Raw genomic sequence first — 57,671 nt, forward strand, 5'->3', positions numbered from 1 at the left:
GGCGTAATAGACAAAAAGTAGGCAATAAGCTTCTTATCGTTGATGCCGGCTCACTGCGTCGTGGAGTTGTTCCATGGCTTGCTGCACCAACTGGTGCGGGCATGCCACGTTGAGGCGCATAAAACTCTCGCCACCGGTGCCAAACATTTCGCCTTCGTTTAAACCCAGACGGGCATTATTTACAAAAAAATCTTTCAACCCTCCGACAGGTAATTCCAGATCGCTGCAGTCGAGCCAGATCATGTAGGTGCTTTCTGGCTCGATCATCCTAATCAGCGGGATGTTTTGCTGCAAATATTCCCGCACAAGAGTTATGTTTTGCTGCACGTATTCGAGCAATTGCCTCAGCCAGTCCTCGCCATGCTCATAAGCAGCCTGCAGCGCGATGGCACCAAAAAGGTTGCCCATGCCCGCGTGCAACTGGTCGTTGAGCATGTGGTTGTATTTGTCGAGGAGTTCCTGGTTTGGGATGATAAGATAAGAAGTGGCCAGCCCCGCCAAATTAAAGGTTTTGGAAGGTGCGTTGCAGGTGATGGTTTGCGCAGCCACCTCCTCGCTAAGCGATGCCAGCGGGATGTGCTGATGTCCATCCAAGATAAGGTCGGAATGAATTTCGTCGGAGATGATGAGCACGTCGTTGTCGATGCAAATCTGTGCCATGGTTTCTAACTCGTGGCGCGTCCAGACGCTACCGCCGGGATTGTGTGGATGACAAAGCATAAGTATGCGCGCACCAACGGCTTTTTGTTTCAGATCGTCAAGATCCATGCTAAGCCGGCCGTTTTTTAACACCAAAGGATTTTCAACAATTTCGCATTCATTTTCTCGGATGGCGCTGAAAAACGGGAAATAGACCGGTGGCTGCACGATGATGCGGTCGCCAGGTTTTGTGAGCGCCATCACCAGCATATTGAGCGCCGGCACCACGCCCGGACTAAAACTCAGCCATGCCGGATCGACATCCCACCCATGGCGTTTTTTCATCCAACCGACAATGGCATTATTAAATTCATCACCGCGAAAGGTGTAGCCTGTTATTTCGTGTTCCAGGCGCTTTCGCAGCGCATCGATCACAAAGTCGGGCGTGCGGAAATCCATGTCGGCCACCCACATCGGCAGCACTTCTTCGCTGCCAAAGATGCGCTGGCGGGCATCATATTTTATGCAATTTGTCCCTTCACGGGAAATGATTTCGTCAAAGTTGTATTTCATATTTTCTTTTTTAATCAATTATTACAAACCCATTATCGAAAGGAACAACGAAAAATGCAGAGGGTTTAAAAAATTCAAAATACTATGATTCTATTCAAGTTTTTAATGCCATTTTCGCTTTCGCGAGAAAAGCAGACGGAGGCGGATGAAAAAGCCGATGAGTAAAAGGAACAATTCAAAAAACGGCGTAAGCAGCAACAGGTTTTTTTCGTGGAGGCGCTTTTGTATCAGGCCGAACAGGATGAGTTGGCTGATGAATCGCAAAGCAAATATTGCTGCCACCGAAATCCAGGGAGCCTTTAATAACAGGAGAGCTGCCAGCAAAGTGTAGAAAAGGAAGAGCGACAAAGTGTAGGTTTCGATGAGCACGCGGTGGCCTGTTTTAAAATAATGGCGCATGCCCAGCCTTTTTTTTTCGCTGATCAGCCAACGCCGGAAAGAATACGGTCGCACCTGATCGATGCGGCTGCCGGCACTTATTTGCACCGACACATTTTTGCGCGTGGCGGTTTTATTTACAAAGAGTTCGTCGTCGCCGGCGTTGATGGTGTAATGAGCGCTGAAGCCTTTGTTTCGGTAAAATAGTTCGCGGGTGTAGGAGAGGTTGCGGCCGATGCCTTTGAATGGGATTCCGCTAAGTGCCATCGAAAGGTAAAGCAACGCATCATAAAAAGCCGTAAACCGCAGCCATTTATTGATTCGTGATGTCGTGCGCCAGGAAGCATATCCCAGTACAATCTCGCGCCCGGGCTGCATGGCTGCCGTCATCTCCGATATCCACTGCTCGTTGGCCGGGCAACAGTTGATGTCGGTGAGCAAAATCAGATCGCTGTAAGCCGACTTGATGCCCAGCGATAATGGAAACTTTCGACCCGAAAACCAGTTGAGACTTTGCGTAAGCTCTACAATGCGCAGGTGGGGATATTTGGCCGTAAATTCATCCATCAGCTCCATGGTGCCGTCTTCGGAGTTATCAACCACCAGAACAACTTCGTACCTGCGATGCACCTGTTCAAGGAAAGCCGCCAGGTTTTCGTTTACATCCCGATATTGGTTGTTGGCCATAATTACAATTGAAACAGGCGTTTCATCAGCTACTTCAAAGGTTTTTTTGTAAAAAGCCAACCGCACAAACACCAGCCAGAAGTAGATGAGCTGCACCATTGTAACGGCGGCAAAACCTACCAGGAGCCAGAATAATAAAGGTTGTTCAGGTATAAATTCTGTAAATGTCATTGCTGTGCAAATAGTGGCGGCAAAAGTAGAATTAAGCAGGCAGATGTAAATGGGCGTTGATAAGTTTTCGGATTAGCTTTTGGGGCGTTAAATTTGCATAAAGTCTATGTTTATGAACCATCCGTATTACGATTCCGATCAGTTGCGCAGAATGCTGCTTGCTAATCAATTCATTACATTTGTCACTTTAAAATATTTTCATTCAAACTCATTTCTATGAAGCATATTCAATTTCTATTCATTCGATTTTTTAAACCAGGGCTTCTGTTTGTGATCATGATGGCGTTGTTGGTTTCCTGTTCGGAGCAGGTGGTGCAAAGGCCTAACATCATTTTTATCATGAGCGACGATCATGCTTACCAGGCCATTAGCGCTTATGAGGATCATCTCATTCACACCCCAAACATCGACAAACTCGGCGATGAGGGAATGCGCTTCGACCGTGCGTATGTTACCAATTCGATTTGCGCACCAAGTCGTGCTGTAATTCTTACCGGCAAGCACAGCCACATAAACGGGGTGCGCGATAATGAGACAGATTTCGACAGCAGTCAGACTACGTTTCCAAAATTATTGCAACAAGCAGGCTACCAAACAGCTATCGTGGGGAAGTGGCATTTGAAATCGGATCCCAAAGGTTTTGATTTTTGGAAGATTCTGATTGATCAGGGCGACTATTATCAGCCCGAATTTAAAACCAGCGAGGGAATCTTTACAATGCAGGGCTATGTTACGAACATAATAACTGATATGGCTTTGGATTTTCTCTCGAAGCAAACCAACCAGAAAAAACCTTTTATGCTGATGTATCAACACAAGGCACCGCATCGCGCATGGCTGCCGCCACAACAATATCTGGATGCTTTTTGGAGCCAGCCTATCCCGATCCCAAAAACGCTGTTTGACGATTACCAAAACCGTGGAAGTGCTGCCAGGCAAGCCGAAATGCGGATAAGCGACCACATGGGGTTGACGAATGATACTAAAATAGAGCCTAAAATTTTGGATTCTCTTGGCATGAAGGAGTTCATGAAATGGTTTGCCAATATTTACAATGACAAACTCTCCCGCCTCACCGCCGCCGAAAGGGAAAAGTGGGATAGCGTTTATGGGCCGATGAATGAAGCCTTTTTTAATAATCCGCCGCAGGGCGATTCGTTGACGCTCTGGAAGTACCGGCGTTACATGGAAGATTATCTGGCCACCATAAAATCGATAGATGACAATGTTGGCAGGTTGCTCGATTATCTTGACGAATCCGGGCTGGCTGAAAACACCATCGTTGTTTACACTTCCGACCAGGGATTTTACCTGGGTGAGCATGGCTGGTTCGACAAACGATTTATGTATGAAGAATCGTTCAGAACGCCGCTACTGGTGCGCTGGCCCGATAAAATTAAACCCGGAACCGTAAACTCGAATTTGGTACAAAACCTCGACTTTGCCGAAACCTTTCTGGACGCTGCCGGTGTAGATATTCCCGACGATATGCAGGGCGAAAGTTTGCTGCCACTTTTTGCCGAGAACGATAAGGATTGGCGCAATGGGCTTTATTATCATTATTACGAATATCCGGCTTTCCATGCCGTGAAGCGCCATTACGGAGTGAGTACTGATCGATACAAGCTCATCCATTTTTATTACGATGTGGACGAGTGGGAGCTTTATGATCTCGTAAAGGATCCTGACGAAATGCAAAATGTAATTGATAATCCGGAATACCAGCAAGTAAAGGAAGAGTTGTTGGTTCGGTTGGATGAATTGCGAAAGCAATACGGAGATTCGGATGAATTGACAAAGGAGATTTTAGAAAGCGACCTCAATAGGAAATAGTGATTCTTGAAAAGATCTTCGTGGTAAAGTCAGGGTTTGCAACAGGAGCCTCGTAGAGGCAGCAGTATGGTAGAAAATTGAGGTCAGGAGAAAAAAGCCTCGTAGAGGCGACACTATGATCTTGCAGAATTATCATATTGTATTCTGAAAAAGGCTTAATTAATTGATGGTTCAATCGAATGGAAAAAGGTCTTTAATTCTATTATAATTTCGCTCCTACGGAGCTTTGTGTTTTCATTGTTACTTTATTCTACCATAATTCCGCTCCTACGGAGCTTTCTCTGTCAATTTTGGCCAAAGGGTCGATGGCTAATTTATACATTGTATTTTTTGTCGAATTCCTCTTTTACTTCCTGTTCCTGCCAGTCGTGATATGAATCAGGGTTTTCTTTGTAATTCTTCAAGCGCTGGTCGATGATTTTTTTATGATGTTCCGGAATATCAGAATCATCAATGGGTCCATGCGTTGTAAATCCAAGATTTTTCATTAGTTCCTTAAAAAAAGGGACTCTTTGATCGGGTATCGAAACAGAAAAGTTTGCCATGATTCAATGCTTTTATTTTACTCAGATGCAAATTTAATACAATTTGGGTATTCCCTTTTCTTCTTACAGATACAAGATGGCAAATGCTTTAACTAACAGAATTCCTGACCTGTTTGTTGATTTACAGCTGTCAACAACTCTTTATCCACTACGCGGAATTCATCACAGGGGATTTAATATTGATGAATAAAAGCAACCCCCAAGCCTCCGACACCTCGAAGAAGTTTTACAAATAATGCTAGTTACCCTATCTCAAAATAATCTCATCCGAAAAAATCATCGATTCGTAGCCGGAGCCTGAATGATGCCACTCGGGCAACTTGCCGTAATAGTAGGCAATTACTTTCAGGTATCGTGTTTTCAGGCTATTAAATTCGGTGGTGTAATTGTGTTTTAAGCTGCCCTTTTCTTCAGGAGTAATTGTGTTGGCCAGGCTTTGGATAAGGACGTATTCGTCATCCAAATCATTTTTCCCATAAATTTCGATCTTCGTTGGGAAGATAACCCAGTCGTAGGTATTTTGATAAAATCCCATCGAAAAGAAATTTATTGTTTGGATTTCTGACAGGTCAATTTCGATGTCGATATTCTGGCCCGAAAATCCCTGCCACAGGCCGCTCCGCAAAACGTCGGCCTCGCCCTGCTTCCCGTCCAAGAGGGCATTTTTTCCTCCGCCATCGTAGCCGGGGTGATAATTTGAATAGGATGAATTAAGTTTATGTAATTTCCCAATTCCCTTGTGATAGATAATGGTGGTTTCGGTTTTTGGAAAGGCTTTCGCCGGATGGATTACCCCGGCCACAATTTTGGTGTCTTCATCAATAAAAACTGGCTCTTTATACTTTGCCGACGACATTGTTACGGTATCTGCGTTTAATGCATAATAAATTTCCTGGTCGTCAAATATCGAACGAATAGAAATCTCCCGTCCTTTTTCAGTCAGCGTATCGGCGGCAGTAATCAGGCAATGGTATTTTAGGTTTTCGATGCTTTCGGTTAGTTTTTCAAACTTTGCCACATTCTTTTCTAACCACCACGGGCGGTTTTCCAGATTCCATAAATGCACATACTCTGATTGCAAGGCTCCGGCCTCATCAGCCAACAGGTCGATTTGCTTTTTTAATTCAACATCCGATTTATTGCTCGCTCCATTTATAAACTCGGAAATATCAATCCTGAGCAAATTTTTGTGTAAGGTAAATTTTACTTGACGGATGGCAAACAGCAAATAGTCGAGAGTGCTCTTGTTGTACCTGATTTGTGGGGCAAGGGCTTCGATGCTTTGTTTTAAAGCCACCGTTTGCTCCAGCATAGCGCGATTTTCATCCCTTCTTCCATCTCTAACATAATCGAAATAGATGGGGAAAACGGGTTCGAAAAAGCGACTGTTGTTTAAAATATCCCGTACGCCCGATTGGTGGAAGCCTGAAAAGGAAATCATAGCATCCGTCAATGAACTTTCATTTAATCCATAAAAAATGGCATCATAATTCCGGTTGAAGGCGTGGTATATTTTTTCTCTTTCCACATCGGATGCTTCCATCGACAAATTCGATGCGGGTGCATTCCAACTATTTTCGGCACCCCAGGCAAAGCCGTGCCAGTTGTTTTGGAAAAAGTTCATCCCGTCGTCGTCCCAGCTCGTGTTTAGTACGCCGGTAGCCCCGTGTTTGTAGGCATCTCTGATAAAATTATAGACATTGATTTGGGTAGAATAAAAATCTGGAAAAATATTTGACCAGCAGTTAATGCCCGGAGCCACCCAAAAGTTAAGCCCGGATTCGGAGAGCGGCGTAACGGCATATTCAAAATTATCGGCGGCATGATAGCCCCAGGCGATCACAGTAATATCACTGGGCAACTGTCCGATTATTTCCGGGTGGTTGCCCACAATGTCGCCCCACATCACTATTTTTTTTCCGTAAGGTTTTAGCAGGCTGTCCAGCTTATTGATATGACTAACATACACGCCGCCAATGCCGAGGCTTTCCGCCATTGCCTTGGATTTTCCTTCGCCCAGGCCGTGGGTTTCATCACAATTAATATTGAAATATTCGCCTTCAAAGGCAGGGACAATTTCGCTGTATGCCTCAGCAAGAAACTGGTAGGATTCGTCCATGGCCGGCGAAATGATATGCCCGGCTTCGGCCAAATGCTGATATTGGGGGAGGGAAAGTGTTTTTTCCATGTGGCCAAACGACTGGTAATTTCCGATAAGATGCACGTGATGTTTTTTAGCATAGGAACTTAATTCTTCAAGCTGTGCTTTGGTAATTCCGTCGGCGGGTGCGATTCCCGGGTGGCTGTCGAACTGGAAAACATGCTCGATGTAGAGGGTGAAATAATTCAGTTTGAAAGCAGCCATTTTAAGGATTTGGGCTTTCAACGTTTCCATGCTTGGGATGGGTCCGCGGCTGATGTCATCCTGCCAGCCACGCACCGCAATGTCGGGATAATCGTAAATAGTTAAACCGGGAATCATGCTTCCGCTGCGATTGGCTTGAATGACTTGTTTCAGGGTTTGGATGCCATAGAAAATCCCGGCATCGGTTTTTGAAATTATTTTAATTCCCCCTGACGAAACTGCCAAAACATAGCCCTCATCGCCCGGCTCGAAAGCGGCATCTAAGGCATTATCTTTTATAATCTCCGTCCATCTTGTTTCTGATTCAACTCTGATAAATTCGATACAATTATTTGTTGCCTTTTTAGCTTTTTCTAAATTGATGTTCAATTCCTGCTGAATACAATCTCTTAGTTCATCAGCGTAAAACGAACCCTGCGCATAGCCGACAATTTTTGTGTTTTCATCAATCCTGAAAGCACCATCCCGAAGCTCGATTTGCTTAGGCCGGGGAATTAATTTCAACTGTGCGCTGAGCAAGGTTCCCTGCAAAAGGATTAAAATAAGGATCGAGATTTTTAGTGTTTTCATATCAATAAATTAAAGCTGTAAAGATAATCCGATTTGAAAATAAAAAAGAGGCTGACAAACACGTTGCCAACCTCCATCTTAACAAAGGGAATCAACACTTCTATTCAACAACTATCTTTCGCACGACGGGTTGGTCGTCCGTTTCAAATTTTATAAAATAGAAAAATGAATCTCTATCTGGCAATAATCAGCTTCTCCGAAACTGTGATTGCTTTCGAATCGGAGGTAAATTGCAGGTGGTACAATCCATTTGAAAGGTGGTGGGCATCAATCACCGATTGTTCACCCGAAACCCTTTGCTCAAACACCATTTGTCCGTTTGTATTAAAGATGCGTACAGAACCTGCCTGGCCATTAGGAGTTGTAAATGTAAAAGTACCATTGTTGGGCATCGGGAAAATGGAGATCGTTTTCTGAGCTTCTACCGGATCAGCAATGCCTACTGGTTCTAAGGTTTTAAATTCCACAATCGTGGCAGGGCCCCATTCGTCGAGTGCATTTTTACCAACAGCAATAGCATAGTAATCTGTGTTTGCAAACAAATCTATCCACACCCAGTCGTCGATGGCATACATGGGTGAACCAAATTCGATAATAACAGCAACAGCCGAATCCTGACCAATCTCATTAAAATACGATTTAGTAATCAGACCGTCATAAAACAGCGCCGTTTGGTCGTTGGGTATAGCGATGAGTCGTGCCGAGCTGTCGGTAATTTGAGAAACCTGCACCTGCATTTCTGCCAGTCCGTTGCCGCCACCCGTGAGTGTTGTTACAGTTTTTGTGTTGAGCGGATAACCAAATCCGTTGGCATCGAGCGGACGTGCATAAAGGGTATATTCGGTGTTTGGAGCTTGGCCGGTCCAAAGATGGGTAAAGGCTTCTGTTTTTTCGATGCCCCACATTTGCACCAGCGAATCGACTGATACGCCCAGCCAGGCTGACCACATCGCCATTTCGGACTGGGTGCTAAGCAATGCAAAATAGCTTGCACAGGCTACGTTGGGCGTAAAGGAAGCTTCAACCGTGGTGTTGGTAATTTCTAAAGGAGTTATTATAACAGCAGGATCGGAAACTTCGTCATTCATAAAACGAGCAACCAAAAACTCGGGGAAGTCTGCGCCCGCGGTGTGGCCGGCCACAACAATTTTTCCGTCGGGTTGAATGGCTACGGCTGTGCCCTGATCAATATCTTTGTTTAAATCGGTGATAGTTATTCCATCCGTTCCAAACGAGGTGTCGAGAAGACCATTAGCATTCAGCCTTACCAAACCCATATCGTAATCTTCTGGCCCTTCGGCGTAGCCGCTCAATATAATTTTATCGTCATTCTGAATTACCATATCTGTAAGATAGTTGCCACCGTAAATAAGATTTACCGTGGTAATTCCATTGGTGCCAAAGGTGTTGTCGATGTTTCCGTTCTCATCTAAACGTGCCGCAGCGAAATCGTAGCGCAAAGGTTGGGTGCCAATCCAGGTGTGGCCGCCGGCTATTATTTTCCCATCACTTTGCAGAGCAATGGCAATCATAAAATCGTATCCTGTGCCAATGCTGAATAATGTAGAACCGAATTCGCCAAACGTAACGTCGAGTGCGCCATTGGCGTCGAAGCGGGCAATTCCGAATGCATAATTTGCAGCAGCGTCAAAGGCCAATCCGCCAACTAAAATTCTGCCATCATTTTGTATAACGACATCCTGGCCAAAGCACAAACCGATGCCTACATCAGCAGAAGCGAGGCCGCCTGTGCCGAAAGTATTATCAAGTGTTCCGTTGGTATTATATCTCACCAACATGAACCTTTCTTCGTGGTCGCCGGCAAGCAAAATTTTCCCATCATCCTGCAACACTATGGCTTCTGCCACTTCGCTGGTGTTGCCGAAATCGGTTATTACAATGCCATTTGTTCCAAAGGTATTGTCAGGCGTTCCGTCAGCATTGAGTCTGATAAGCAACACGTCGGTGGAAGAACCCGTGAAAATATAACCACTAAGCACGATCTTTCCATCGGGTTGTAGAACCATATCAAGTACATAATCGCTGGTGGTAGTGGCCGAAATGGAAACCATACCGTTGGTGCCAAAGGTGTTGTCGTTAGAACCGTCTTCGTTGTAGCGTACTACGGCAACATCGTAATTGGGGGAAAAGCCGGTGTGTCCGGCGGCAATAATTTTTCCGTCGGGCTGCACGGCTATGGCACGAGCCATATTAAATCCCTCGGTGATTACGCTGGTTACGATGCCTTCGTTACCAAACGAAAAATCCAATGTGCCCGGTTGCGCCTGGGCAAAAGTTACTGTTGCTAAAAGTGCAATTACTGTAAAAATCTTTCTCATTGTTTTAAAAGTTAGTTTAGATGTTAATGGTTCTAATAGAATGGTGTTACTTATTGTCATGATTTTTCTCCTGTTCTTTAGTTAGTTCTTTAAGCAGCTTTTCTAAAATTTTACGCTCTTCCTTTTTCTTTTTAATAAAATGCTCAAGCTGTATCGCCCCTTGGTCATTTTCCATTTTCGCTCCGTGCTCCTTTTTCATCTGTAATTGTTTTGGACGGCAAGAGTAGGTCAGTTTATAAAATTGGCCAAATTAAACGCCTGCACATTGCTGCTACGCATAGCAAAAGCACCACAACAATGTTGCTACAGGAATTTTAAAACGTTGGTAACAAGTAATTTAAAGTGAGGCTAAAAACTCTGTCAACCCGGTTTCTGAGTTGGTGAGTTGGAGTTTTTTGCGAAGGCGGGTACGGGCAACTTCTATACTCCGGAGGGATTGGCTGGTGATGGATGCAATTTCTTTGGTGGTCATATTTAGGCGCAGGAAGGCGCAAAGACGGCGTTCGTTGGTAGTAAGATTAGGAGCTACCGATTGTAGCTTTTCATAAAACTCATTGTGAACCTGCTGATATCTAAGCTCAAATTCTTCCCAGGCGTTTTCTTCCTGCACCTTATTCAGGTTCTTAATAACGGTATTGATGGTATTCTCATTTTTTTCAGTCAGATTAAGTTTGTTGTCCGAGAGCACTTCCACCACTTGCCCGATCAGTTCGTTTTTTTGAATCATGCTCATCACGTGTGTGGTCAGTTCCTTATTTCGGATTTCAAGTTCGTTTTGCAGGTTTTTGTTTTCAAGGATGGTGTTCTTGGTGTTTAAAGACAAGTTATCCTTTTCGAGATTGAGCCGCTTATTGCGATTATTCGACAAAACATAGAGAAGAACAAATACCAATAGTATTAAAACCAGCAAAGCAGCCGTAAACATGTAAATAGTATTTAGCCTGTCTTGTTCGAGTTGCCTAATTTTCTGCTGTTCGCTGAACTGAGAGCTTAGCTCCAGCCTCGTTAATTCTTTTAAGGTCTCGGCACTATTTATTGTATCCTTGAGCTGATCGTACAATACAAAATATTTAAGCGCCGAATCAGCATTATTTTGCTGATAATAATAGGTGTAGAGTTTTTCTGATGCAATACTCCGCAATTCGATACTACCTATTTTATTAGCTGTTTCATAACTCGAATAAAAATATGTGCGAGCTTTATCAGGCTGATTTGTTTGTAAATAATATTCAGCCAATAAATTGTACGATTCTGTCAGTCCAACAAGATCATTATTTTCGGGTTTTATTTCCATCGCCCTTGTAAGGTTTACAAAAGCACTATCCGGTTCATTGATGTCAAGAAACAGACTTGCGATATTATTCAAAACACTAACTCTGTTATAGTCCGGATCAGCCACAGATTCGATTTGTGATAAACTTTTTCTGTAATAATAAAGCGATGAATCATATTGTTGTAGCTCCTGATATACTATTCCCAGATTATTTAAGATCTTTGGTATCTGAGATTTATAATTCTCGTCAGGGCTATTATCAGGTAATTCTTCTAAAATCTGAAGTGCTTCTAAAAAGCTATTTCTGGCTACGGTGTAATCTTCCATTTTTAAGCGGATAGCTCCGATGTTTGCAAGCACAAAAGCAATTCCCGGTTTGTTGCCTTTTTCCTTTTGGATTTCGAGGTAAGCATAAAAATAGGCGGTGGCAGTTTCAAATAATCCCTGTGTAAAATAGGCATTTCCGGCATTGAACATGGCGTATTCGATAAGAGTCATATCCTTGCTCTCCTTCGCGACATCCAGAGCTTTTTCCGCTTCCCGGATTGAAGCTTTCAAGTCGTACGAACCATAAGCCTGCGATAGCCTGACTAAAGTAAACACCTTAATGCTCTTACTTTGGGCCTCGCTAACTACTCGGTTCAGCGAGTCGATTACTTGCTGCTGGTCATCATCTTTTCCCCATAGTAATAGCGATTGTATTGTAAATACAATTAAAACTACAATACGTATGTTGGCTGCTAAATTCAAAATTTGTTTTCTATAAAAGAAGATGCAAATTTATTCAAATCTTTTTGTAGTACGGTTGTTTTTTTTTAGAACAATTGATTTTCAAGGTCATAAAAATGATGTTGTGTTTTTGTTGTAGTCTTTTTGTCAAGGTGTAGCAGAATAGTGCCGTCGTTTCATTTTTCTAATGGTAGTTGTCGATTTAATTTTGCCGTTCAAAAAATATCAGCATTAATTACAAATTAAAAATTTTACAAATGAATTTTTACAAACAAAGCATCGCTTACCTGGTAATCGTGTTACTGGCAATAAGTTTCAATACTGTCCAGGGTCAGATTACACTCCGGGAAACTACCGATCAAAAACTATCCACAGAAAACTTTATTCATGGCCAAAACGGATTTTCGCTGGCTCAGGACTTTCAGATGACCATGTCGATGCAAGATCGCGGGCCAAAAGAATGGATTACTATTGGTACTAATTCTTCGCCCTGGGGTTCGTACAACTATCCGGTGGATTTTTTTTGGAACACCTCGCTTACCCAAAGTATTTACACTGCTGAGGAGATGAATCACGAATCCTGCTCCATCGAGCAAGTAATTTACACCTACAAAACCTTGACCGGCAATTACCCTGACACTATTAGCACAGAATATTTCAGATTCTGGATTGCCAATACCGACCAGTCGTCGCTGTCAGAGGAAGCCGGCTTTTGGATTCCCCTGGAAGCGTTTACGCTTGTGTACGAAGGAATGGTAGAAATGTATAGCGGCCAGAATCAGGAGATGCTGTTTGACCTGGACAGTCCTTTTGTGTACAACGAATCCAATATTTGTATCATGGTTGAGCATACGCTAAGCGATAATACTTTCGAGAACCATTTCAATTTTGAAGCCTCTACCCTCGACGACAACGATAAAAGGTCGCGTCTTTATGTCAGCTACGATACACCTTATGATTTTACGCTGCCTACCAACGATCCTTCACAAAACGGAATGGATCTTCCGCAATTGGCCGATGTTAAACTATTTATCAATACAACTGCCGAGGCCAGCCTGGCCGGTACCATTACCAACCCTGATGCTGAACCTGTAGCCGATGTCCTGGTGAAAATCCTGGGCACCGACCTGCAAACCTACACAAACGACCAGGGCGAATACGAATTTTCGTATGTAGTACCCGGAACATATACGGTGCGCTATTCTGCCTTTGGCTATGTGATTGATGAAATGACGCTGGATATTTCTAATGCTGTTACCCAGGATGTGGTTTTGGCTTATCTTCCCAAAGCTACAGTAGAAGGTACCGTGCTGGACAATGATAACAACCCGATTGCCGATGTCAACATTCAGATAAGCGGCTACGACACTTACGTGGGAACAAGCGATGCCAGCGGCAATTTTGCCATCCAGGATGTGTATTATGATGATTTTTATACGGTTGCTTTTTCAAAAAATGGTTACCAAACTGAAATTATCGAATTAGCTGTCAACAATCCCACAGTGGACATGGGCGATATTAATATGACCGATAAACTGGAAAGCCCATCCTATGTAACAGCCGTCAACAACGATGATGTTGTGAATGTCGATTGGCTTGCACCTTCGGAACGAACAGTTTACCGCCGCGATGGCGATGAAATGGTAACGCAGATCGGACATAACTATGCCGGTGAAGTTGCTGTGTTTGGCCAGGCTTTCGCAGAGCCGGCCAAATTGTATGAAATGAGCTGGTATCTCAACTTGGTGGACTATCCGCACGAGTTTGTTAATGTTTTTGTATTTTCACTAAATGCCCAGGGGAATCCATCGAACAACATTCTTTTTGAGCAGGCTGATGTTCCCAACGTGGATTTACAATGGACAACTTTTAGGTTTCCGGATACCATCGTTGCCGAAAACGGATTTTATATGGCCTTAAGTTATCCCCAACGCTTAGAGCTGGGAATTGACGGCGGCAACGATCCCGAATTTCCTTTTGAAGCCGGCGTAAACTGGGTTTCGGAAGATTATGGAAGTAACCAATTCCTGCTGATGGAAGACCTGGGACTGGGCGAGATACCCGGCAACCTGATGATCAGGGCCGAGGGCTACAATATGAATACCGGTGAGAAACTTCAATCGCCAGCCCCTACACCATCACGTAGCTTAAATACATTCACGGTTTACCGTCTTGAGGATGGCCAGGAGCTGCAGCCCGAGTTATGGGTATTGCTCGAAGAAAACCTAACCACCACCTTCTATATCGACGAAGACTTTTCGACCTTAGATCCGGGCTGGTACAAATATGCCATTGAGGCTGTCTATTCAGGCGGACTCCCATCCCAAGCGGCATTCTCCAATCATCTCGAAAATCAATTGACTACCCAGGTAACGATAAACGTGAGCACAAACACACCAAACAACGAAAGCCAGGGAGCACTGATAAAACTTACCGGCAGCGACGAAAGCCATACCTATACCCAAATCGTTGAACAAGAAAATGGTGTAGTGATTTTTGAAGTTATTTTCAAAGATACGTATTCGATTTTAGTAAGCCACAAAGGCTTTGAGGATTATACGCAGTCGAACCTTGATTTTTCAGCGGAACCTGCCTACTCAATAGATGTTGAGCTGATAGAAATGATTGTACAGCCCTTCAATCTCGGCATTGATCTTTATCCGGATCTGTCGGCCTTGTTCCGGTGGAACCATACCGTCGATATCTTTGAAGATTTTGAGGGTTGTACCGATTTTGAAATCGAACCTGCCGGCGTTGTGGAATGGCTATACAATGATGTAGATAAAAAAACTACTGTTGGGCTCGCCAATATCAGTTTCCCTAATGAAAATGAACCGCATTCATTTATGATTTTTAATCCCACACAAACCGATCCTCCAATTGACCTGGAGTTAAATCCCGGCATTGCTCCACACAGCGGCGATAAGTTTCTGGCCAGCTTCGAAGCGAGCTCGGGCGCCAATGATGATTATTTTATTTCGCCAGAACTGAATTTTTTCCGGGATTTTAAGTTCAGTTTTTTTGCAAAATCATTTGATGATTATCCGTCATTAAATAAAATAAGGGTAGGATATTCTACCACAGGCTTTCAGCCTGAAGATTTCACCTGGTTAAATTCATCAGCCATCGAAGTGCCCATGTATGATTGGAACAGCTATGAATACGACCTGAATGCAGAAACCAAATATGTGTGCATTCGCAATGTTTCTGAGGGTGCCTTCATACTGATGATTGATGATGTATCAATTTACACCGAAGAGGCAAAAAGCCGTGCACTGCTTACCTACGAGGTTTACCTGAATAATACCCTGATGGGCGAAACCACCGAAGATACTTACACCTTTGATTCGGACGACGTTATTCCCAACGAAACAAATGTGGCCGGCGTTAAAGCCATCTACGCGAGTGGCGAAAGCGAAATGTCAACCATCGAATTTATGGGCGTATTTGTTTCTATGCCCGAGCCTGCGCTTCAGGCAAAAATGGAAGTATTTCCCAATCCGTCAAATGGTGCATTTACCATCCGGCTCGATGGTGAATACGAAGTTTCGATTATCAACAGTATGGGTGTAGTAGTTTTCAGGGAAACTATTTCGCACACGGAGCAGCTTAACCTCCAGAATCTAAGCCCCGGCATTTATGTTATCAGTGCCAAATCGGACCTAAAATCTTCTGTTAGCAGAATTATTATCCGCTAAAACAGATAGCCTAAATGCTTTAAAAATAGAAAAGGCCTTTGATTCCAGAGAATCAAAGGCCTTTTTGATGGAACTATAAAACGCCTGCCACCAGCCCGGGGGATGGAATAATTAAAGTCGGCTAAAAAATTCTATCAACAACAAATTGCTGTTAGCAGGATTGAGCTTTTTTTCCGAGCGTATTCTGGTCACTTCCATGCTTTTAAGTTTCACTCATTGCCGAATAAAATCTAACTTAAAACTAAAACTATCTCAGAATAAAGTAAACATTTATAATTTAGCCACCTAAACCAAAATCATAAAACAAAACCATAATGAAAAAAATTGGATTCATTGTCGCTTTGCTGGCATTGGTGCTGGGTTTGGCCTTTACCATCAACAGCATCGTTAAGGGTCTTTACGTCGAAATGGCAATCTTTGCCACCATGGCGAGCATGGCAATTTTTTATTTGCTCTTTCAGCTACTAATAAACAGACAAAAGAAAAAAGGAATCGTTCCAAGGCCTGTTCCCACGCTAAATCCTCCACTACCCGATGAAATGATCCTCTCGCCCGGTATTGATAAAATTTTCAGATACGTGTGGAAACACATTAAACTAATAGCTGTGGTGTCTATAATTTTTATTTTGAGCTATAATTGTTGGATAGTGAAAACGGAGGATACATTGGCTATAATATACTTTTCATTTTGTTTGGGCATTGTTCTGGACTCCGTCATCTTTTTATTTTACAAGAAACTTAAACATAAGAAGGAGCCAATGGCCGAAGCTCTTTAGCAATAGTAAATAACGGAGGCTTTCTTTTTAGGCTTTCACCTCCCTGGCAAACTTTGTATTTTCCAATTTTAGTAAATAATAAAACCCCCGATGGAACTCCGCCGGGGGTTTTTCAATTAACCACAAAGACAAAAGAAAAAACCGCGGAGGCGGAGAGACGCAGAGAGAAAAGGACAAAAAAGCTTTGCGCCTCTAGGGTGAATCTGTTTTCTTTTACCCCCCCGTTCCCTGCTTTTTTTACTTAATCTTCTCCAGATTTTTCATCCCATCAATGTTCATCGACTTGGAGAGTTTGGCGATGGTTTTCAGGTCGATGTTGCCGGTGATGCTGATGAAGCCTGCTTCGTTGGGCTGGTTGATGATCAGCAGCAGCTCGTTGATGTTTTTGCCATTTTTGCGGATCATAAACTTCACCGATTCGCCCCCCTCGTTCACGGTCATCAGTTCCGAAAAATCTTTCAGCTTCACACCGTTGAGTTCGTTTTTGAATTCTATGAGCCTGAGCGACTGCACTGTGTCTTCCAACATTAGTATGCGGATGTATTCGAGTCCCTGCACCACTTTGTTGAGTTCCTGCATATCCTCGCCTTCGGCCTCCTGCGTTATTTCGGCAAAAAGGCTGAAGAGTTCTTTGGTAACATGCACGGTAGTAAAACCGTCTTTGGCGCCATACTTATCAAAAAGCGCATCCGTAACGTTTTGTGCTTGCGCCGTAGCTCCCGAGAGCATCAGCACAATTGCAGCGGCAATCATTGTGATTTTTTTCATTGTTCTAAATTTTTTAAGGTTTAAAAACTATTTTGAATTTGGATAATTTTCCGAGATCATCGAGGCTCTCTGAAGCCTTGTCCATCTTGTGGTTTATGGTTTTGATGTTGCGATCGAATGCTCCCAGATTCTGCATTTTGACCTGTGTATTTTGCAATTTGTCGAGCTTTTTCAGCGGCTCGGCGCCCTGTGTAAATTTTGCCCCGACATAAGCCAGTGCCTGTTGTGTTTGCAGAAATGCTGCTTCCGTCTCGGCGTGTGTGTAGGAAGTGGCGGCTACAAAATGAGTATCAGCGGGTCGCTGATAAAACGTGATGGTGAGCGTAAAAAGCAACAGCAGCGCAGCAGCAATGCCACCGACGTAATAATAAAGTTGTCGCGATCGGTAGAAGGGGATAGATGCTGTATGTTGCAGGCGGTTCTCTATTTTTTCTGTTACGGCAGGTGGCAGCGTTTCTTGTTTTGCTTTCGCAAAATGCCCGAACATTTGCGCTTCGGCGGCAAACTGCGGATCGGCGCCGGGCGAGAGCAGATAGGCTTCTAATTGCCTTTCTTCTTGCAGCGTGGTGCCGCCTTCGTAATATTTTTTGAGTAGTATTTTAACTTCTGTTGTATGCATAGTTGTGTTGTTTTATGATGGCTTCGCGCAGCGTTTTACGGGCACGCGAAAGGTTGACACGAATTGTATTTACATTCATTTTCACCACCGCAGCTATTTCTTCGTATTCCAGTTCTTCCACATCGCGCAGATGGATGATAAGGCGCTGCTGTTCGGGCAGCCGGCTGATGAGACTGTGTGCCAGCGCCACGTCGTCTTTCGTCTCCAATGCCGATGCGGGGGTATGCGTTGTAGCAGGTTCGGTGATGTTGTCCAAAGAACTGTTTTGATAACTTTTGGCTTTTATCCTGTCGAGGCAAAGGTTGCGCGCAATGACCATGGCCAGCGCCTGTATGCTTCGGTAAGCGGACAGGTCGTGCCGTTTTTGCCACAGCCGCACCATGGTTTCCTGCAGCACATCCTGGCTGTCGGCATCCGCAAGATAATTCCGGGCCAGCCGGTAAATTTTATCCTGATGCGGGAGCACCTCGTCGATAAATGCTTGTTCTGTCATCAGTTAGTCAGACGAATCTGTTTTGATTTCATTACAAAAAGAAACTACGAAATAAAGATTAAAGCCATTTCCAGCCCTCGTCGGGTATTTTTTTTAATAAAAAGAAATGCCACCTTCCTGCTTTAAACCTGGTTCTGGTGGTAGTCATCCAATTTTAAAAACTAAAAACACCCAGGTACCGTCTGTAGTTGATTCTGTCAAAATTTATAATGCGTCAGCCATTGCTCGGCGTCCGATTTTAATTATTTTTGCGCTTTTCCGAAAATATCAAGTGTTCGGGACGATATTAACAAACTAATTAATAACTCATTATTCACAAAACACTACAATTATGTTCAAAGGACACCCTAAGGGTTTAATTCCAGCGTCGCTTGCCAACATGGGCGAACGGTTTGGATTTTACACAATGATGGCAATTTTAGTGCTGTTTTTGCAAGCAAAGTTTGGATTAAGTGGTACAAATGCCGGATACATTTATTCGGGGTTCTATTTTTCCATTTACATCCTCGCGCTGGTCGGCGGAATCATTGCCGATAGAATCAAGAATTTTAAAGGAACCATTTTCGCAGGTTTAATATTAATGGGAGTCGGCTATGCTATTATGGCTTTCCCAACACCAACACCTGTTCCCAATCTCCCGCTATACCTGTCCTTATCCATTTTTGGGTTATTTGTAATTGCTTTTGGCAATGGCTTGTTCAAAGGAAACTTACAAGCTCTGGTTGGACAAATGTATGATAATGAAAAGTATGGCAAATTAAGAGATTCCGGATTTTCATTGTTTTATGCCTTTATTAATGTTGGAGCTATTTTCGCGCCTTTTACCGCACTTGGTATCAGAAACTGGTGGCTTGGCACCAATGGTTTTGTTTACAACGCAAGTCTTCCCGAGCAATGTCATACTTTTTTAGATCCGGGCAAAGTTATGTCGGCCGAAAACATTGCCAATTTCCAGAATTATGCTAATGAAGCGGTTGTTGGTAGTGGTACTGTAACTGATCTTACTGCTTTTGCCAACGAATACTTGAATGTATTCAGCACAGGCTTCCATTATGCATTTGGTATTGCAATTATTGCTATGCTAATTTCTACAGTTATTTACTTGGCCAACAAAAAGAAATTCCCCAATCCTGGAACTGTAAAAGTTTCGGGAGATGGTACTATTACCGAAGAAATAAAAATGGAAGCTAAGGAAGTAGCCCAACGAATTTATGCCTTATTAGCTGTTTTTGGTGTGGTCATTTTCTTTTGGTTCTCGTTTCATCAAAATGGCTTAACACTAACATTTTTTGCACGAGACTATACCGATCTAAGCCTTTTTTCTTTTACAATATTTGGGCTTAAATTTGAAGGTGCTGAGATGTTTCAATCTATGAATCCGTTTTTCGTGGTTTTCTTAACGCCTATTATAGTAGGTTTGTTCGGATGGTTACGCTCACGAGGTATAGAGCCATCAACGCCTAAGAAAATCGCCATTGGGATGGGTATTGCCAGTTTGGCATTTGTACTTATGGCTATCGGATCATTGGGTCTGCCTTTGTTTTCTGACATTAGCTCATCCCAAGGTGGTACTCCGCTCCTCGATGCAGAGCGCGTTACACCATTCCTCTTGTTTGGAACCTATTTTATCTTAACCGTTGCTGAGTTATTTATTAGTCCCATGGGAATCTCGTTTGTTTCTAAAGTTGCGCCCCCACAATTTCAGGGCATGGCTCAGGGCGGATGGCTTGGAGCAACAGCTTTGGGTAATGGCCTGTTATTCATCGGTGCTATCCTTTACGAATCGATTCCAATTTGGATGACCTGGAGTATTTTTGTAGTCGCTTGTGCCATTTCGATGCTGACGATGATCTTTATGTTGCGTTGGCTCGAAAGAGTGGCCAGATAATTTCTTTTTCTTGTTTCATATTCAACAGAGGCGAACCCATGAGGTGCGCCTTTGTTGTTTTTGAAGGAAGAGAAGAAGGGAGAAGAAGAGAGGAATGAGAAGCAATGAACGATTAACACTTGCCCTGCGGTGATTGAGCCTGTCGAAATCAGCGTAGTCGAAGGGAACAACGATTAACAAACAATTAATGCAGCCAACATTTCCCTGGGGACACACCCGTCGTTTTAACGCTTACGCGCAATATTTCGAAAGGATTTTTGGCGGTCGTGTGCAAAAAGTTACCATCGACGCGGGCTTTACCTGCCCCAACCGCGATGGCACCAAAGGTCTGGGCGGCTGTACCTATTGCAACAACGATGCTTTCAGCCCCTCCTATTGTTCTCCCGAAAAAAGCATTACACAACAGATCGAAGAAGGAATCGTCTTTCACGCCAATCGCTACCGCCGTGCTTCTAAGTTCCTGGCTTATTTTCAGGCTTACTCCAATACTTACGACACGCTCGCCAATTTGCGCCGCCGCTACGATGAGGCGCTTCAAAACGAAAATGTAGTCGGGCTGGTGATTGGTACCCGCCCCGACTGCATCGATGAAGAGAAGCTGGAATATTTTGCACAGTTGGCCCGGACGCATTGGGTCATCATCGAATATGGCATCGAGTCGTGCTACGATGCTACACTCAAGCGCATCAACCGTGGGCATACTTTTGCGGAAGCCGAAAAGGCAATTCGCCTCACGGCTGATTATGGATTGAAAACAGGCGCGCATCTTATCTTCGGTTTACCCGGCGAAACCAGCCAAATGATACTCGACGAGGCAGCAATTGTTTCATCATTGCCATTAACAACCATAAAATTCCATCAACTACAAATTGTAAAAAACACCGTGATGGAGCGGCAATATCGGCAGCAGCCGGAAGATTTTAGATTTTTTAACCTTGACGAATACATCGATTTGGTCATCGATTTTTTGGAGATTCTCAGTCCCGCTATTGTTGTCGAAAGGTTTGCTGGTGAAGTGCCTCCGCGTTTCATTGCCGGGCCTCACTGGGGGTCGCTGCGCTACGATCAGATTCTGAACGCCATCGAGCAGCGGCTTCTGCAACGTAATACATGGCAGGGTAGGTTGTTTTTGTAAAAAGGCAGTACGCGATAAAGCGCAATGCTAAGAAAACTCAGGAAAAAGCCAGGCAGTTTTTATTACGGCCTGTGCAGATGGAAAAAAAAACCGGTGAAACCACGGGCTTTGATTCATTGATATCTTTTTAATTGGGTAATTCTTGAAGAACTAACTGCTGTAGAATTCTTTGCCAGGGGATTTGATAAGATCCCACAAAGCTCCCAGAATGAACAAACAATACCCGACTAACATTCCGGCACAGAACATCAACCCGAGTCCTATTCGTGTGTGGGGTGTATTCCAACCATTTATACCAAAGGTTAAACATAATCCGAAGATCAAAACAAAATTAAATAATAATGCAAAGATTTTTCTCCTATTAACCGTTTTTGCATTTTCATTCCTCAAGGATTCATTGTCTGGAGATTTGTTAAAAAACCGCGGAGGATCCATAATGTACACCCCAACCCAGGCCAAATATCCAGAGCATGCCATCAACACGAGTCCTATTAGTGTGTGGGGTGTAAACCAACCATAAGTACCAAAGGTTAGACATAACACGACGCAGAGAACAAAAACAAATCTTCTTGCATTTCTATTTTTCAAATTCATAGTTTTGGGAGTTTCAATGGTTTAAAAACTGTTTTTAATTTCAATAAGATATCAATGTCAAAGGAAGTTCAAAAATAGGAAAATTTTCAAACCAAATTGTAAAAAACACCGTGATGGAGCGGCAATATCGGCAGCAGCCGGAAGATTTTAGATTTTTTAACCTTGACGAATACATCGATCTGGTCATCGATTTTTTGGAGATTCTCAATCCCGCTATTGTTGTCGAAAGGTTTGCTGGTGAAGTGCCTCCGCGTTTCATTGCCGGGCCTCACTGGGGGTCGCTGCGCTACGATCAGATTCTGAACGCCATCGAGCAGCGGCTTCTGCAACGTAATACATGGCAGGGACGTGCGTTATAAAACATTGTTGACGAAAGCGAATTTTTATTGGTTGTAATATCCAAATGTTTACTTTTGCAGTTAATTCATTTTAAACCTTGTATTAATTATTTTATAAATCTAAATCAAAAAACATTATGCTTAAAAAGTTACAAATGATCGTAGTGCTGATGGCCCTTTCTGTGGTAACATTTGCACAAATTAATGAAGACTTTGAGAGTTACAATGCTGGTGAACAACTCGTTACACAAGCAATAGCTCAGGGTCTTGATTACTGGACAACCTGGAGTGGAACCCCGGGTAGCGCGGAAGACCCTATGGTATCCTCTGCCCTTGGAACAAAATCAGTGGTTCTTGAAGGAACTAACGATGCTGTTCTTTTGCTTGGCGACAAAACCTCTGGCGTTTTCAACCTGGAATTTGATTTTTACGTCCCGGCAGGAAAATTTGGATACTTCAATGTTTTGCAGGTATTTGCCGGTGCAGGCAGCGAATGGGGTATGCAAGCCTTTTTTGATGCTGGTGGTGTTGGTTCTGTGGATGCTGGTGGCGAAGGTGCCGGATCATTCACCTATAGCTACGACACCTGGACTCCTGTAAAAATGCTCATCGACCTGGACACCGATTTCGCTGAAATGTGGGTGAATGGCGCAAGCGTTATTACCTGGACATGGAGTGGTGGAACATTTGGTACCGGAACTATAAATCAGCTTGCTGCTTTTGGCATTTTCGCCTGGGACGAGAACGGAACTCCCGGTACTCACTTCGACAACATCTCATTCGAGCCTGTTTCTTCTGTTGAAATCTTTGACAATTTCGAAGCTTACAATGCTGGCGGAAAACTCGTGCAGCAAGCTTTGGCTCAGGGCATCACCTACTGGACCTGCTGGAGCGGCGACGGTGGCGCTGGTGGCGCTGAAGATCCCACTGTAACGACTGATCAAGCTAACAGCGGCAGCAATTCATTCATGATCGATGGTACCAACGACGTGGTTATTAAATTGGGCGACAAAACTGCAGGTAAATATTCCTACGATTTTTACATGTATGTTCCCACCGGATTTGTTGGTTATTACAACATGCTGCAAAACTGGAATCCGGGTGGCAGTTCTGCTACATGGGGTTTGGAAGTTTATTTCGATCCGGGTGGAAGTGGCAAAGTAAATGCCGCCAACACTACTCCTTTAACAACATTTAACTATCCCTACGATAGCTGGATTCATGTAGAGAATATCATCAACCTGAATACTGATAACGCTGTTGTCAAAATTAATGGTACCGAGGTAGCTTCATGGGAATGGAGCATCGGCGCTTCGGGCGGTGGTGTCAACAAATTAGCTGCCGCTGACTTTTATGCTGCTGCTACCAACGGAACACCAAAATTCTATGTGGACGATGTGATGCTTACTGAGCTGGAACCTGCTGTAGGCCCTTCCGAAATTACTGTTACACCCGCATCTTTCAGCTTCGATCTGGAAGCTGGTGCTTCTACTACCAAAACCCTAACAATCGGCAACGATGGTATTGCCAAGCTCGTTTGGGCTGGTTATCCCGAATATGCAATGGGAAAAGCAGCCAATTTCACACCTGTTGATTATTCAAATATCAGCATTTCTGAAGTTGCAGTTGTAGAAACCAATGGCTCGGCCAGCCCTGAAGCTACCGACGACCAGGTGATATTGCATTATGACGGCGACAATGCCAACGCTGTAGGTCTTACCAGTGGCGGTTCCTTTGAAGTAGGTGCGAGATTCCCGGTAACGACGACCAACAACTATATTGGAATGGCAATTTATGAAGTTCAGGTTTGGGTAAATGACTTTGTAACTGCCAGTGCTATCAAGATTTATGGCCATGGTACTGAAGGACAGGCTGGCGAGCTTCTGCATGAACAAGCCTTCGCAGCAACTATAGGTTGGAACAACGTAGGTCTTAATACTCCTATCGACATTACTGGTGGCGACATCTGGGTTGCACTTGCCCTCTCGCATGATGAAGGTGTATTCGTAGCTGGTTGCGATGGAGGTCCTGCCGTTACCAATGGCGACTGGTTTAAGTCGGGCGCTGCCTGGGTGCCAATGCACGTGGCGAATCCCGCACTTGATGCTAACTGGAACATCCGCGCTGTAGCCGAAGGAACTCCTACGTCGGGCTTTATGACCCTCAATCCGGCTTCCGGCCAGATAATGTCAGGCGAAACAACCAACGTTACTGTTACTTTTGATTCCGATGGTTTGACCATGGGAACTTACAATGCCAATATCGTTCTCAATAGCAACGACCCTGTAACCCCGCAGAAAATGGTTCCTGTAACCCTCAATGTTACAAGTGCTGTCAACTTCCCGGTAATCAATGTAAATCCAATATCCTTGGAATTTGGACTTGGTTATAACTCCCAGGAAACCCAGTCCTTGAATGTTTCAAACGTTGGTAATGTTAATCTTAACGTTAACATGAGCATTACCTATGGTGAAGATGCACTTGCACCTGTAACAACTCCGGTTGAAGAATACATAAATGTAATTAACCCCGAGCAGCTTAGCCTTGCCAACACCGCTAATCCAACTCCATCGCCCAACGTTACCGATGATTTTGTAATACGTTACGACAATGGTGTTAACGATGATGCTATCGGACTAACCTCGGGTGGTACCTTCGAGGTTTCAGCTTATTGGCCTGCTGCTACTATGGGTCAATATGCAGGTATGGATCTTACATCTGTCGAAATTTACATCAACGATCCACCTACTTCCAGTGTCCTGAAAATTTACGGTCAGGGGACTGCTACTGTTCCTGGTACATTGCTTCACCAACAAACTCTTTCTGTTAATCCGGTTGCATGGAATATTATCCAACTTTCAACTCCGGTTACCATTACCGGCAATGATATCTGGATTGGCTACGAAGTAACCCACGCTACTGGCATATATTCTCCTGGTTGTGATGCAGGCCCTGCAGTTGCAGGCTATGGCGATATGATTTCGCTGGACGGTGTAAGCTTCGAGCCTATGTCGGCCTTAGGTCTTAACTACAACTGGAATATTGCCGCTACCATTAGTGGTGAAGCTCAGGTGGAGTGGTTGAGCATCAACCCAATGTCGGGTATGGTAACCCCTGGCAACATGCTTCCTTTTGATGTTACAGCCGACACAGAACCCTTCGATGGACCTACAGATGAAACTTATCATGCTTCTATCTGGATTGCCTCCAACGACCCGGCCACTCCAATGCTGGAAGTGCCCGTAACGCTTGAATTCCCTGTAGGAATGAGAGACCTTTACAGCGATGCTTATATGATGATGTTCCCCAACCCTGCCAACAACATGGTTAACCTTTCGACCAACTATGCCATGAGCAATGTTAAGGTTGTTAATCAACTGGGTCAGGTAGTATTGGAGCAAACACCAAACAGCAAAACAGTAATTGTAAATACAGCCCAACTCCAGGCAGGTATTTATTTTGTGAAGGTTACCTCCGAAGCCGGACAATCCACTCACAAGCTGGTTATCGAATAATTGGTTTTCATAATTTTAATTTTTGGAAAAGTCCCGGTATCTTTGCCGGGGCTTTTTTTTTGTTTATGAAAGAGATCAACTTTTTTGAGCAGGTGCACCAGGTGGCGATGTTGGTTCCTTATGGCCGGGTTACCAGCTATGGAGCTATCGCCCGTTATCTGGGCATCGGCGGCTCGGCGCGAATGGTGGGATGGGCCATGCGGGCATCGCACACGCAAGTTGGCAATGTGCCGGCACATCGTGTGGTAAATCGCAACGGCTTGCTAACCGGCAAGCATGCCTTCGGTGGTCCTTTGGTGATGCAGCAGTTGCTCGAAGCCGAAGGCATAATTGTAGTTGATGATAAAATTGTTGATTTTGAAAAGCATTTCTGGGATCCCGGGAAGGAGATGGACAGGTAGAAATCTATTTTTAAAAAAAGGATTATTAATACCAATCACATAAAATATCGACTTTAATACCAAGCACTAAATCCAGATTTTCCAATCCAGACTTTCTATTATTTTGTTGAAAATTACTAAACAGGTCTGGTGTTTTTATAGATAGCGAAAGTGAAATAAAAAATAAGTTTTGAAAGGAAATAGCGACATAGCCGATTGGATAAAAGCTGAAGCATCAGCGCTTGGTTTTGATGCGTGCGGTATTGCGCGAGCCGGATTTCTGGAAAAGGAGGCGCCGGTGCTCGAACGTTGGCTCCGCCAAAACATGCACGGTACCATGCAATACATGGAGAACTATTTCGACAAGCGCCTCGATCCGCGCAAGTTGCTCGAAGGGGCGCAGTCGGTGATTGTGCTGGTGAGCAACTATTTTCCGGAAACGCCGCTGCCCGAAAAGGATAATTTTATTTTGTCGAAATATGCCTATGGAACCGATTATCATTTTGTAATCCGTGACCGGATGCGACAGCTCATCGAAAGACTCCGCGAAAAGACCGGCGATATTGCTGCACGTGGCTTTGTTGATTCGGCGCCGTTACTTGAACGCGCCTGGGCATCACGAGCCGGATTGGGGTGGATTGGCAAAAACGCCAATTTTATCATTCCCCGAAAGGGCTCCTTTTATTTCCTTTCGGAAATCATCACTGACTTGTGGCTGCCCGCCGACACGCCAAAAGCTACCGACCTGTGCGGCGCCTGTCGCAACTGCATCGACGCCTGCCCGACACAGGCCATCGTGGCTCCCGGCGTAGTGGATGTGCGCCGTTGCATCTCTTATCTTACCATCGAACTGCGCGACGAAATTCCCGAAGAATTTGCCGGACAATTTCACGATCGGATTTTTGGCTGTGACATTTGTCAGGATGTATGTCCCTGGAATCGGTTTCAGAAGTCACACAGCGAGCCGCTTTTTGCTCCAAACCCAGATTTATTTGAGATGACAAAACTCAAATGGCAAGAACTGACGCAGGATGAGTACCGTGTTTTATTTAAAAAATCACCCGTTAAGCGAGCAAAATATCACGGCCTGATGCGCAACATCCGGTTTGCGGCAAAAGATGATCATTTAGGCGACGAATCCTCAGATCGGTAGCGGGCGGGATTTTTTTTGAATTCGCTCACGGAGATTCCGGTTACAAAATATCGATAGGAATGAATACAATCCCGGGATGATGAATTGTGGTTGAACATCAAATTTCGAATCTTAAATTTCGAATAAAAGTCCCAACGAGGCGACGTCCTCCCAATTGCTGGCTGTTGGCTGCTGCCTTCCTGCCGTCGCCGGCCAGCTCTTGCCCTCTGAAAGCGCAATAAACACAACAAAAAGTAGTTATGGAATAATATTTTTAGCCCATCAACACATATCGAAATGAAGATAACGAAATCCGCTTTTGTCATTATTTGTGCGCTGTTTTTCACCAGTAACGCGAATGCTCAGATCGCTATCGGCGAGTGGCGCGATCATTTGCCCTACAAGCGTACCATTGCTGTGGCCGAAGCCGGTCAGCGCATTTACTGTGCAACCCAGTACAGCCTTTTTTATTTTGATAAAGATGACAATAGCATCGGCCGCTATTCCAAAGTAAATGGGCTTTCTGATATTGGCATCAGCGCCATGGCCTGGAACGAGCAATACCAAACCCTGATGATAGCTTACACCAACGCCAACATCGATTTGCTGAAAGGGGGGCGGATTGTGAATATCAGCGATATCAAGCGCAAGCAGATTTTGGGCAATAAAACCATCAACAATATTACCTTCATCGACAACCTGGCTTATCTCTCCTGTGGCTTTGGTATCGTGGTGCTGGATATTGAAAAGGAGGAATTCCCCGAGCCCACCTATTACATTGGCGACGAAGGCGCTGTCGTAAATGTGCTGGACATCACCCTGGGCAACGACACATTATACGCTGCTACGGCAGAAGGCATTTACAAAGCTTCCTACAGCAGTCCCAACCTGGCGCATTATATTGTCTGGTCGGTCGATCAGCGACTCTATCCTGATGCAACTTTTAATACAATAGAATTTTTTGCCAACAAGCTGGTAGTGAATTATTACGACGATGGTTATAAAAAAGATACAGTTTACATTTATGACTACGTCGATCATCAGTGGCAAAAATTCCCAGATATTAACAACCTCCGTAAATTTAATTTCCGCACCGAGCATGGCCAGCTGGTGATAGCCGGTCAGGAAAATGTGTGGCTTTACGATCAAAACTATAATCGACTTAGTGTATTTTATCAGGCCGGAGGAGTATCCCTTAATGGACGCGATGCAACTCCCGATGCCGAGGGAGTGGTATGGATTGCTGACTTTTCGCATGGTCTGATAAAAACCACCAATGGCTGGGACGGCGAATTTATCAGCCCCAGCGGCCCTTTTTCGGCCAACGTTTTTGATATGGATCTTAAAAATAAAGAATTGTGGGTGGCTTCGGGTGGCTACAGCGGTGGCTGGGGAAAACTCTACCTCACCGATGGCATCTACACTTTTAGCGATGAAACCTGGAAATCGTACAACAAGGCAAATGGGGTTCCGGCTTTCGATTCCATCAGCGATATGATCTGCGTGACAGTCGATCCCAACGCTTCCGGGCATGCCTACGTGGGCACCTGGATGCAAGGTGTAATGGAGTTTCAGGATGGGAAGGTTGTAAATATTTATGACCATAATAATAGCTCGCTGCAGATTTGGCCCGAAGCTAGTTATGTGGCCGTAAGCGGCATTTCGCTCGATAAAAATAATAACCTTTGGGTAGTTAATTCGCGCGTGCCCGAAATCCTATCGGTAAAAAAACCCAACGGAGAATGGAAATCCTTTTCGCTGGGATCATCCACCAGCAATACCGATACCGGCAAACTATTCATCGACGAGGACGATCAGAAATGGATTACCTTGCGTGCGGACAACAAATTGCTGGTTTCTACCAACGGCGGAACCATCGACGACATAAATGACGACGACTTCAAAGTACTCACTAACAACAGCGGCAACGGCAACCTGCCTGGCAACCTCATACTTTGTGTGGCTCAGGATCATGACGGCGAAATCTGGCTGGGCAGCGACGAAGGCATTGGCGTTATTTATTCGCCCGGAAATATTTTTAATGGTGGCAATTATGACGCACAGCGTATTCTTATTCAGATTGGAGAATTTACACAATATCTGCTCGAATCGGAAAGCGTTACTTCCATCGCCGTCGATGGCAACAACTGCAAATGGATAGGTACCGAACGGGCCGGAGCTTTTTATCTTTCGCCCGACGGCACCAGGGAAATATTGCATTTTACAGCCGAAAACAGCCCGCTTTATTCTAACCGCGTTATCGACATTCAGATCAACGGCGCCACCGGCGAGGTTTTCTTCGGCACCGACAAAGGCATCATCTCCTATAAAAATACGCCTACGGATCCTCCGGTTGTAAATACCGATGTGCTGGTGTATCCCAATCCTGTGCGCGAAGGCTACAACGGAACCATCGCCATCAGAGGCTTGGTAAACAATGCCGACGTAAAAATTACCGATATCAGTGGGACGCTCATTTTTGCCACGCGCGCCGAAGGCGGCCAGGCAGTATGGTCGGGCAAGAGCTTCAGCGGTCGCAAAGCCAGCACCGGCGTTTATCTTGTTTACGCCACCGACGACAAGGGTAAGGAAAAACTGGTTACAAAGATTTTGTTTATCAATTAAAATATCCTGACGGGGCTTGCCCGCCAGCGAGCTTTGGTATGTTACATCGCACCCGCGCCATCGTTCTTAAAACGATAAAATATTCTGAAACCAGCGTAATTGCACACATGTTCACCGAAGCGTTTGGTTTGCGTTCCTATATTATAAAAGGTGTTTTTGGTAAGAAAAAAAATGGAACCCGAACGTTGCTCCAAAGCCTTTCGCTGCTCGACCTGGTAGTGTACGAAAAACCACGCGCCGGCCTGCAAAACATTAAAGAGATCAGCATTGCGCAGCCCTACACCAACATTTCTTTCGACGTGCACAAGGGTGCCATCCTGATGTTTCTCAACGAGATTATCTACAAATCCATCGGAGAGCAGGAGCCTGATGAAGATATGTTCCGATTTATCTATAACCAACTCGTAACGCTCGACGAAACCACCAGTGGAATTGCCGATTTTCATCTGACTTTTATCATTCGGTTTACAAAATATCTGGGTTTCCTTCCGCGCAATACATACAGCGATCGCAACACCTACTTCGACATGCAGGAGGGCGAGTTTGTAAGTTTGCCACCATTGCACACCAACTTTATGAACCCTTATTACAGCCGACAGCTGAATATGCTTTTGCAGGAAAGCTCTCAGAAGATTTTTGAAAATGCTTCCATGCGCAACGCTTTGCTCGAAAAAATCATCATCTATTACAGCCTTCATGTGCCGGCATTTGGAGAGGTAAAATCGCTGCCGGTGTTGCATCAATTATTAAACAACAAAGCATGAGATTATTAAAAACGCATTTATTTTTTAAAACTTTCCTGCTGATCCTTCTGGCTGCATTTGCAGTTGGTTGCGGCACGTCGCGCAAAGCCCGTAAAAAAGACTGCGACTGTCCGCGATGGAGCTATTCACAACCACAACCGCCTGCTGCCGATGACCAAAGAGGAGTATAGAAATATTTTGATAAAGTACATTCCGGAAGCAGCTTTCGAGCAGGTGTATGCGCTAATGATGCGTCATGGGTTGCAAATTGTTGTTGCCCGGAACCGCAAAAGCAAGCATGGCGATTTCAGGCCTGGCATCAAAGGGAAACCTTCGATAATCACCATCAATCACAGCCTGAATCCTTATGCTTTTCTTATTACGCTGCTGCACGAAGCGGCGCACCAACTGGTGTGGGAAAAACACAAGCGTTTGGTTAGCCCGCATGGAGCGGAGTGGAAGAAAACATTTCATGAGCTGCTGCAGCCTTTTGTTTTACAAAATGTTTTCCCTGACGGAATTGCCCGACAGTTGGAGCAGGATCATAAATCGATCAGGTATTCTACTTCGGCCGATCTGGCATTGGCACGGCAGCTCATGGAATACGATAATCCCACAAAGGGAATGGTTCCGCTCGAAACCCTGCCCGACAACTCACAATTCAGGCTCGCCGATGGGAAGGAGTTTATTAAGCTCAGCCGGCGCCGGAAAAATTTTCTTTGTGTCAATGTTGCCAATCAACGGCACTATGTTTTCAACCCGCTGGCCGAAGTTATTGCCGTGAAGGCTCCCAATGACAATAAGTAATGATACATTTGCACCATAGAAAACCAAACCTCAAAAAATAAAATACTGATGGATAAAAACAATTACTGTATCATAATGGCTGGCGGCGTCGGAGCGCGATTTTGGCCCATGAGCCGCGCGGATCATCCCAAACAATTTATCGACATTCTGGGCACCGGCCGCACGCTGGTGCAGCAAACCTTTGCACGCTTTCGCAAAATTTGCCCCGCCGAAAACATCTTTATCGTCACCAACGAAATCTATAGTGATCTTGTAAAAACCCAGATTCCCGAAATCCCTGACAACAATATCGTGCTCGAACCCGCCATGCGAAACACAGCACCTTGTATCGCTTACGCTAATTACAAGATAAGTCAGATAAATCCTGAGGCTAAAATCGTAGTTGCTCCCTCGGATCATCTGATCATGAACGAAGATGTTTTTATTAAAAATATTCAAAGTGCCCTCGAGGCCGTCAGCGAAAACGATTGGCTGGTGACGCTTGGCATAAAACCTACCCGCCCCGACACCGGCTACGGTTACATTCAATGCAACGACCAGCAAAAAGATGCCAACAACCCCCGCATCTCAAAAGTAAAAACCTTTACTGAAAAACCCGATCCTGATCTGGCGCGAAAATTTCTCGAAAGTGGCGACTTTCTTTGGAATGCTGGAATTTTTATCTGGTCGCTGCGCAGCATCATGAGTGCCTTCGAGGAGCATCTCGACGATGTGAACGATCTTTTTAAAGAAGGAGTAGGAAAATATAATACGCCAGAAGAGCAGCCTTTTGTGCGTGAAATTTACACCTCATGCCGCAAAGTTTCCATCGACTACGGCATCATGGAAAAAGCGTCGAATGTGTATGTGCTTGCCGCCGATTTCGATTGGAGCGACCTGGGAACCTGGGGCTCATTGTACGACATACGCGAAAAAGATGAAAACAAAAACGTGCTTTCAGGCAAAGACACCCTGCTTTACGATACCCGCAACTGCATCGTAAGTATGCCCGACGACAAGCTGGTAGTGCTGCAGGGTCTCGACGACTATATTGTGGTAGAACGCGACAATGTGCTTCTCGTTTGCCGCAAAGCCGATGAGCAACAAATCCGGACTTTCGTCAATGACATTAAAAACAATAAAGGAGAGAAATATATTTAAAACAATAAATTTTACAAAAAGCATGAAAAGACTACTAGTAATTCTTGCGGTAATCCTGCTTGGAAGTACCGCCGCCGTAAAAGCCGACGAAGGCATGTGGCTGCCTTTGTTCGTCGAACGTCTCAACTACGTTGATATGCAAAAAATGGGCTTGCAGCTTACAGCCGATGAAATCTACAGCATCAATCACTCAAGCCTCAAAGATGCCATTATTATTTTTGGAGGTGGCTGTACCGGCGAAATCGTTTCGCCCGAAGGATTAATTTTTACAAACCACCACTGCGGTTATGGCCAGATTCAGTCGCACAGCACCATCGAGCACGACTATCTCACCGATGGCTTTTGGGCTATGAGTAAAAAAGAAGAGCTGCCCAACGATGGACTGACTGCGCGCTTTCTGGTACGCATCGAAGATGTTACCGATCAGGTGCTTTCCAATCTTAACGACAACATGACCGAACAGCAGCGCAGCGATAAGGTGCGAGAAGTGTCACGTGCTATTACCGACAAAGCTATCGACGGCACGGGATACGAAGGTGCTGTTCGCGGCTTCTTTGCCGGCAACGAATACTATCTTTTCGTTTACGAAATCTTTCGTGACGTTCGGCTGGTAGGCGCTCCGCCTTCGAGCATTGGCAAATATGGCGCCGACACCGACAACTGGATGTGGCCACGCCATACCGGCGATTTCTCCATTTTTAGAGTGTACACTGGTCCTGATGGAAAACCTGCCAATTATGCTCAGGATAATGTGCCTATGAAATCCAAATATTATCTGCCGGTCTCTATCAAAGGAGTCGAAAAGGATGATTTCGCTATGATCATGGGTTATCCCGGGGGCACAGAACGTTACCTGTCGTCGTGGGGCGCTCAGCTGGCCGAGGAGGAAAGTAATATGACTGTGGTCAATATTCGTGCTAAAAAGCTGGAGATCATGCGTAGGTTTATGGATGCCGATCCTGCCGTTCGCATAGATTATGCTTCCAAATATGCCGGCACCTCCAACTATTGGAAATTTTTTATCGGGCAAACCAAAGGGTTGAAGAACCTAAAAGTTTACGATAAGAAGCTGCGCGAGGAGGCTGCTTTCGATCAATGGGTGAATGCTGACGCTGCCCGCCAGGCCAAATACGGTGATGCACTTAAATTGCGCGAACAAGGCATCGAGGCAAAGAAAGCTGTTAACCTTACACAAATCTATCTCAATGAAGCTGTTTCCCGCGGTAGCGAAATACTCATGTTCTCAAGGCGTTTTAAGCCGCTGGCAGATTTGCTCGAGGCCAAAGACAAGGATCAGGAAGCTATTGATAAAGAAATTGCGCAACTTCGTGTTCGTACAGCTAATTATTTTGACGATTACTACCAGCCGCTCGATCAGGCTTTGCTGTCAACAATGCTCTTTATGTATTACCAAAATGTTCCCAAACAATATCAGCCCGAAATGCTGGCAAAAGTTTATGATGCAAAACAAGGCTTTGAGCCATACGTCAATAAGTTTTTCAACAAAACCATTTTTGCTTCGCGCGAAAGTGTAAATGCGATGCTGGATCAGCCATCTGCAAAAAAGATTATGAACGATCCCGCCACCGAGCTAATGAAGGCTTTTATGGACATTATGCCTCAGATAAGAGAGGTGATGAATGCCGCTGATGAAAAGCAAATACAGGGAGAGCGTCTTTATATTTCCGGCTTGCGCCAAATGTTTCCTGATCGCAAGTTTTACCCGGATGCTAACTTTACCATGCGCCTCACCTACGGTCAGGTGCTCGATTATTATCCTGCTGATGCCATTCATTACGATTATTACACCACGCTTTCGGGTGTGATGCAAAAAGAGGATCCTTCCACCTGGGAGTTTAAAATCCCCGAGAAACTGAAGCAACTGTATCAGAATAAAGACTTCGGAAGGTACGGAAAAAATGGAGAAATGGTTGTGAACTTTCTTACCACCAACGACATTACCGGTGGCAACTCCGGAAGTCCTGTGATGAACGCAAAAGGCGAACTTATTGGTTTGGCTTTCGACGGCAACTGGGAAGCCATGAGCGGCGACATCGCATTTGAGCCTGACCTGCAGCGCACCATTTGCATCGACATACGCTATGTGCTGTTTATCATCGATAAATTTGCCGGCGCTAAAAACATCATCGACGAACTCAATATTGTTTCTGATTAAAGAGGTTGAATGAATCTTTGTAAAAAGACAGCAGGCTGCATTTGCAACCTGCTGTTTTTTTTACACACATACCTCACCAGCACTGCCATTCAGAATGGGCTAAAGCCTCATTGTATTTTGCGTAATTTGTTGGAGAAGATGGGAAGAGGATGGAAAATAGAGGACAAAAAAATGTCCTTTGCCCGGAATGAGGATGGAAGGAGTGGGGGGCAAAGGACAAGTGCAATCAATTAATCCCTAAAAATCTGTTTGTCATTTAAAAAAAAATTACCCTGTTAAAAAATAAATGACATTGCAAATGTACGGGAAGCATCTTAAAAACACCGTAGCCCAATCAGTCAACGGTTTGGTTTTAAAAGTTAACGGCTACTACCATTGAACGAGCGCTAAGATGTAAAATCAGTGGATCGGTTCAGAAACCGCAGCAGTGGCTGGATTGCTTTGAATGTGTTGATAACATCATGCAGAAACGTATCATTTCTTACCTGCTCGTCAGTAAATGATTTTCCGGCTGTAAAGCTTTTAAATTTCAGATGCTCAATCATGGGAGCATCGGCCGGAAAGTCTTTCGGTGGCCTTTTGAGCTTATCCTTCTCCTGAAGCGCTCCAAAAGTTTTTACAAAATCAGGATGAGAAAGGATGTTCTGAAAATCCTGTGGGAAGTTATAAATTTCGTAGCGGATGGCTCGAAGTACCTCGGGTGCAGGCATGAATTGTCCGCCACCGGCAAAGGTAGCTCCGGGTTCCAGGTGAAGATAATAACCGGCATAGTTGCTTTTGCGTCCGCCCCTGCGAATGACGGCTCCCATATTAATTTTGTAAGGGTCTTTGTTTTTGGCAAAGCGCACATCACGATAAATCCTGAACGTGCACTCTGCCGCTGGAAGCAGTTGTATTTCGCGGTCGAATGCAGCCACTCCGTGGATAACCTTATCCAAAAATTCGGCGTGCAACGATTTTACTTCAAGATATCTGTCCTTATTAGTGTTAAACCAATCACGGTTGTTGTTGGCTTTTAAATCCGATAAAAAATTGAGAATATTTTCCATGTAGGATAAACTCATTATGTTTTGGATTATGATTTTTTGAGAAGATCATTACAATCACAAAAGTTTTCACAATTGCAGTATCAAACTAATATTTGGCTGGACTACATTTTTTTTCGTGCAGCGTAGCTCCTTACAAATTCGTTCCTGATTAACAGCATATTGATTAATTTTTCGTTTGGCTTTTGTGCGTAAGGGAAAAATAATACCTTTGCGCCCGATTTTCGGTGAGAAGTATACTCTTTTTTCGCTGGAAAAAGATAGCACGGAGTAAGAAGCGAGGGGACATAAGTCCCCTATTTTATTACTTTTTTTTAAGATGATTGATAAAACGAAAATAGAAACACTGGCCAATGCTGCTTTAGCAGACAGCGATCGCTTTGTAACTGAAACAAAAGTATCGCCTGGCAACATCATCATCGTCACCATCGATGGCGATGCGGGTGTTACCATCGACGATTGTATCAGCCTCAGCAAAACCATCGAGAGCAGCCTCAATCGCGACGAAGAAGATTTTGAACTGCGCGTCACTTCATTTGGCGCCGATAGCCCTTTGCAGCTTCTGCGGCAATATCACAAAAATATTGGCCGGCAATTGCAGGTGATGCTGCACGACAACGAAAAGGTAAAAGGCTTTTTACGCACAGTTACCGATGAAATGATAATACTGGAACCCTTGCCGGAAAGAAAAAAAACCGCACCACCGGAGCCTGTTACTATTCCGTTTGCCGATATCCGGCAGGCCAAAGTCATTTTATCTTTTAAATAATAAGGACAGAAACAACAACAAATATTACAACAATGGATAACATTAACCTGGTCGAAACCTTTTCGGAATTTAAAGATTTCAAAAACATCGACCGTGAATCGATGATGAGGATTCTCGAAGAGGTTTTTCGGCACATGATAGAAAAAAAGTACGGAACAGCCGAAAACGTCGACGTGATTGTAAACATCGACCGCGGAGACCTTGAGATTTATCGCATGCTCGAAATTGTTGAAGATGGGATGGTGGAGGACGAAAGCACGCAGATAGAATATTCCAAAGCCATCCGCATCGAACCCGACTTTGAGATTGGAGAGGAGGTATCCGAAGAAATTAAAATGAAGGACTTCGGACGCCGCGAAATTCTTACCATCCGGCAAAACCTTATCGCCAAGGTGCAGGAATACGAGAAAGATAATGTTTATCACAAATACAAAGACCGTATCGGTGAGATCATAGCCGGTGAAGTTTATCAGGTCTGGAAAAAAGAAATGCTGGTTTTGGACGACGAAGGCATCGAGCTTTTGCTACCCAAATCGGAGCAAATTCCTACAGATTATTACCGCAAAGGCGATACCATACGCGCTGTTGTTTCTAAAGTTGATATGCGCAACAACAATCTGCAGATCATTCTTTCGCGTGTGTCGCCCGTATTTCTTGAGCGACTTTTCGAACAGGAAGTGCCAGAAGTTTACGATGGTCTTATCACCATCAAAAGTATTGTAAGGGTTCCCGGCGAAAGAGCCAAGATTGCTGTAGAATCATACGACGATCGTATCGATCCGGTTGGCGCCTGCGTGGGCATGAAAGGATCGCGTATCCACGGCATCGTGCGTGAGCTGAAAAATGAGAACATCGACGTGATCAACTACACTTCCAACGCTCAGCTTTACATACAGCGCGCACTAAGTCCTGCCAAGATCACCTCTATCACCATCGACGATGTAACCAAAAGAGCCGACGTGTATATGAAGCCCGACCAGGTTTCGTTGGCCATTGGCAAAGGAGGTTTCAATATCAAGCTGGCCGGTAAACTTACAGGATATGAAATCGACGTCTATCGAGATGTGGAAAGCGAGATCGACGATGATGTAAATATCCAGGAATTCAGCGATGAAATAGATCAGTGGATCATCGATGCACTCAAAGCCATCGGCTGCGATACAGCCCGTAGCGTTTTGCTTCTGGATGCCGCTGAACTCTTGTCGCGCACCGACCTTGAAGAGGAGACAGTCAACGAAGTACTCAGGATCTTAAAAGCAGAGTTTGAATAAAAAACGTATTTTTACCGCACTCGTAAATTTCCACAGGAAAACAAAGTATATGGCAGTAACCAAAGCAACAAGGCTTAACAAAGCGGCCCGTGATTTCAATGTCTCGGTAAGGGGGATTGTGGAATTTTTAGCGAAAAAAGGTGTTGAAATTGAAGAAAATCCCAACACCAAAATTTCTGTGCAAATTTATGATCTTCTCACCCAAGAGTTTAGCAAGGAGAAATCAGTAAAAGAAGAGGCACGTAAAATAGATATCGGCAGCGTGAAACGTGAGACCATATCTTTGGAAGATCGTAAGCGTCCTAAGCCTGATTTCGACGATTACGAAGACGATCAGGATATCATCATACGCGGAGTATCTGTAGAAATTGATGATGACTTTAAGAGAGCTGTTGAGCCTCATCACGATATGCATGCCAGGAAAAAAGAAACTCCTGCTGCTCCTGAAAAAAAGGAAGAAACTCCAAAACCGGCGCCTGCTGAAGCAATGCAGCCCGAACCTGCCAAGGAAACATCTGCGCCCGAAGGATGGCCAGGACCGTCAGCAGACGAAATGCCGCCGGTTAAAAAAAGTGAACCAGAACCACAACCTGCTTCAGAAGAACCTGTTGCTGAAAAAGCTAAACCAGCTCCGTTGCCTGAGGAGAAACCAAAGCCTGAAACCAATCCTGCCCAACCAGTGGCAGAGGTATCAGCTCCTCAAAAAACGGATACGCCTGTAGAAAAACCTTCTGCCGAAAAGAAAGCAGAAGAAGAACCGAAAGCAGAAGAAGAACCGAAAGCGGAAAAACCACTAGCAAAAGAGCCTTCCAAAAAAGCCGAAAAAGAAAAAGAAGCGGAGCAACCTTCACTCAATATTGTGGGTTCCATCGACTTGTCAACCATCAACGAGCGCACCAAGCCTGCCCGTAAAAGTGCAGCCGAAAAGCGTAAGCAGCGTGAAGACCGCAAGAAAGCAGTGCCGGCTAAGGGTGCAGAGGAGAAACCAAAAACTGCTAAAACTACAAAAGCTAAAAAATCAGAAAAGCCGGCAGAGAAAAAACCCAAAGCAGAAAAAGCTACACCCCCTACTGCTGAGCAGCAAAAACCAGTTGCCGAGAAGAAGCCTGAAGCCAAAAAGAGTGATCCGTACGAAGATAATTTCCTGAAGACAGAATTCAAAAAACTCGCCGGTCCTAATATCGTTGGTAAAATAGAGCTTCCTGTCGAGAAGAAATATGAAAGAAAAAAACCTGTAGCATCCTCTTCCGATGAAGTAAAGCCGAAGAGAAAGAAACGCAAACGCATCAAAAAAGATGGCCAGGCCACACCTACTGCCGGACAGAGCAAAACACCAACACGCCCTGTCGACAGAGATCGCGCCAAAACCGCCAGACCGGGCAGAGGACGTAAAGCACGCACAGAACCCCGTCGTGAACTTACAGAGGAAGAAGTACAAAAGCAAATTAAGGAAACCTTGGCTCGCCTTAGCGGGGTAGGGAAGTCGAAAGCATCAAAATATCGCAGGCAAAAGCGCGATATAATACATAAACAGCTTGAAAAAGAGGCGCAGGTTCGCGAAGAAGAAAAGAAAGTAATCACCGTTACCGAGTTTGTTACAGCCAACGAGTTGGCGTCGCTGATGAATGTGCAGGTTACCAACGTCATTTCGGTATGCATGCAGCTGGGCTTATTTGTTTCTATTAACCAGCGGCTCGATGCCGAAACCATTGGCGTGGTTGCTGAGGAATTTGGCTTTGGCGTTAAGTTCGAAAGTGCCGAAACTGTCATTAGCGATACCGAAGAGGAGATAGACGAAGAAGGCGACCTGAAATTCCGCTCACCCATTGTTACGGTAATGGGTCACGTGGATCATGGCAAGACCAAGTTGCTCGACCACATCCGGAGTGCCAACGTAATTGCTGGTGAGGCTGGTGGTATCACCCAGCATATTGGTGCTTACGAAGTGATACTTGAAAATGAGAAAAAGATCACGTTCCTCGACACGCCTGGTCACGAAGCATTTACAGCTATGCGTGCCCGCGGAGCCCAGGTTACCGACGTAGCCATCATTGTGATAGCCGCCGACGACAGCGTTATGCCACAAACCGTCGAAGCCATCAACCATGCGCAGGCTGCCGACGTTCCTATCGTTTTTGCTATTAATAAAATAGATAAGCCTACTGCCAATACTGAGCGCATCAAAGAACAGCTTTCGCAGATGAATATTCTGGTAGAAGACTGGGGCGGTAAGTTTCAAAGTCAGGAAATATCCGCCAAAGCAGGAATTAACATCGATGAGCTGCTGGAGAAAGTGCTGCTTGAAGCTGAGTTGCTCGATTTGAAAGCCAATCCGAAACGCCGTGCCAACGGAACTATCATCGAGTCGTCGCTGGATAAAGGCCGGGGATATGTGTCAAAGCTGCTGGTACAAAACGGAACGCTGAATATTGGTGATATCGTAATTGCCGGCGCGCATTATGGCCGTGTAAAAGCAATGTACAACGAACGAAACCTGCCGGTAAAAATCGCTGGTCCGTCGGTACCTGTGCTGATGCTTGGTTTGAATGGAGCGCCACAGGCAGGCGATAGTTTTAAAGTAATGACTGATGAGCGCGATGCAAAGAATATTGCCACTAAGCGGCAGCAGCTACAGCGCGAACAGGACTTCCGGACTCAGAAACACGTTACCCTCGATGAGATCGGTCGCCGGATTGCCATTGGCGATTTTAAAGAGTTAAACATCATTGTAAAAGGTGACGTGGATGGCTCTGTAGAAGCTTTGGCAGATTCGATGCTCAAATTGTCGACACCAGAGGTGCAGGTAAATGTGATTCACAAATCGGTGGGTCAGGTTACAGAAACCGACGTAATGCTTGCCTCGGCTTCCGACGCCATTATTGTGGCCTTCCAGGTGCGTCCATCACTCGGGGCACGCCGACTGGCCGAACGAGAGCAAATCGATATTCGAAGCTACTCCATCATCTATTCAGCCATCGAAGAAATTAAAGCAGCCATCGAGGGCATGCTGGCGCCTACTATCGAAGAGAAAATTGTTTGCAACATTGAGGTGCGTGAGGTTTTCAAAATCACCAAAGTAGGAACCATTGCCGGATGTCTGGTGCTGGATGGAACCATCACCCGAAATACAACGGTGCGCGTGATCCGCGACGGCATTGTAATTTATACTGGCCGACTGGGCTCGCTCAAGCGTTTCAAAGACGACGTGCGCGAGGTTCAGAGCGGTTACGAATGTGGATTGAACATTGAAAATTTCAACGACATCAAGGTGGGCGATATCATCGAAGGTTTCGAAGAAGTGGAGATAGCTCGTAAACTTGATGACTAACCGATACTTTTGACTTATGTCAAATAATCGACTGTAACGCATTGTTTGACTGCTGCCAACATAGTTTTTGCTACAGTTAACAATTGACGGAAGGACTTCAAAAATTTGATCAAATATTTTTTAATATAGAAAAGTTCATAAATTTGCACCTACTTTTAAAACAAGAACTATGAAAATGAGAATTCTGCAAATCGTTTTGTTGCTTGGTATTGCCTACCTGGGATATCTCTTGTGGGAAACTATCCAGACACCTGTTCGCTTCAACCGCGAAAAAGATGATAGAGCCGCCTATGTGGTTCAAAATCTTAAAGACATCAGGTCAGTACAACAGATGTATCGTTCACTGAATGACACTTTTGCCAATAATCTGGATTCGCTGGTAGCATTTATGCATCGGGGTCAGATTCCGGTGGTGAAACTTACTTATGATCCCACCGACACTACCCTGACCAAAACCATCAGCGATACGCTGGGATACATCAGTGTTGAGGACTCACTCTTCGGAAGGCGAACCAATTTTGACGCAAAGACTATCAAGTATATTCCTTTTTCCAACCAGGAAGAATTTGAGATGGATGCTGGCCGGATCAATAAAGGTGGTGTAATGGTGCCTGTTTTTATGGCCATGGCACGCAAGGAAGATTATCTGACCGGACTCGATAAAAACCTGATAAGAGCTCCAAGTGTTAAAGACCTCATCGTGGGTTCGATGACCGAACCTACCACCGACGGTAACTGGGAGTAAGCCTGCTATCCATGCAAGCTAAAGCACACCAGGTACAATCGGCATTCGATAAATCTCTTCGGATTGAAGAGTCAAAGAATCAACGTTTATCCATCCAGCTTTCGCCGGATGGATTTTCTTTTTGTATCTACGACAAGCAACGCAACAAACTAACCGGATTACAGGCTTTCGCCTTTGAGGATGTTGCAAACGATCGGGCACTCAATCTGCTCCTTACCGATCTTTTACCCACCATTCCGCATTTGCAGGCTGAATACGACAAAGTACGCATAGCTGTCGAAAATCCAAAAAGTACCTTGCTCCCGTCGGCACTATTCGACACGCAGCACATGCAGCAATATCTGGAGTTTAATCATCGGATCGATGCAACGGAACTGGTGCTTTATGATAGGATTCCTATGCCTGACGCAGTGAATGTTTGGGCATTTTCAGAGACGATTTATCACAAGTTGCTTCAGTTTTTTCCGGCGGCTACCATTCAGCATCATGCTACAGCGCTGATCGATAGTCTGATGCTGCAGTACAAAAATCACAACGCTGGGGCATTGGTATTTCTAAATGTTCGCAAGCGATATTTCGACATTGTAGTTCTCAACAACAACAACCTGCAATTGTACAATGCTTTTCGATTTGTCACCAATGAGGATTTCGTCTATTATCTGTTGTTTGTTTTCGAGCAGCTTGGCATCAACCCGGAGCTGTGCAGAGTTGTTTTGTATGGAGATATCAAGTCGGCGACGCCTCTGTTTGTGTATTTAAACCAGTACCTCCGGCACTTGCAGGTGGGGCGGCGCAACGCTGCTCTGCAATTTAGCTACGTGTTCGACGACATTCCTGAACAGGATTTTTATAATCTGATACATTTGCAACAATGCGAATTATAGGCGGAACACACAAAGGCCGTCGCATTACGCCACCGCCACGATTACCGGTGCGTCCCACCACCGATCTTGCCAAAGAGAGTTTATTCAATATCCTGAACAACCTCATCGACTTTGAAGATTTGCGGGTATTGGATTTATTTGCCGGCACAGGCAACATTACATTTGAATTTGCCTCGCGACAAGCTGCCGTGGTTGATAGTGTAGATATTAATTTCAAATGCCTGGAGTTTATCCGCGCGACGGCCAAAGAGCTGCAGTTTGGTAATATCCGTACCTTTCGGGCCGACGTATTCAAATTCATCAAACGTCCGCCAGCACAGCCTTACGATCTGATTTTTTCGGATGCCCCCTACGAGCTTGAGCAAATAGCCGGGCTTCCGGAAATTGTTTATGGGCTGGGTTGGCTAAAAAAAGATGCCTGGCTCATCATCGAACATCCACGTTCGATCGACTTCACCAGGCAACAATATTTTGATCACCAACGTAATTACGGAAAAGTAAACTTTTCTTTTTTCAGGCAGTCTTAATACTCGTCTTCGTGGAAAAAGAAATCGTCCTTGGTGGGATAATCGGGCCAAATGTCTTCGATGCGTTCATACACTTCCCCTTCGTCTTCAATCTCACTGAGATTTTCGATCACCTCTTGTGGTGCTCCGGATCTAACGGCAAAGTCAATCAATTCATCCTTGGTAGCTGGCCAGGGGGCATCTTCAAGTTTTGAAGCTAATTCTAGAGTCCAATACATAGCTTGATAATCAGTTTTTTAATAATTTGTGCAAATGTAAATTTTTTCATGCTTAACGCCATGAAGAAAGATATTATTATAGCATAGCTACAACCTTGCTTTCCAGACGTTTTCTGTGGCACCAAAATCAGCAGTGAGCTTACGTGCCAGTACAAAAAGGTAATCCGACAAGCGATTGAGATATTTAATCACAAGCTCGTCAACAGGAGCATTGGCAGCCAGTCGCAGCGTAATGCGTTCAGCACGGCGGCATACCGTTCGGGCAATGTGGCAATACGAAACTGCCGGATGACCACCGGGCAGGATAAAGTTTTGAAGCGGCGCCAGGTGTTCGTTCATCGCGTCAATCTCAGTTTCGAGCAGGGTGATATCTTCCTCGTGAAGCTGCGGCAGCTTATTTCGTCCGGGCTTTTCAATATCCTGAGCAAGCAACGATTCAGCGGTGAAAACCCGATCCTGAATCTCCACCAAAGTGGTGCGCGTGTGCTCATCAACAGCCTGATCACGGATGATACCCAGAAAAGCATTCAGCTCGTCAAGGGTTCCGTAGGCTTCGATGCGCTCGTGATATTTAGGAACACGCGTCCCGCCGATGAGCGATGTCTCGCCTTTGTCGCCGGTTTTGGTATAAATTTTAAATTCAGAAGCCATATTCTTACAATTTATGCTTTGGCAGCGAGATGATAATCGGCCATGGTCATCAGGTTTTTATTAATCTCATCTGAAGCTACTTCGCCATCGCGCAAGCGGATGATGCGATGCGCGTGCCGTGCAATATCTTCTTCGTGCGTAACGATGATCACTGTGTTGCCAAGTTTATGAATCTCCTCGAAAAGACCCATCATTTCGATGGAAGTTTTACTGTCGAGGTTACCGGTAGGCTCGTCGGCCAAAATGATCGACGGTTTGTTAACCAGCGCCCTGGCCACGGCTACCCGTTGCCGTTGTCCGCCCGATAGTTCATTGGGCTTGTGATGCACGCGATCGCTTAGCTGAACACTTTCGAGCACCTCAAGCGCCCGCTCATAGCGTTTTGCCTTGCTCACTCCTGCATAAACCAAAGGCAGCGTTACATTTTCGAGCGCCGTCTGTCGTGGCAACAAATTGAAAGTCTGAAAAATAAACCCGATTTCCTTGTTGCGAATTTCCGCCAGCCGGTTGTCGTCCATCTTGCTCACATCTTTGTCGTTAAGAAAATACTGCCCGCTGGTGGGCGTATCGAGGCATCCCAGGATGTTCATCAGCGTCGATTTACCGGAGCCTGAAGCGCCCATGAGCGCCACATACTCGTTTGTGTAGACGTTTAGTGTAATGGTGCGCAGGGCTTTTACTACCTGTGTTCCTACTTTGTAAAACTTCCTGATGTCGATAAGCTTTATAATTTCACGCTTTTCCATGTGATGATGAGTGTTGCAGATGGATTCTCTTTTTGAATGATTCCCTACCCAGAAGATAACAAAAGAATTGTGTTAACACAAAAGAAAAACGAATATTGCTTTAAATCAATTTTTCCTTGTTCGTTGGTTAACACAAGATGATACGAAAAGTTTTTGAAACGTTAGGCGGGTGTCAACTTTAGTAGGCTTCTTTAATTTTCGTCAGTGCGGTGTCCACTAACTCCCAGTCCTGGTAGCGTTTTACAAACTTCACCTCGATAAAGTATTTGGTTTTGCCATCGTTATACACCAGCTCATAAAAAGCGATGTTTTCGTCGGGTTCGCGGATACGCAGCAGATCGAGGGTGTAGTCGACATCATGAAAAACAACGGCTCCTTCGTTCCATAGATACACATCGCCATTTTTATTTTCTAATGATTCCATCTGATGATATTGGTCGTAGCATCCAAGATTGATGTAATAAACGCGCCGGTGGTCCTGATCTTCGACAAGATATTTTTCCTGAACAACTTTGGTTTCGGTGATGGCGATGATATGTTTCTGAAAAGTTTCGGCAGGAATCTCCTGCGAAACGGCAGACACCGCGCCTGCCAAAAATATTATTAAAAGGATTTGTTTTAGCTTCATTTATTTTTTTGTTGGCGAAAGTAGTCCTTTCTATAAAGTCAACTGTAATCCTACCACAATTCCATAAGTATGGACTCCCTGCTCGCAGGGTGTGTATCCTGCCGGATAGGGCTGATTAGGAAGGCTTCCGCTGATAAAGTTGAGCGGCACATAGCCATCTGTGAAAAAGTATTCGACAAAGATTTTCGACGACTCTTTGATCAAAGCGGATGCACCGAATACGGTTTGGTTTTGACGTTCCCAGGGTGAACCATCTGCACCTGCTACCAGATTGCTAAATTCTCCTGAAACGGAATATTGAATATCGCCTTTGAGGTTAAAACTATATTTCGCTCCCACGTCCATCGACGACACTTTAATAGGCTCATAGATATCAAGTGGAGGAGAAGGGTTGTAGGTACCTTTCCAAACTTTTAGCGTTTGCGAATAGCTACCTTTAACGATGAGCCGTTCTGCCACTTCCAGTTGCGCATAGCCGGTCACTGCAGGGTTGCATTCGTCGCACTCAGCAAAATGGGTAACCGGAAAATCCTGACAATAGGCACTTCCATGCATGTAAGAGCCGCCTAGTTTGAACCCAACTTGTTTGCTGATGGGGATTGTGTAATTAAGATCGGCTGTAAAGTTATTGATAAGCGAAGGAACGCTGGTAGAGTCGGCTACCGGAGTGTGTAATGCTCTAAATTGAGCACCTCCCTGCACAGCCATGAATGTTGCATTAAGATTCCACTTGCTAAAGCCGACCAGCGCTCCAAAACCCAGCCCACCGAACGCATGCCACGTAGTGGAATTGGTAAACGGACTAACGCTACCGGTTTGCCCGAAAGGAGCATCCATCTTACCTAAAGCACCATAAACCGGAAAACGATTCGGGTTCCCAATCAAAACAAACCCTTTTGAAAGTTGTATTTGGTTACGTCCCAAACTGGTGATGGTGCCTTCGCCAAAACTTTGTGAAGGGTTGTAAAGTATCTCGGCATGCAAAGCCAACCAATCGTTGATAGCTCCGGTAAGACCAAGCTGTAAAGAATGAATCACTGCCTCGCTCACTTCCTTACCAATCTGGTTTTGTGAACCAGGATGACGCATCAGGTAGGCAAACTTGGAATCTGTGTTGGATTTTTGATAATCTAAAAGAGAAATTAATGATGCACCTATCACTAATTGTCCGTTTTTTAGTTGGCCGGATTTGCGCTCTTCCAAAAGTATCTGCACTTTTTGGGTATTCATGGTGGGCTCCAGCATGCGGTACATCAACCGGGAATTGGTTGTTACAGGGCTTGCTTTTTTGAGGGTATCCTGGCCGTGGGCCATCAATCCACCCATAATAAATAATGAAAGGAGTAGTATTTTATACATGTTTGTTTTTGGTTTTATCAGTAGTACTAATGCCTTGTATTACTAAATGTTCAAATCGACGTTTTTTCCAAATGCTATGTCTTCAGTGTGGCACTATTACTAAGAAATTACAAAGCCAATTTCAAAAAGTATTTCAATTAAAAGCAACGTAAAAGGAGTCTGCGATCGAGTTTTAAGGATATTGGAGGTACGAAACTAGGTGAACGTAAAATCGGGGGCAATGGGTACGAGTAAAAAAGTTAATTAATTGTTAATAATTTCTTCGCAAGAACAGCGATAATTAAGAAACGGCTTTCGACAATACCATCAACAACCTAAAAGATGATTTTGCCATCTTTAGCCCGGAATGAGTGGTGGAAGAGAAGAAAAAGGATAGAATTTAAATTTTCCTGATTCGTAATAAATGTGATAACTTCATTTCCTTAAAATGCTGCGATCATTTTCCCCAGCTTTCGCGGTCGAGGCTGCGGTAGTGGATGGCTTCGGCCAGATGCTCGGAAAGGATGTCGGTGCTACCCTCGAGGTCGGCGATAGTACGCGACACCTTGAGGATGCGGTCGTAGGCGCGTGCCGAGAGGCTGAGTTTTTCCATGGCATTTTTCAGCATCAGCTGTCCGGTGCTGTCTATTTTACAAACTTCGTGCAATAGCTTGCTGGTCATCTGTGCGTTGCAGTGGATGTTTTTCTTCCCTTCATAGCGCTGTTCCTGTATCTTGCGTGCCTTTACCACGCGCTCCCGCACAACAGCACTTTTCTCGCCGTTGCGTGCTTCCGACAATTCTTTGAAAGGAACCGGCACCACCTCCACGTGGATGTCGATGCGGTCGAGCAGCGGTCCGGAGATTTTGTTGAGATATTTCTGCACCACGCCGGCACCACACATACATTGTATGGTGGGATGGTTGTAGTAGCCGCACGGACAGGGATTCATGGCGGCTACCAGCATGAAGCTGGCCGGATATTCCACCGAAAGCCTTGCGCGTGAAATCGTCACCACACGGTCTTCAATAGGCTGGCGAAGGACTTCCAGCACCGTGCGCTTAAACTCCGGCAGCTCGTCGAGAAATAAAACGCCATTGTGCGCCAGCGATATTTCGCCCGGCTGCGGATTGCTGCCACCGCCTACCAGCGCCACATCGCTGATGGTATGATGCGGCGAGCGAAACGGGCGCACTGCGATGAGTGACGTATTGCGGCTCATCCGCCCCGCCACCGAATGTATTTTTGTGGTTTCCAACGCCTCGTGCAGATTGAGCGGTGGAAGTATCGACGGAAGCCGCTTGGCAAGCATCGTTTTGCCCGATCCCGGCGGACCGATAAGAATCACGTTGTGGCCCCCGGCAGCAGCGATCTCCAGAGCACGTTTGATGTTTTCCTGCCCTTTTACATCCATAAAGTCAAACTCATACTCGTTGAGGCTGGCATAAAACTCATCGCGTGTATTGATGATGGTTTGCTCAGGTTTTGTTTCGCCATTAAAAAAATCGATGACTTCCTTGATGTTTTCCACACCATATACTTTTATGTCGCCGACGATTGCAGCTTCGCGGGCATTTTGCTTAGGCAGGATAAATCCTTCGAAACCTTTTTTGCGTGCTTCGATGGCGATGGGCAGGGCGCCGCGAATGGGCTGCAATCCACCGTCGAGCGAAAGCTCGCCCATGATGATGTAGCGGTCGATATCTTTGGAGCCAATCTGGTCGGAAGCGGCCAGGATGCCGGTTGCAATTGTCAGATCGTAGGCGGAACCTTCCTTGCGGATGTCGGCAGGCGCCATGTTTATCACAATCTTTTTGCCGGGCAGCCGGTAGCCGATGTAGCTCAACGCCGACTCGATGCGCTGCTGGCTCTCCTTCACGGCGCTGTCGGGCAGTCCCACCATGAAAAAATTAACACCTGTATCTACATTTACCTCCACGGTGATAGTGATGGCATCGACGCCCTGGATGGCACTTCCGTAAGTTTTTACAAGCTTCATACGCTTCGAGGTGTTTGGGTGGAAAAGCGGCTGCAAGGTAATAATATTCAGCGAAAGCGCTAACGGTTTTTCTTCAGAACAAAATCCAGCCCGTCGATGATGGTGCCTTCGAGACTTATTGAATGCTCAAAATGACTATTTCGTGGATGCATACGATCTCTGGTCAAACTTTAGTGTTAAAAAATCATTTACTTTCTCATGTTTTTTATGCTTACTTTCGTATTCAAATATCATGGAATGACAAGGACGATTTTACAATTGTTGACTTTTATGTGGAAGAAAAAAGAAAGATTTTTCCACCCAAAAACTCATGCTAAAGAATTTAAAGCATGAGGTTTTTTTATTTTTGATAAACTTTAATAATGAAGAATTATGAAAATTATAAAATCATTAATGATACTGTGTCTGCTAACCTCGATTACCACGACCCATCTTTCTGCGCAATTTTTGGCAGACTACCCGATAAAAGAAATTGAACCGGCAAAACTTATTGCAACATATTCTCTGCTGTATCAGGAAGATTCCCTTCCCCCACATTTTACAAGGCAGGAGGATATGATCTTGCTTCTTGGAAATACCATGAGCCTCTTTGTGAGCAAAGTTGGTTACAGCAATGAGTTGCATTTAAGAGAAATCTATAGCATGGAACAGTTTCAACAATGGGTAAACACGGTGCCTCCGCTGGCACGTATCAGTTACAGGATTTATAAAAAATTCCCCAAAGATCATCTTACTTTTACGCATACCGTTAATACCATTCCTATGAAATATGAGGAGCCGCTTGATCAGTTCGATTGGCAACTATCGGCAGATACAGCTACCATAGCAGGTTATCTGGCGCAGAAAGCCACCACCAATTATGGAGGGCGCCAATGGGTTGCCTGGTTCACTCCTGAGATTCCTGAAAACGATGGTCCTTACAAATTTTATGGCTTACCCGGCCTCATCATTAAAATTTATGATACGCATCATCATTATGTGTTCGAGCTATTAGAAATCACGCAGCCTAAAGAAAAGGGAATGATCGAATATCTGGAGCAGGATTTCACGGTGACCAACAAACAAAAGTATTTTAAGGCAATTGATGCGCATAATGCTTCACTTGTGAGTTGGGTAAAAGAAAAGGGTGGTGATGATAAAGTACAACAAAGCGCAGCCAGAGTGAGCGGAGAAAGGAATAATCCTATCGAATTGAAGCGCGACTAAAAACACAGTTAATTATTCTAAAAATACTTGCTTATTGTAAACTATTGGTTTAGTTTTGTGATCTGAAAAATGGTTTTGTCTTTTAAAAAATAGGCGTAATGAAAAAGCTAACAATATTTATAACAGCACTTTTGTTCCAGGCGGTAGCTATGGCGCAGTGGTTCGACAAAACGATAACTGAAATTGAGCCGACGGAACTGATCGTCCGTTACATGCTAAGCTATGTGGACGATTCGCTTGCGCTTAAAAATGTAAAACAAACCGAAATGATACTTTTCAGAGGTGGCAGCACCAGCAAATTTATCAGCAAAAACCGCTACACTTTTGATACGATCATGAAAAAAATCTCCTCGCATGAGCAGATGCAAGCCATCCTGATGGATCCAAGCCAACCCATAAAAGCAGGCCGATTTGACTATCGGATTTTTAAAAATTACCCCGAAGGTCACATTACCTATCTTGACCATATCTTACTGGGTGGCAGCTTTAGATACGAAGAGCCGCTAAATTTGATCGATTGGCAAATTGAACAACAAACCGATACGCTGGTCGGCTATCCTATACAGAAGGCTACCTGTACCTATGGCGGACGCGAATGGGTGGCCTGGTTTACGCCCGCAATTCCCTACAATGATGGCCCTTACAAATTCCATGGCCTTCCGGGATTGATTCTTAAAGTTTATGATGCCCGAAAGCAGTTTGTATTTGAGTTTCTTTCGGCCAACATACCTGCCGAACCCACCATGATAGAGCTTGTAGAAAGGGATTACATAACCACCACCCGTGAGAAATTTATGAAAGCCAGCGCAGCCAGTCGCAACAACATCACCAGCAGAATGAGCGAAACGGGTGTCGATATGGAAACCCAACAAAAGGCTGCCCGTATTATGGATCGGCGCAATAATCCCATAGAGCTGAAGTAGCTCATTTTAAATTTTCGTGATAATGACGAGCCGTAAATATTCTGCATTTCCAAAATTCATAGGCCTGGCTTGTACAATCATTCTTTTCTTATTTCTAACTCACTGCTTACGGGCGCAGGTTACCATCCACGGAAGTGTGACTGATACCACCGGAGTGGCCATACCACTGATCAACATTTTGGCCTACCCCGCCGGTGGCAGCGCACTTATTGCTTTCGCCGTAAGCGACGATAAGGGCGATTACAAAATGGTGGTAAAAAGCACCTTCGACAGCCTCGATGTTGAGGCCACCTCCATTCATTATCAAACGCTAAGGTATCGCATTGCAAACAGCAGCCAACAACGAAACTTTGTGCTGAGGCCAGACCTTAAACAGCTCGATATGTTCACTGTTAAAGCACAGCATATCCGGCAGCAAGGCGATACGATAAGTTATCTGGTGAGCCGTTTTATGCAGACCCAGGATCGCTCCATCGAAGATGTGTTGCGCCGCATGCCGGGCATCGAGATAGAATCGTCGGGCAGGATACTTTATGAAGGCGTACCCATAGAGAAATTTTATGTGGAAGGTCTCGACCTGATGGATGGCCGCTACGGGGTGGTGAGCAAAAATCTTCCTAAGGGATCGGTGAGCACGGTCGAGATATTAGAAAACCATCAGCCCATGCAAATCCTGCAGGATCGCGTCAGCTCGTTTCAGCCTTCGCTCAACCTGAACCTTCAGCACGATGTAACCGCCACCGGGACGGCACAATTGGGAATTGGCGCAAGCCCATTGCTATGGGAAGCCAACATCACGCCGATGGTTTTTACAAAAAACTTCCAGATGATCGCCTCTTACCAAACCAACAACATCGGCAATGATGCGGCGCTGCAACTCGAGGCTTTATCAGTGCAGGATATGATGAGAGGCATCGACCGAAAGACGGAAAGAATGGAACTGACAGGGCTGCAAAGCGTGACCCCTCCTGACATTGCGCCACAGCGCTATCTTGATAACCAGATTCATCTTGGAACTTTTAATAGCCTGCAACGGCTTGCGCGCAACCTGGAGCTTCGTGTAAACGTGGCTTACGTAAATGATTTCCAACAACAAAAGGCAGCAAGCCACCGAACGCTTTTTTACCCTTCCGATACTTTGCAATTTAGCGAAAGCGTAAGCAACAATCTTTACAAAGAGTACCTGCAGGCTTCCTTCGCGTTGCAGCGAAACGTGAAGAATAATTATTTGCAAAATACCCTATCCGTAAAATCCAATTGGGATCACCAAAGCGGGATTGTGGAAAATCAAACCGGGCTGGTAATCGAAAAGCTGCACAATCCTTTTGTGGCCATTTCCAACGATTTTCGTACGATTATCCCGGCAGGGGAAAAGCTGATTGATGTGCAGTCGTATATTTCGTTGGATCGAACTCCGCAAGAATTGCAGATAAATCCCGGTGTATTTGCAGAGGTTCTCAATCAGAACAGGCCGTATGAGCAGGTAAACCAATTTGCAGAAATACGTCGGTTTTATACACATCAATCTGCTGCGGTGGTGGTGGGTAGTAAAAAACTCTCCTTTACACCGCGCATTGGTTTCAGCTATAGGGATCAATTACTCGAAAGCTCTGTAATTATTACCGAAAATGGTGAAGAACGAAATGCAGGTGATGCTTTATTAAATGAAATAAAAAGTAGTGAGTTGCGCATTTATGGCGAAACAGGCATTGCGTACAAAACTCGATCGCTTACGCTTTCGCTGTTGCTGCCTTTGTCGTGGCAGGATGTGAATATCGATGATAAAAATTCGGAAAAGCAACAATCTGTCAGCAAACTGTTTTTCAATCCCAGGCTGACGGCTGATTACGGCTTCAACAATTTCTGGAGTATCCGCGGTACACTGCAAAGCTCCGCCCGCTTCGACGACCCTGCCACCACCACCTATGGTTTTATTCTGCGCGACTACCGCTACCTGAGCGTACACGATGTTCCGCTGGCCGACAGAAGCCGGCTTAGCGCCGGAGGTCATCTCTCGTATCGCGATCCCATCAGCGCATTTTTTAATAAACTGAGTTATGTTTTCACTTCAGCGCAAAGTAATTATGTGTATAGCAACCAGATCAACCCGGATGGATCGGCCTATGTGGAGGCGATAGAAATACCGCAAACCAATTACATTCACAGCGTCCAGCTCTATTCGAGCAAATATCTTGCAGCGCTAAAAGCTACCCTGAACCTGCGCGTAAGCCTGAGTCAGCATCTGGGCAAGTCACTGGTAAATGAAGAGTTGTTCGACACAAAAACGAATATCTGGCAGATCAAGCCCGAAGTGAATTTTAAAATCACCCGCTGGCTCAACTTTATTTATGATATGGATGCCACAACCTACGCCACCTTCGTTGATCAGGAACAAAAAAGCAGCGTCTCGATGCTCAAACATAAACTCAACGTATTTACCTTTCCCCGCCAAAACCAACTCGTGAGCATCACTTCCGAATATTATCACCTCGACGAAGCGCACAATGTTTTCGTGGACATACTTTATCGTTACACCTTTATCAAGAAAAAGATCGATCTGGAGTTTAGATGGAGCAACCTATTGAACAACGACACCTACACGAGCTATCTGGCCTGGGATTTTACGGTGTGGGAATCGACCTACCGGCTGCGCCCCTCACAGGCGGTGGTGAGTGTAAAGTTTAGTTTTTAAAAAATCAGGCTTTTTATCTACTTGCATTTGATTACACGTCAATCCGGTGACTTGGGTTGTTGCATCTTCATTTTGTGTAATAATATTCAGCGAAAGCGCTAATGGTTTTTCTTCAGTACAAAATCCAGCCCGTCCACAATGTCGCCCCACTCCGAGGCTTCGATGGTAAATTCGATCCGCCCGGGTGTAGCGGTCATGTTTATTTTTTGGAGCTGCTCCGCATTTATAGTAGCGTAGTAATTGCCGGGAGCCAATCCCAGGAAAGTGAAATAGCCGTCGCGTTCGCTCATCACCTGTTTTTTTAGCAGGCCGTTTTCGGTAAAAATATCGATGAGCACACGTCCCTGGGCTTTTACGGAGGTGCTATCCTGCAGGTAAACCATGCCGTTGATTTCGCCCATTGGGTACACCGGGATTTCGATGCGTTTAAACTGGTTGGGATCGATAAAAATCTCTAACGTTTTATCACGCAGTTGCCAGGCAATATTCTCGAAGCCGGAGTTGTCCATTTCGAGCAGGTAGCTGGTGTAGGGTTCCAGGTCCATCACGCGGGTTAGCGAATCTTTGCTACGGGTGAGGAAGCGACCGCCGTTGATGCGTAGCTCCAAACCGGTGATGAGTGGCTCGCCGGGGTCGCGGGTATTGTTGAAGTTGATGTCGAGAAAAGGCATCAGCGTGAGGGCGCCGCGGCCGGTAACGGACCTGTTGTCGGTGTGTACGTATCCATCGCCGGTGTCGAAAGCCAGGCTGCCTTGCAGACCTTGCGAGGTTTGAATGCTGTTGTTGCCGAAACGACTCGAAACGCTCGTTTGCACAAAAGGAAGGTCGTACCTGAACGACACATTTACACTGCGTGTTTTGCCGCGCAGATTCTCCTCGTAGTTGACGGAGGCATAACCTGAGCGTGAAATACGTTTTTCTAATTCTGCCCGGTAGGATATAATTTCAGGTTTGTTAATATCAATTTGTGCCTGCCCGCGAGCCGTAAAACCTTTGCCCAGCCGCATACTCGCCGAAAGGTTGCTGTTGATAAACGGGCGGATGCTGTTCGTCCAGTTGGCGTTGGAGGTCAGGTTGACGCTCACAGGGCCAAATGTGCTTGAAATTAAAAACTCGGCCGTGTTGTAGGTAAAATTTTCATAAACATTTTGCTTAAAGCCCAGTCGGGTATAGCCATTAAAAAAGGCCAGCTTTACCGGGATCGAAACTGTGAGGGAACGTTCTTCAAGATAGTTGAAACGGATCACCTCCTGGCCGGGTTGGTAGCGGGCATATTTTGCTTCAAAGGTGGCGCTCGACGAGAGTCGATAACTCACCAAAGCCTGCGTCCGAACCTTGTCTGCATATTCGGCCGTGAGCAGCAGGTTGCTAAATGGCGAGAACGAGCCGCTGACAAAAGGAATGCCTTGATTATCTTTTAAAAAAGAATAATACTCCATGCCTCCCCCCAGCGTCATAAAACGGTTGACGCCATAGCTGGCCTCTGCGCGTGTAAATGTCGATTGCAGCGTATCGTCAACCATCCCGCCGCGGATTACATATTCCAGCTCGCCCTTAGGCAAAAAGTTGTACGGTATGCTGATGGGCTCCTTTCGGATGCGCTCTTCTCCATACGGCCCATAGAGTTTTACCACCACCTCCGAAGCGCCATACACCAGCGGCACTTCAAAGCTGTAAAACCCCGAAGCATCAGCTTTCATATAATTCACCAGCACATTGTTGATGTAAAGTTCCACCGTCCAGCCCGGCTCGGCATAGCCCGTCAGTGTGTATTCGCCAAAAGAACGCCTGAAACTCGTTGGAGTATTGGTCACCATCACGCCATAAAACGGATCGTACACCGAAGCAATGGAGCCGGGGTTGATCTTTCCGGCAACCACCTGGCGGATGTATTTGGATTTGTTGTTGGCCCAGCGCCACGAAAATTGCTGGTTGCGCGGCTCAAAACCATTGTCGGTGCTGTAGTTGAGAATTGCGTTGGTTTCGCCGCCCAGCAGTTCGGCGCCTATAGCCGTCGAGAAACGGGTATTAGTAGTTTGCCCGCTGGTTTGCGTAGAATAGATTGCCCAATCAATCATTCCAAATTTCAGCCAATGGTATTTCCGGCCGATGGTGGTATCCACCTGCACTTCGCCCTTCAGCATTTCGATATTTTTGCGCATCTGTGCCAGGCGCATGTCGCGTATAACCGGCAGCTCCATATCGGTTTTGATCTCCACTGTCAGCGCTCTGAAATTAAAAGTGCTGTAAAGACCAAAAGCCCGCCCAAAGATTCCTGTATAAAGATAAAGCCCTGAACTGGTTTTAAGGATATCTTTTTCTTTTAGTCGGGTGGTATCAGCGTTTAGGGCAATGTATCGCTGAGGATAATTTATGATGTAAGGTTTGCTTTCCTGCAAAAGGTACCCGGTGATGGTGTCGTAGCGCTCGGAAGTTTGCTGATTGATACGCAACACGGTAAACAAATCTGTTATGGGAAGATACAATCGATTGTCCGGGTATGAATAGATGCTGTTGATTTCGTATCCGCCGATGCCTTGCACTTTCAAAAAAACCAGAATCTCTTCGTAATCTTCACTTAAATCCTGCGCCTTAGCTCCAAACGCCGACAGGAGAAGTAAAAATAAAAGTATGAGATGGTTTTTTTTCCACATAGATTTAACGCCAGACTTTTCCCACATGGCGGCTGGATGCTCATTCCTGAATAAAAGTAACACTAAACTGTCCTTCGTATGCGCCGGCGGGGTTGGCGGTAGTGCTGCCCACGAATAGTGTACCTCCTACTCCTACAGGATTGTAAAACGGATGTCCTCCTGTAGTCACAAAACTGCTCCCCTTGTCGGCTGGCCCCACCTGCATGTTCATGCTGCCACCGCCGCCAATGCGGTGAAGCGGCACTTGTGGTTCCAGAATAATTTGTACCAACCGCCCCGGAATGAGTTTTATTTCAAAGATTGCCTGGTTAAAATTCCCTCCCATTAGGATGACTGTTTCTGTTGATGTGCGAAAACCTTCCGGACTGATGACTACTGTGCCGCCGCTTGCCCCTGTGGTAAAGCTTCCAAAGTTGAGCTGCTGCACACTGAATACCTCCATCTGGTTGGGCGGCGGAAAAGGTGTTTGCTGTGCGCTGACTTTGTGGATGCCAGGCAGCAGTGCCAACATAAAAAACAATACTATTCCCAAGCCGCAGCTGTTGCTGAGACGTAGTATTTGTTTTATTTGTTGTTTGTAAAAAGTCATTTTTTTATTTTTAGCTCTGATGCGAAATGGTGTGATCCATCAATATCAGAATTCATATTCATCCTGAAAAAACCTCACTCGTTGGCTAAATAATACCATGGCGTCATTATAAAATGACGAAGGCCTCAAGGTAGGGTAGAACCTGGCAAATCTGAACTCACCACTTCACAAGCGCATTGATGTTTCAGGCTATGGCTTAAAATAAAAGCGGGAAACTCAGGCTGGTTTTATTTTAGCGACAACTCCTTCTCGGCCAGTAATTTTTCCTTTCCCTCTTCAGCATCTTTGTAGCGCACCACCAATTTGCCTTCGTCGTAGTTTACACCTTCGGTTTTTTTCAGCTCCAGCTGAAACCGGCGTGAGTCGTTGGGTGTATAAACCGCGATGCCCCGCACGAGACCCACCTGCTCGGAAGCACCTTTCGGCGACATATAGTCAACTGTAAGGTCGCCATACACCGACTTGTTTCCGTTGCGCATAAGCGTAAGGCTGAGCATCGTTGTGGTATCGTTCACCGTTTCCAGTTGC

45 protein-coding genes (1 of these 45 running past the window's edge) are annotated in these 57,671 nt (G+C 45.1%); 25 read left to right on the forward strand and 20 right to left on the reverse strand.

The window, feature by feature from the left end; genetic code table 11:
• Window positions 1-33: 33 nt before the first annotated feature.
• Both VFC92_01515 and VFC92_01520 read right to left on the reverse strand, forming a co-directional pair.
• The gene (locus VFC92_01515) at window positions 34-1,212 is read right to left on the reverse strand and encodes a PatB family C-S lyase (protein ID HZK06853.1); all 1,179 of its coding nucleotides are present in this window, start codon (window positions 1,210-1,212) and stop codon (window positions 34-36) included.
• A gap of 102 nt (window positions 1,213-1,314) precedes the next feature.
• Window positions 1,315-2,448, reverse strand: a complete 1,134-nt coding sequence (locus VFC92_01520; GenBank protein HZK06854.1) for a glycosyltransferase — start codon at window positions 2,446-2,448, stop codon at window positions 1,315-1,317.
• Window positions 2,449-2,664: 216 nt separating this feature from the next.
• On the opposite strand from VFC92_01520, the gene VFC92_01525 reads away from it, so the two are divergent.
• Window positions 2,665-4,281 (forward strand): sulfatase, encoded by a 1,617-nt coding sequence (locus VFC92_01525; protein ID HZK06855.1) that lies wholly within the window; start codon window positions 2,665-2,667, stop codon window positions 4,279-4,281.
• Window positions 4,282-4,595: 314 nt separating this feature from the next.
• Here VFC92_01525 and VFC92_01530 read toward each other — a convergent pair whose 3' ends face one another.
• From VFC92_01530 to VFC92_01550, 5 genes are all read right to left on the reverse strand, one after another.
• The gene (locus VFC92_01530; GenBank protein ID HZK06856.1) at window positions 4,596-4,826 is read right to left on the reverse strand and encodes an addiction module protein; all 231 of its coding nucleotides are present in this window, start codon (window positions 4,824-4,826) and stop codon (window positions 4,596-4,598) included.
• A gap of 247 nt (window positions 4,827-5,073) precedes the next feature.
• Window positions 5,074-7,761: a glycoside hydrolase family 20 zincin-like fold domain-containing protein gene (locus tag VFC92_01535; protein ID HZK06857.1), complete on the reverse strand. Its 2,688-nt coding sequence runs from the start codon at window positions 7,759-7,761 to the stop codon at window positions 5,074-5,076.
• A 173-nt stretch (window positions 7,762-7,934) separates the two neighbouring features.
• Window positions 7,935-10,100, reverse strand: coding sequence for a T9SS type A sorting domain-containing protein (locus tag VFC92_01540; GenBank protein ID HZK06858.1), 2,166 nt, complete (start codon window positions 10,098-10,100; stop codon window positions 7,935-7,937).
• A 46-nt stretch (window positions 10,101-10,146) separates the two neighbouring features.
• Complete coding sequence (locus VFC92_01545) at window positions 10,147-10,299, reverse strand: hypothetical protein (protein HZK06859.1); 153 nt, start codon at window positions 10,297-10,299, stop codon at window positions 10,147-10,149.
• A 138-nt stretch (window positions 10,300-10,437) separates the two neighbouring features.
• Window positions 10,438-12,123: a tetratricopeptide repeat protein gene (locus tag VFC92_01550; GenBank protein ID HZK06860.1), complete on the reverse strand. Its 1,686-nt coding sequence runs from the start codon at window positions 12,121-12,123 to the stop codon at window positions 10,438-10,440.
• A gap of 236 nt (window positions 12,124-12,359) precedes the next feature.
• On the opposite strand from VFC92_01550, the gene VFC92_01555 reads away from it, so the two are divergent.
• Both VFC92_01555 and VFC92_01560 read left to right on the forward strand, forming a co-directional pair.
• Complete coding sequence (locus VFC92_01555) at window positions 12,360-15,800, forward strand: carboxypeptidase regulatory-like domain-containing protein (protein HZK06861.1); 3,441 nt, start codon at window positions 12,360-12,362, stop codon at window positions 15,798-15,800.
• 314 nt (window positions 15,801-16,114) lie between these two features.
• Window positions 16,115-16,576: a hypothetical protein gene (locus tag VFC92_01560; GenBank protein HZK06862.1), complete on the forward strand. Its 462-nt coding sequence runs from the start codon at window positions 16,115-16,117 to the stop codon at window positions 16,574-16,576.
• 237 nt (window positions 16,577-16,813) lie between these two features.
• Here VFC92_01560 and VFC92_01565 read toward each other — a convergent pair whose 3' ends face one another.
• From VFC92_01565 to VFC92_01575, 3 genes are read right to left on the reverse strand one after another with little or no spacing between them, the layout of a single operon-like run.
• Window positions 16,814-17,344, reverse strand: coding sequence for a DUF4252 domain-containing protein (locus VFC92_01565; protein HZK06863.1), 531 nt, complete (start codon window positions 17,342-17,344; stop codon window positions 16,814-16,816).
• 13 nt (window positions 17,345-17,357) lie between these two features.
• Window positions 17,358-17,963, reverse strand: a complete 606-nt coding sequence (locus tag VFC92_01570) for a hypothetical protein (protein ID HZK06864.1) — start codon at window positions 17,961-17,963, stop codon at window positions 17,358-17,360.
• Window positions 17,944-18,456, reverse strand: a complete 513-nt coding sequence (locus VFC92_01575; protein ID HZK06865.1) for a sigma-70 family RNA polymerase sigma factor — start codon at window positions 18,454-18,456, stop codon at window positions 17,944-17,946. The genes VFC92_01570 and VFC92_01575 overlap by 20 nt, the downstream gene beginning before the upstream one ends.
• A gap of 331 nt (window positions 18,457-18,787) precedes the next feature.
• Between VFC92_01575 and VFC92_01580 the strand changes: the two genes are divergently transcribed.
• The 13 genes from VFC92_01580 (at window position 18,788) to VFC92_01640 (ending at window position 34,929) form a co-directional block, all read left to right on the forward strand.
• Complete coding sequence (locus VFC92_01580; protein ID HZK06866.1) at window positions 18,788-20,344, forward strand: peptide MFS transporter; 1,557 nt, start codon at window positions 18,788-18,790, stop codon at window positions 20,342-20,344.
• Between the two features lie 187 nt (window positions 20,345-20,531).
• Complete coding sequence (locus VFC92_01585; GenBank protein HZK06867.1) at window positions 20,532-21,479, forward strand: TIGR01212 family radical SAM protein; 948 nt, start codon at window positions 20,532-20,534, stop codon at window positions 21,477-21,479.
• Between the two features lie 208 nt (window positions 21,480-21,687).
• Window positions 21,688-21,999, forward strand: a complete 312-nt coding sequence (locus tag VFC92_01590) for a hypothetical protein (protein ID HZK06868.1) — start codon at window positions 21,688-21,690, stop codon at window positions 21,997-21,999.
• Window positions 22,000-22,168: 169 nt separating this feature from the next.
• The gene (locus VFC92_01595) at window positions 22,169-22,432 is read left to right on the forward strand and encodes a hypothetical protein (GenBank protein ID HZK06869.1); all 264 of its coding nucleotides are present in this window, start codon (window positions 22,169-22,171) and stop codon (window positions 22,430-22,432) included.
• Between the two features lie 116 nt (window positions 22,433-22,548).
• Complete coding sequence (locus VFC92_01600; protein HZK06870.1) at window positions 22,549-25,926, forward strand: T9SS type A sorting domain-containing protein; 3,378 nt, start codon at window positions 22,549-22,551, stop codon at window positions 25,924-25,926.
• Between the two features lie 65 nt (window positions 25,927-25,991).
• Window positions 25,992-26,327: an MGMT family protein gene (locus tag VFC92_01605; protein ID HZK06871.1), complete on the forward strand. Its 336-nt coding sequence runs from the start codon at window positions 25,992-25,994 to the stop codon at window positions 26,325-26,327.
• Between the two features lie 169 nt (window positions 26,328-26,496).
• A complete protein-coding gene (gene queG, locus VFC92_01610) occupies window positions 26,497-27,459 on the forward strand; it encodes a tRNA epoxyqueuosine(34) reductase QueG (GenBank protein ID HZK06872.1) in 963 nt (320 codons plus the stop codon).
• A gap of 276 nt (window positions 27,460-27,735) precedes the next feature.
• Window positions 27,736-30,063 carry a two-component regulator propeller domain-containing protein gene (locus VFC92_01615; GenBank protein ID HZK06873.1) on the forward strand — a complete coding sequence of 776 codons (2,328 nt, stop codon included), beginning with the start codon at window positions 27,736-27,738 and terminating at the stop codon, window positions 30,061-30,063.
• Between the two features lie 38 nt (window positions 30,064-30,101).
• Window positions 30,102-30,827: a DNA repair protein RecO gene (recO, locus tag VFC92_01620; protein ID HZK06874.1), complete on the forward strand. Its 726-nt coding sequence runs from the start codon at window positions 30,102-30,104 to the stop codon at window positions 30,825-30,827.
• Complete coding sequence (locus VFC92_01625; protein ID HZK06875.1) at window positions 30,824-30,997, forward strand: hypothetical protein; 174 nt, start codon at window positions 30,824-30,826, stop codon at window positions 30,995-30,997. The genes recO and VFC92_01625 overlap by 4 nt, the downstream gene beginning before the upstream one ends.
• Complete coding sequence (locus tag VFC92_01630; GenBank protein HZK06876.1) at window positions 30,978-31,613, forward strand: hypothetical protein; 636 nt, start codon at window positions 30,978-30,980, stop codon at window positions 31,611-31,613. The genes VFC92_01625 and VFC92_01630 overlap by 20 nt, the downstream gene beginning before the upstream one ends.
• A gap of 48 nt (window positions 31,614-31,661) precedes the next feature.
• Window positions 31,662-32,753 carry a mannose-1-phosphate guanylyltransferase gene (locus tag VFC92_01635; protein ID HZK06877.1) on the forward strand — a complete coding sequence of 364 codons (1,092 nt, stop codon included), beginning with the start codon at window positions 31,662-31,664 and terminating at the stop codon, window positions 32,751-32,753.
• A 22-nt stretch (window positions 32,754-32,775) separates the two neighbouring features.
• Window positions 32,776-34,929, forward strand: a complete 2,154-nt coding sequence (locus VFC92_01640; GenBank protein HZK06878.1) for a S46 family peptidase — start codon at window positions 32,776-32,778, stop codon at window positions 34,927-34,929.
• A 386-nt stretch (window positions 34,930-35,315) separates the two neighbouring features.
• On the opposite strand, the gene VFC92_01645 is transcribed toward VFC92_01640, so the two are convergent.
• Window positions 35,316-35,993 carry a DUF2461 domain-containing protein gene (locus VFC92_01645; protein ID HZK06879.1) on the reverse strand — a complete coding sequence of 226 codons (678 nt, stop codon included), beginning with the start codon at window positions 35,991-35,993 and terminating at the stop codon, window positions 35,316-35,318.
• Between the two features lie 301 nt (window positions 35,994-36,294).
• Between VFC92_01645 and rimP the strand changes: the two genes are divergently transcribed.
• From rimP to VFC92_01675, 6 genes are all read left to right on the forward strand, one after another.
• Window positions 36,295-36,744, forward strand: a complete 450-nt coding sequence (rimP, locus tag VFC92_01650) for a ribosome assembly cofactor RimP (GenBank protein ID HZK06880.1) — start codon at window positions 36,295-36,297, stop codon at window positions 36,742-36,744.
• A gap of 32 nt (window positions 36,745-36,776) precedes the next feature.
• The gene (nusA, locus tag VFC92_01655; protein ID HZK06881.1) at window positions 36,777-38,015 is read left to right on the forward strand and encodes a transcription termination factor NusA; all 1,239 of its coding nucleotides are present in this window, start codon (window positions 36,777-36,779) and stop codon (window positions 38,013-38,015) included.
• Window positions 38,016-38,064: 49 nt separating this feature from the next.
• Entirely contained in the window at window positions 38,065-41,343 is a 3,279-nt protein-coding gene (gene infB / locus VFC92_01660) for a translation initiation factor IF-2 (protein ID HZK06882.1), read from the forward strand.
• Window positions 41,344-41,512: 169 nt separating this feature from the next.
• Window positions 41,513-42,088: a hypothetical protein gene (locus VFC92_01665; protein HZK06883.1), complete on the forward strand. Its 576-nt coding sequence runs from the start codon at window positions 41,513-41,515 to the stop codon at window positions 42,086-42,088.
• An 11-nt stretch (window positions 42,089-42,099) separates the two neighbouring features.
• A complete protein-coding gene (locus VFC92_01670; protein HZK06884.1) occupies window positions 42,100-42,972 on the forward strand; it encodes a DUF3822 family protein in 873 nt (290 codons plus the stop codon).
• The gene (locus tag VFC92_01675; protein HZK06885.1) at window positions 42,960-43,499 is read left to right on the forward strand and encodes an RsmD family RNA methyltransferase; all 540 of its coding nucleotides are present in this window, start codon (window positions 42,960-42,962) and stop codon (window positions 43,497-43,499) included. Before VFC92_01670 ends, VFC92_01675 begins: the two co-directional genes overlap by 13 nt.
• Here VFC92_01675 and VFC92_01680 read toward each other — a convergent pair.
• The 6 genes from VFC92_01680 to VFC92_01705 form a co-directional block, all read right to left on the reverse strand.
• Entirely contained in the window at window positions 43,496-43,717 is a 222-nt protein-coding gene (locus tag VFC92_01680; GenBank protein ID HZK06886.1) for a DUF2795 domain-containing protein, read from the reverse strand. The genes VFC92_01675 and VFC92_01680 overlap by 4 nt on opposite strands.
• 87 nt (window positions 43,718-43,804) lie before the next feature.
• Window positions 43,805-44,368, reverse strand: a complete 564-nt coding sequence (locus VFC92_01685; GenBank protein ID HZK06887.1) for a cob(I)yrinic acid a,c-diamide adenosyltransferase — start codon at window positions 44,366-44,368, stop codon at window positions 43,805-43,807.
• 11 nt (window positions 44,369-44,379) lie between these two features.
• Window positions 44,380-45,114 (reverse strand): ABC transporter ATP-binding protein, encoded by a 735-nt coding sequence (locus VFC92_01690; GenBank protein HZK06888.1) that lies wholly within the window; start codon window positions 45,112-45,114, stop codon window positions 44,380-44,382.
• Window positions 45,115-45,292: 178 nt separating this feature from the next.
• A complete protein-coding gene (locus tag VFC92_01695) occupies window positions 45,293-45,742 on the reverse strand; it encodes a hypothetical protein (GenBank protein ID HZK06889.1) in 450 nt (149 codons plus the stop codon).
• Window positions 45,743-45,772: 30 nt separating this feature from the next.
• Window positions 45,773-47,101, reverse strand: a complete 1,329-nt coding sequence (locus tag VFC92_01700; protein ID HZK06890.1) for a hypothetical protein — start codon at window positions 47,099-47,101, stop codon at window positions 45,773-45,775.
• A gap of 436 nt (window positions 47,102-47,537) precedes the next feature.
• Window positions 47,538-49,079: a YifB family Mg chelatase-like AAA ATPase gene (locus VFC92_01705; protein ID HZK06891.1), complete on the reverse strand. Its 1,542-nt coding sequence runs from the start codon at window positions 49,077-49,079 to the stop codon at window positions 47,538-47,540.
• Window positions 49,080-49,451: 372 nt separating this feature from the next.
• Between VFC92_01705 and VFC92_01710 the strand changes: the two genes are divergently transcribed.
• The 3 genes from VFC92_01710 (at window position 49,452) to VFC92_01720 (ending at window position 53,900) form a co-directional block, all read left to right on the forward strand.
• Window positions 49,452-50,285, forward strand: coding sequence for a GLPGLI family protein (locus VFC92_01710; protein ID HZK06892.1), 834 nt, complete (start codon window positions 49,452-49,454; stop codon window positions 50,283-50,285).
• 98 nt (window positions 50,286-50,383) lie between these two features.
• Window positions 50,384-51,208, forward strand: coding sequence for a GLPGLI family protein (locus VFC92_01715; protein ID HZK06893.1), 825 nt, complete (start codon window positions 50,384-50,386; stop codon window positions 51,206-51,208).
• A 22-nt stretch (window positions 51,209-51,230) separates the two neighbouring features.
• Window positions 51,231-53,900, forward strand: a complete 2,670-nt coding sequence (locus VFC92_01720; GenBank protein ID HZK06894.1) for a carboxypeptidase-like regulatory domain-containing protein — start codon at window positions 51,231-51,233, stop codon at window positions 53,898-53,900.
• Between the two features lie 98 nt (window positions 53,901-53,998).
• On the opposite strand, the gene VFC92_01725 is transcribed toward VFC92_01720, so the two are convergent.
• From VFC92_01725 to VFC92_01735, 3 genes are all read right to left on the reverse strand, one after another.
• Complete coding sequence (locus VFC92_01725) at window positions 53,999-56,554, reverse strand: hypothetical protein (protein ID HZK06895.1); 2,556 nt, start codon at window positions 56,552-56,554, stop codon at window positions 53,999-54,001.
• 40 nt (window positions 56,555-56,594) lie between these two features.
• Window positions 56,595-57,143 carry a DUF4402 domain-containing protein gene (locus VFC92_01730; protein ID HZK06896.1) on the reverse strand — a complete coding sequence of 183 codons (549 nt, stop codon included), beginning with the start codon at window positions 57,141-57,143 and terminating at the stop codon, window positions 56,595-56,597.
• 227 nt (window positions 57,144-57,370) lie between these two features.
• Window positions 57,371-57,671: the final stretch of a hypothetical protein gene (locus VFC92_01735; protein ID HZK06897.1), read on the reverse strand. Its footprint extends 581 nt past the window's final position; 301 of the gene's 882 nt are visible here — the last part of the coding sequence; its start codon lies beyond the right edge, outside the window; it ends in the stop codon at window positions 57,371-57,373.

It is taken from the genome of Bacteroidales bacterium (genome assembly GCA_035647615.1).
Taxonomy (GTDB): domain Bacteria; phylum Bacteroidota; class Bacteroidia; order Bacteroidales; family 4484-276; genus SABY01.

What these genes read in the sequence shown, in the direction of transcription:
- VFC92_01605 (HZK06871.1), top strand. Translation starts at nt 25,992, where the DNA reads ATGAAAGAGATCAACTTTTTTGAGCAGGTGCACCAGGTGGCGATGTTG.
- VFC92_01575 (HZK06865.1), bottom strand. Translation starts at nt 18,456, where the DNA reads ATGACAGAACAAGCATTTATCGACGAGGTGCTCCCGCATCAGGATAAA.
- VFC92_01530 (HZK06856.1), bottom strand. Translation starts at nt 4,826, where the DNA reads ATGGCAAACTTTTCTGTTTCGATACCCGATCAAAGAGTCCCTTTTTTT.
- VFC92_01570 (HZK06864.1), bottom strand. Translation starts at nt 17,963, where the DNA reads ATGCATACAACAGAAGTTAAAATACTACTCAAAAAATATTACGAAGGC.
- VFC92_01555 (HZK06861.1), top strand. Translation starts at nt 12,360, where the DNA reads ATGAATTTTTACAAACAAAGCATCGCTTACCTGGTAATCGTGTTACTG.
- VFC92_01630 (HZK06876.1), top strand. Translation starts at nt 30,978, where the DNA reads ATGACCAAAGAGGAGTATAGAAATATTTTGATAAAGTACATTCCGGAA.
- VFC92_01515 (HZK06853.1), bottom strand. Translation starts at nt 1,212, where the DNA reads ATGAAATACAACTTTGACGAAATCATTTCCCGTGAAGGGACAAATTGC.
- VFC92_01520 (HZK06854.1), bottom strand. Translation starts at nt 2,448, where the DNA reads ATGACATTTACAGAATTTATACCTGAACAACCTTTATTATTCTGGCTC.
- VFC92_01705 (HZK06891.1), bottom strand. Translation starts at nt 49,079, where the DNA reads ATGAAGCTTGTAAAAACTTACGGAAGTGCCATCCAGGGCGTCGATGCC.
- VFC92_01560 (HZK06862.1), top strand. Translation starts at nt 16,115, where the DNA reads ATGAAAAAAATTGGATTCATTGTCGCTTTGCTGGCATTGGTGCTGGGT.
- nusA (HZK06881.1), top strand. Translation starts at nt 36,777, where the DNA reads ATGGATAACATTAACCTGGTCGAAACCTTTTCGGAATTTAAAGATTTC.
- VFC92_01600 (HZK06870.1), top strand. Translation starts at nt 22,549, where the DNA reads ATGCTTAAAAAGTTACAAATGATCGTAGTGCTGATGGCCCTTTCTGTG.
- VFC92_01720 (HZK06894.1), top strand. Translation starts at nt 51,231, where the DNA reads ATGACGAGCCGTAAATATTCTGCATTTCCAAAATTCATAGGCCTGGCT.
- rimP (HZK06880.1), top strand. Translation starts at nt 36,295, where the DNA reads ATGATTGATAAAACGAAAATAGAAACACTGGCCAATGCTGCTTTAGCA.
- VFC92_01715 (HZK06893.1), top strand. Translation starts at nt 50,384, where the DNA reads ATGAAAAAGCTAACAATATTTATAACAGCACTTTTGTTCCAGGCGGTA.
- VFC92_01725 (HZK06895.1), bottom strand. Translation starts at nt 56,554, where the DNA reads ATGTGGAAAAAAAACCATCTCATACTTTTATTTTTACTTCTCCTGTCG.
- VFC92_01590 (HZK06868.1), top strand. Translation starts at nt 21,688, where the DNA reads ATGAACAAACAATACCCGACTAACATTCCGGCACAGAACATCAACCCG.
- VFC92_01695 (HZK06889.1), bottom strand. Translation starts at nt 45,742, where the DNA reads ATGAAGCTAAAACAAATCCTTTTAATAATATTTTTGGCAGGCGCGGTG.
- VFC92_01730 (HZK06896.1), bottom strand. Translation starts at nt 57,143, where the DNA reads ATGACTTTTTACAAACAACAAATAAAACAAATACTACGTCTCAGCAAC.
- infB (HZK06882.1), top strand. Translation starts at nt 38,065, where the DNA reads ATGGCAGTAACCAAAGCAACAAGGCTTAACAAAGCGGCCCGTGATTTC.
- recO (HZK06874.1), top strand. Translation starts at nt 30,102, where the DNA reads ATGTTACATCGCACCCGCGCCATCGTTCTTAAAACGATAAAATATTCT.
- VFC92_01625 (HZK06875.1), top strand. Translation starts at nt 30,824, where the DNA reads ATGAGATTATTAAAAACGCATTTATTTTTTAAAACTTTCCTGCTGATC.
- VFC92_01585 (HZK06867.1), top strand. Translation starts at nt 20,532, where the DNA reads ATGCAGCCAACATTTCCCTGGGGACACACCCGTCGTTTTAACGCTTAC.
- VFC92_01680 (HZK06886.1), bottom strand. Translation starts at nt 43,717, where the DNA reads ATGTATTGGACTCTAGAATTAGCTTCAAAACTTGAAGATGCCCCCTGG.
- VFC92_01540 (HZK06858.1), bottom strand. Translation starts at nt 10,100, where the DNA reads ATGAGAAAGATTTTTACAGTAATTGCACTTTTAGCAACAGTAACTTTT.
- VFC92_01565 (HZK06863.1), bottom strand. Translation starts at nt 17,344, where the DNA reads ATGAAAAAAATCACAATGATTGCCGCTGCAATTGTGCTGATGCTCTCG.
- VFC92_01675 (HZK06885.1), top strand. Translation starts at nt 42,960, where the DNA reads ATGCGAATTATAGGCGGAACACACAAAGGCCGTCGCATTACGCCACCG.
- VFC92_01700 (HZK06890.1), bottom strand. Translation starts at nt 47,101, where the DNA reads ATGTATAAAATACTACTCCTTTCATTATTTATTATGGGTGGATTGATG.
- VFC92_01580 (HZK06866.1), top strand. Translation starts at nt 18,788, where the DNA reads ATGTTCAAAGGACACCCTAAGGGTTTAATTCCAGCGTCGCTTGCCAAC.
- VFC92_01665 (HZK06883.1), top strand. Translation starts at nt 41,513, where the DNA reads ATGAAAATGAGAATTCTGCAAATCGTTTTGTTGCTTGGTATTGCCTAC.
- VFC92_01685 (HZK06887.1), bottom strand. Translation starts at nt 44,368, where the DNA reads ATGGCTTCTGAATTTAAAATTTATACCAAAACCGGCGACAAAGGCGAG.
- VFC92_01690 (HZK06888.1), bottom strand. Translation starts at nt 45,114, where the DNA reads ATGGAAAAGCGTGAAATTATAAAGCTTATCGACATCAGGAAGTTTTAC.
- VFC92_01670 (HZK06884.1), top strand. Translation starts at nt 42,100, where the DNA reads ATGCAAGCTAAAGCACACCAGGTACAATCGGCATTCGATAAATCTCTT.
- VFC92_01525 (HZK06855.1), top strand. Translation starts at nt 2,665, where the DNA reads ATGAAGCATATTCAATTTCTATTCATTCGATTTTTTAAACCAGGGCTT.
- VFC92_01640 (HZK06878.1), top strand. Translation starts at nt 32,776, where the DNA reads ATGAAAAGACTACTAGTAATTCTTGCGGTAATCCTGCTTGGAAGTACC.
- VFC92_01545 (HZK06859.1), bottom strand. Translation starts at nt 10,299, where the DNA reads ATGAAAAAGGAGCACGGAGCGAAAATGGAAAATGACCAAGGGGCGATA.
- VFC92_01615 (HZK06873.1), top strand. Translation starts at nt 27,736, where the DNA reads ATGAAGATAACGAAATCCGCTTTTGTCATTATTTGTGCGCTGTTTTTC.
- VFC92_01645 (HZK06879.1), bottom strand. Translation starts at nt 35,993, where the DNA reads ATGAGTTTATCCTACATGGAAAATATTCTCAATTTTTTATCGGATTTA.
- VFC92_01710 (HZK06892.1), top strand. Translation starts at nt 49,452, where the DNA reads ATGAAAATTATAAAATCATTAATGATACTGTGTCTGCTAACCTCGATT.
- VFC92_01535 (HZK06857.1), bottom strand. Translation starts at nt 7,761, where the DNA reads ATGAAAACACTAAAAATCTCGATCCTTATTTTAATCCTTTTGCAGGGA.
- VFC92_01635 (HZK06877.1), top strand. Translation starts at nt 31,662, where the DNA reads ATGGATAAAAACAATTACTGTATCATAATGGCTGGCGGCGTCGGAGCG.